This window comes from Bifidobacterium sp. LH_230 (assembly GCF_056357555.1).
In genome coordinates this window covers 1-57,671 of the sequence record NZ_JBKEWJ010000014.1, presented here as the reverse complement: position 1 = coordinate 57,671, position 57,671 = coordinate 1, and the positions used below count along the sequence as shown (strand labels likewise).

Below are 57,671 nucleotides of genomic sequence, written 5' to 3'. Positions count from 1 at the left end.
AGCGATATCATGCTCGTGTATTCGTGCAGCGTCTTCAGGCCGCCCGCCTCGTAGTTCGTGGTGAGCATGCCGAATTCGCCGGCGCGGTACGACTTGCCGCGGTGCAGCTTGCCGTCGATGAAGATCGCGCCGCCCATGCCGGTATCGGTGATCGTCATGACCACGAAATCATCGTATTTGCGGGCGTTGCCGTGGTTCTTCTCCGCGAGCGCCGCGCAGTTCGCGTCGTTTTCGATCCATGTCGGGATCGACGTGCCGAGCAGCGCGTTGAGATCGTCGCCGATATGCCGGTTGGACAACGTTGCCAATTGACCGGATGTGGTGACGCACTGCTGTTCGATGTCGACGAAGCCGGGAACGCTGAACGTGATGCCGTCGATCGGCTCGCGCTGCTGCCGCACGACCTTGGCGATGGCCTGCAGGAAGTCGTCGTAGTCGTTCGCCGGGGTCGCGATCGACGACGGCACTTCGATGACACCGTTCGTAAATCGCACGTACCGGATGAAGTTGAATCCGATTTCAAACGACAGTATGCGTGTGACGCCGCTCATGGACCATCCTCCTGTTCCCGTCACAAACAGCACCGTTGTGGAAAACGTTTCCCCCTAGCCTACCGCATCGGCGCGGTACGGAAGCGAACGTTTGCGTATATCGCACACCATCGTGCGTGACATACGCTACGGTGACCTTTTCTGATATGCCGGCCGCCACGGTTCGCTTGGGATGCCGCGGCGGCCGGCCGTGTTGCGATCGCTACCGCGCCGTGATGACGATGCGGTACGGTGCCATGTCCAGTTTCTCGCCGGACCGGTCCGGCAGCGTGGTCCCGGTCAGCAGATCAGTCTGACCGATCACCTCCGCCGGAACGTTGACTTGCTGCGGCTTGTCGGTCATGTTCATGACGAACGTGAACGTGCGGCCATCATCAGCGATGCGCTGTGCGAATTCGACGCCGTTGGGCAGTTCGCGCGCGGCCAGTCCGGCCGCAGCGATGATCGGTTCGGCGAACGCGTCCATGCCGGCCTCGTCGAGCGGGGTGCCGACGTAGTAGGTCACGCCGTCACCGCAATCGTTCGCAGTAACCGCCGGGGTTCCGGCGTAGAATCCGTCGCCGCCGTAGACCGCGAGCGCACGCGCGCCCTCGAGATGCATGATGGAAGCCACGATCTCGCCGTTCGCCTCGGCGGACGCGGTGCGACCCGCGCAGTGGGCGCACGCGTCGGCGCGTCCGGCGCAATCGGCACCGCCGCAGAATTCGACCGGAATCGTCTTGCCGGGTTCGATCGCGTCGATCTCCTCGGCCCACACGCCGGCGAGCTTGCGGAACGGCCCCGGATAGCCGCCGGGGATCACGAGATCATGCTCGTCGTGGATGCCGCTCATGTAGCCGGTGATGAACCGTCCGCCGCCGCGCACGTACGCATCAACCGCTTCAGCGACGCCCGGCTTGACCATGATGAGCGCGGGCGCGACGACGATCGCGTACTGCGCGAGCTTGTCGGCCGGCGTCGTGCTTTCGATGATGTCGACGGCGATGCCGCGCTTGTTGAACGCGCGGTAGAAGCGGTGCACCTCCTCCGGGTATGCGAATCCGGCGGTCGGGCCGACGCAGCCTTCGAGCGACCAGTAGCTCTCCCAGTCGAACATGACGGCCACGCGGGCGCGCACGTCCGCACCCATGATCTGCGGCGCGACCTTGGCCAAGTCGGCGCCGAGCGCCTTGACCGAGCGGAACACGCGCGACTCCTCGGTGCCGTCGTGCGCGATCACGGCGCCGTGGAACCGTTCGCATCCGCCGAGCGACTGGCGCATCTGGAAGAACTGTACGGTGTCGGCGCCGTGCGCCACGGCCTGCCAGCTGAGCGCGGCGACCTCGCCCGGCTTCTTGACCTTGCAGAACGGGAACCAGTTCTGCTGGTTCGGCGTCTGCTCCATGAGCATGAACGGCTTGCCGCCGCCCACGGCGCGCATCAGGTCGTGGTTCATGGCCACGCGGCTGGCCGGCATGCCCATTCCCGGGTAGTTGTCCCAGCTCACCACGTCCATCTCGCGACCCCACGCGAAGTAGTCGAGGTCTTTGAACGGTCCCATGAGATTCGTGGTGATCGGCGTGGTCTGGTCGTACTTGCGCACCGCGTCGCGTTCGTTCACGTAGCAGCCGAGCTGTGACTCGTTCTGGAAGCGGCGGTAGTCCATCATGAGTCCGGATATCACGCACTTCTTGAGATCCCAGTCGGAGCCGATGCCGTCGCCCAATTCGACCGGCGGCACGATGTCGTCCCAGTCGAGGATCGTATGGCTCCAGAAATTCGCGCACCACGCGTGGTTGAGCGCGTCAATCGTGCCGTACTTGGCCTTGAGCCATTCGCGGAACGCCGCCGCGCACGCCTCGCAGTAGCACAGGCCGCCGCCACCGCCGTACTCGTTGCAGATGTGCCAGGCGACCAGGCCCGGCGTGCCGGCGTAGCGTTCGGCGAGCTTGCCGGCGAGCGCGGCCGACAGTTCGCGGTAGACGGCCGAGTTCGGGCAGAAGTTATGGCGGCCGCCGAACACGCGGCGCTGGCTGTTGAACGTGGTGCGGATCGTCTCGGGATGCTTGCGCACGAGCCATGCGGGCAGGGCCGCGGTGGCGGTGGCGAACACGATGCGAAAATCGTGCTTGACGAGCAGGCCGACGATTTTGTCGAGCTTGCCGAAATCGTACGTTTCCTCGTCGGACTGGAGCAGCGCCCACGAGAACACGTTGATCGTGGCCTCGTTGATGTGCGCGTGCTCGAGCATCTCGATGTCGTGCTCCCACGTGTCTTCCGGCCACTGTTCGGGGTTCCAGTCGCCGCCGAACAGGAAGCTGTCGAATAAGGGCTTCGTCATGATCGTTCCTTTCTCACACCGTCAACATTGATCGTCATCTCAGTCGTTTGCGGCCATCCATTGACTTTTCGACCGAGCGCAACCATCCATTGTCATTCCGACCGCACGCAATCCTCATTGTCATTCCGACCGAGCGCAGCGAGCGGAGAAATCTTTCTGAACACCGCCGCATCAAAGATTTCTCCACCCCGGCTTCGCCTCCGGTCGAAATGACAGTTGAGAATCACACCGTGTAACGCACGTCGCTGAACGTGATCTCGCCGCGGCCGTGCGCATAGACGCCGAGCAGGATGCCGGTGAAGCCGCCCGCGTTCACGAAGCTGAGCACCTTGCCGGGGATGCGGCCGAGCGGCTGCTCCTCGCCGGTGAACGTGTTCTTCACGGCGAACTCGTAGCCGCGGTCGTCGCCGCGCACGATCAGACGCAGCGTCGCGTCGGCGGATTCGTTGACCGAGCCGACGACCGACACCAGTCCCGCATTGTGCGCAACCGCTTCGACGCGCAGCAGATCCTCGTCGTCGGCCGCGTGCACGGCGATCGTCAGATAGTGGTTCGCGTTCGCGTACACGGCCACGCCGGTCTCGCCGTCGGTCAGCTCGCGTGCATCGTCCAACGTCGCGCCGAACTCGAACCGGAAATCGGTCTGCCGCGTGCCGACCATCGTCGGGCCGTCGTCCAGCGAGAAGTCCTGCTCGGCCGCGTGGATGTCGACCGTCACGCCGTTCGAATCGCACAGCGAACCGTCCTCGCGCGGCACCGGGCCTGCGACCATGCGCTTGTCGCCGCCGCCGACCGTGAACCGTCCGGTCTTGTCGATCGCCGGCGTGATCCACTCGACATCCTGCTCGAGCGACTCGCCGCAGCCGTTGAGCTCGCAGTCGTACGACTGGTCCGCGAGCTTCGGCCAATCGTTCTTCCACTCGAACCACACGGCGTACGGTTCGCGGCCGATCCAGCCCTGCGCCGGGTATTCGTCGTTGTTGCGTGTGCCGTGGAACACCATGAGCGTGCGGTCGTCGCCGAAATGCGCGCAGTCGCAGTGGCCGATGGCCTGCAGCGTCAGGTGCGTGGAACGGTTGGTGATCAGCGGGTTGCCCGGGTACATCTCGTACGGACCGGTCGGACTGGTCGAACGCGCGATGTTCTCCATGTGGCCGGATTCGGTGCCGCCCTCGGCCCACATGAGGTAGTAGAAGCCGCCGCGCTTGTACATGTGCGGGCCTTCCGGATTCGAGCCGGTGATGCCGCCGCAGATGCGCTGGCGCTTGGTGAGCACGGTGCCGGTGGCGACGTCGATCTTCGACAGGTAGATGCCGGCCGGCTCGTCCTCGCCGCCGCCCTCGTTGCCGCAGATGTACGCGGTGCCGTCGTCGTCGAAGAACAGGCTCGGGTCGATGCCCGGCCAGCCTTCGACCCAGATCGGCTCGGACCAGCCGGCGTGCGGGTCGGCCGAGGTGAGGATCATGTTGCCCTTGTTCACGTTGGTGACGATGAGGTAGTACTCGCCGTCGTGGTAGCGCAGGGTGGGCGCGTAGATGCCCTGGCTGTTGCCCATCGTCTCGTACGGGAACTGGCCGGGGCGGTTCATCGCGTCGCCGATCTTGCGCCAGTGCATGCCGTCCTCGGATTCGAACACGGGCAGGCCGGGGAAGAATTCGAACGAGCTGTTGACCATCAGGTACGTGCCCTGCGGGGTCTCGCAGATGGTCGGGTCGGGGTGGAAGCCGGAGGCGATGCGCCGCGCCGGCTTGCAGTTGAACAGGGTCATGAGGAAACGTCCTTGTTTGTCAAAGAATCGATATGGATCGCGTCACGTCCAGCGAACGATAGGTCGGAGACGCTGGATGCACGGTCAGGAATAGACGGTTTGTCGATCGAGAGGCTGATCCATCATCGTGTCGGGATCGGTTCGTCGATCGAGAGGCTATATATCCCATATGACACCACCGTTAACAGCTGTTGTAGCGCGAAAAATTGGGTAATGACAACTATCGGCTGCCTCTCGATCGGCAAACCGACCTCGGCAACGGCCTCAAATAGCCTCTTGATCGTGAAACAGCTTCAAGCAGCCTACTGACAAGCCGCTTGAAGCTGATCTCACATCATCCGCGTCTCACACCTCACACGTGCAGCGGGTCGGAGCCCGGGCGCACGAGCACCGGCAGGGTGTGGTAGTCGTACTGCTCGGTGTACCACTTGCCCGGCTCGTAGGTCTTGCCGGTCAGCAGGTTAGCCCACGCCTCGCCCGCGTGGTCGCCGCCGGCGTCCGGCACGTAGAAGCGCGCGGTGCCGTCCTCGGAGAACACCGGAGCGACCAGCAGGTCGTCGCCCAGCATGTACTGGGTGTCGATGTCCTCGCAGGCCGGGTCGGTCGGGAACTCGAGCACCATCGCGCGCATCATCGGCACGCCGGTCTCGTGAGTCTCCTTGGCCATCGCCTCGAGGTACGGCTTGAGCTGCAGCTTGAGCTCGGTGAACTCGCGCGACACCTCGACCGCCTCATCGCCGTACAGCCACGGCACCTTGTACTCGGTGGAGCCGTGGTAGCGGGAGTGGGAGGACAGCAGGCCGAACTGGGTCCAGCGCTTGAACAGATCCGGGGTCGGCTTGTCCTCGAAGCCGGCGATGTCGTGGCTCCAGTAGCCGAAGCCGGACATGCCGAAGCTCAGGCCCGCGCGCAGCGACTCGGCCATCGACGGGTAGTTGGACGAGCAGTCGCCGCCCCAGTGCACCGGGAACTGCTGGCCGCCGACGGTCGCGGAACGGGCGAACAGGATCGCCTGGTCGGCGCCCTTGGTCTCGACGAGCACGTCGTAGACGGCCTTGTTGTACAGGTAGGTGTAGTAGTTGTGCATCAGCTCCGGATCGGAACCGTCGTAGTACTGGACGCCCTCGGTCGGGATGCGCTCGCCGAAGTCGGTCTTGAAGCAGTCGACGCCCTGCGCGACGAGGTGCTTGAGCTTGTCCTGGTACCACTTGGTGGCCTCCGGGTTGGTGAAGTCGACGATCGCCATGCCGGCCTGCCACTTGTCCCACTGCCAGACCTCGCCGTCGGTGGTCTTGATGAAGTAGCCCTTCTTGGCGCCCTCCTCGAACAGCGGGGACTTCTGGCCGATGTAGCTGTTGATCCACACGCACACCTTCAGGCCGCGGTCGTGCAGCTTCTTGAGCAGGCCTTCCGGATCGGGGAACTTGGTCTCGTCCCACTCGAAGTTGCACCACTCGAGTTCCTTCATCCAACGGCAGTCGAAGTGGAACACGGACAGCGGGATGTTGCGCTCGGCCATGCCGTCGACGAACTCCATCACGGTCTTCTCGTCATAGTCGGTGGTGAACGAGGTGGACAGCCACAGGCCGTAGCTCCAGTCCGGAACCAGCGGCGGCTTGCCGGTCAGGTCGGTGTAGGTGTTGAGGATGCCCTTCAAGTCCTTGCCGCCGATGACCGAGTAGCTCATCTCCTCGCCCGGCACGGAGAACTGCACGCGGGAGACCTTCTCGGAGCCGACCTCGAAGCTGACCTTACCCGGGTTGTCGACGTACAGGCCGTAGCCCTTGTTGGACAGGTAGAACGGGATGTTCTTGTACGCCTGCTCGGTGCCGGTGCCGCCGTCCTCGTTCCAGATGTCGACAGTCTGGCCGTTCTTGACGAAGTTGGTGAAGCGCTCGCCGAGGCCGTAGATCTTCTCGCTCACGCCGAGGTCGAGCTGCTCGGAGACGTGCAGACGGCCTTCCGGATCGGTGACGAGGCCCTTGGCGCGCCAGCCGGAGTGGGCGATGGTCTTGCCATCGTAGACGTACTTGAAGTCGATGGTCTCGCCCTTGGAGATCTCCAGCGTGAGCTTGCCGGAGGTGAAGGACCACTTCTCGTCCGTCTCGGCGATGGTGACGGCCGGGTCGGACTCGTTGAGCGCGAACTTCGGGCAGTGGCTGCGGTCCTTCTTGAAGTTGATCAGGCGCGTGGTGATGATGTCCTCGCGCGGGGAGGTGACCTCGATGGTCAGGATGCCGCCGTCGAGCGTCTGGCCCGGGTGGTGGATCGGCACGCCGAACGGGCAGAACAGGGTGAGCTTCTTCGGCTCGACGTTCGCGGTGTACACGTTGGCCGCGTACTTGACGTCGAAGCCGTCTTTGACGAGCCAGCCGCCGTTGAGGAACTTCATTGTTGCTTCTCCTTCGTTGCGAGATTGCCGACAACCCTTCCATGGGAAGCCGACCTTACTTGTTTTTATCTTATTTATAAGTTTATAAATAACAAGATTCGACACGCCGAAATCGCGGATTCCATTGCGGAATCCTCGCGGAACGGGGCGGGGCGAACCGGCGGCTGTTTCCCGGGTTCGCCCCGCTAGAGATACCCGTTCCGGGGCAACACGACGATGATTTCCCGGTTCCGCCCGCTAGTGACACCCTTTGCGGGGCAAAACCCAGAAAACATCTCGGTTCCGCCCCGCAAAGGCAGTCATTAGCGGGGCGAAACCGGGAAAACGGCATGGATCGGCCCCGTGGAGATATCTGCACGCGAGCGGGAAGAAGCAGCGATGATTTCCGGAACTACCCCACTCCCTATACCCGCGTGGGGCAATTCCTAGGAGACATCACGGTTCCGCCCCGCGAACAGGGATCTCCGCGGGGCAAATCCGGGAGATGTCATGGTCCCACCCCGCTAAAGATGCCCGTTCCGGGGCAAAACCCAGAAAGTACCACGGCACGCCCCGCAAAGGCAGTCATTAGCGGGGCGAAACCGGGAAACATGCCGAACTAGCCCCACAGAAGGGCCTGATTGCGGGGCAGAATCGGGAAGGCGACATGAACCGGCCCCGCGAAGAGGCCGGCTGGCGGAGCAAAACGGCGACGCTGCCGGCGGATCGCCCCGCAAAGTAAGACCGACCGGAATCGGCGACCGAGAAGGAAGCCGCCCGAGCCGGACGAAGCTCGTCCAGCCGGGCGGCACACCGCTCTGGGCCCGTTCTTAGTCGAGGTGGCCAGTCAGGCGGATGTCCTCGACGGATTCGCCGACGTAGACCGCGGCGGCCGGGGCCACGGCGAACGCGCCGGGGCCGTACGCGCCCTTGCCCTCGGCCTCGACGGCCCAGTAGCGCAGCGCCTCGGCAGCCGGCAGCGCGATCTCGACCTGACGGCTCTCGCCCGCGGCCAACGCCACCTTCTCGAATCCGCGCAGCTCCTTGACCGGACGGTCCTCGCCGGTGCCCTCAAGGCCGAAGTACACCTGCGGCACGGCCTTGCCCGCGCGCTCCCCCGTGTTCGTCACGGTGAATGCGATGCGCACCTCGTCGTCCACACGGCGCACGTCGAGATCCGAGTACGCGAACGTCGTGTAGCTCAGGCCGTGGCCGAAGCAGAAGCGCACCGGCACGTGACGCGTCTCGAAGTAGCGGTAGCCGACGTAGATGTCCTCGTCGTAGCGCACGTGCAGGCCGGGGCCGAACGTGCCGACCGAGTGCGCCGGCGAATCGGCCAGCGCGATCGGGAACGTCTCCGGCAGGTGGCCGCTCGGGTTGACGCGGCCGAGCAGCGTCTCGGCGAGCGCGGTGCCGGATTCGCAGCCGTTGTACCAGTTCCACACGATCGCGCGGGCGCGGTCGGCCCACGGCATCGCGACCGGCGAGCCGGCGACGAACACGAGCACGGTGTCCGGTGCGGCGTCGAGCAGCGCGGAGATCAGTTCGTCCTGACCGTACGGCAGTTCGATGTCCTCGCGGTCGCGACCCTCGAGGTCGTGCTCGTGGTCGAGCCCGCCGACGAAGATCACCGGATCGCCGGCCGCCGCGTATTCGCGGGCCTTCGCCACGGCCTCGTCGCGCAGCGCGGCCGCACGTTCGGCGTCGGATTCGGCCGAACCGACCGAGTTCTCGAGGCTCTCCTCCTGCCACGAATCGTCCTGCACAACCTGCTTGGCGTCGTAGCCGAGCACGTATTCGATCTCGACATTGCCGCCGAGCTGGCCGTTGAGGCCGAGCAGCGGCGTGACCTCGTGCAGCGCTTTGATGACCGCGCTGCCGCCGCCGTTCGAGTGGATGCGGTCCGCGTTCGCGCCCACGACCAGCACGCGGCGCAGCGAGCCTTCGTCCAGCGGCAGCACCGGGCGACCGGACTCGCCGTTCTCGTTCTTAAGCAGCACAATCGACTCGCGCGCCACGTCGAGCGCCTTGGCGGCGTGCGCGAGCGTCGCGTAGGAGCCGGCCTTGCGGGCGGGCTTCGTGCCGTCGGCGGCGGGCAGCATGTGCAGCGCGTCCATCACGGCGAGCACGCGCAGCACCTTCTTGTCCACGTCCGCCTCGCTCACCTTGCCGTCGGCGATCGCGCGGCGCAGCGGGTTCGCGAAGTAGTACTCGTCGAAGTTCGGCGTGACCGACATCTCGACATCCAGGCCGACCTTCGCGCTTTCGACCGTGCGCTTGACCGCGCTCCAGTCGGACACGACGAACCCGTCGAAGCCCCACTCGTCGCGCAGGATCTGGTCGAGCAGCTCGGCCGATTCGCAGCACTGCGTGCCGTTGACGAGGTTGTACGCGCCCATGATCGACAGCACGCCGGCCTTCTTCACGGCCTTCTCGAACGCGGGCAGGTAGATCTCGCGCAGCGCGCGTTCGCTGATCGTCTCGTCCACCTCGAGACGGTCGGTCTCCTGGCTGTTGGCCGCGTAGTGCTTGGCGCAGGCGGCCACGTCGGACTCCTGCACGCCGCGGATGTACTGTTCGCCCTGTTCGCCGGCGAGGTACGGGTCCTCGCTCATGTATTCGAAGTTGCGGCCGCACAGCGGGCTGCGCTTGATGTTGAGCGACGGCCCCAGGATCACGTCCTTGCCGCGGCCACGGGCCTCCTCGCCGAGCACTTCGCCGACGGTGCGGGCGAGCGCGCGGTTCCAGGTGGAGGCTACGGCGGAGCCGGACGGCAGGTAGGTCACGCGGTCGCGCGTGTTCCACAGCGGCGCCCAGTTGTCGTTGTGCAGCTCTTCGCGCGGGCCCATCGGGCCGTCGTCCATGTGGAAGTACGGGATGCCGAGGCGCGGTGCGGCGCCGCTTTTGAACAGTCCGGCGGCGTGGATGATGTCGACCTTCTCGTCGAGCGTGAGCTGTGCGAGCAGTTCGCGGGCCTTGGCCTTGTTGGTTTCGGTGATGGTGGTCATGATGGTTTCCTTCTTCTGTGATGCTTCTGCCGGTCTGAAAGCGCGGCTTACTTGACGGTGATCTTGAAGCCGACCGGCAGGTTCGCGGCGATGCCCGGCCGCGATACCGGCGTGATGACAAGGCCGTCGTTGGTGCGTTCGTACGGTGCTGAGCCCACGCCGAGCTGCTCGACCGTGTCAATCACGCCGTTGAATGGCGGACGGATCTCGTCATGGTAGTCGGCGAACGTCGTGCAGGTCACGGTCGCCGCGCCGGCCGGGTTGAGGCAGAACGCGTAGATCGCGCCGTTCTTGGTCGTGAACCGCCAGTCCGCGGCCGTGTATTCGACCGCCTGCTGATCGGCGAACATGCCGGAGCCGGCCGTGGTCGGCCCTTCCTGCGTGATGCGCCACGGCTTCGTGCCGTAGATGCCCTCGCCGTTGGCGGCCATCCACGCGCCGATCGTCTCGAGCAGCTCGCGGTCGTGGTCCGCGATCGAACCGTCCGCGCGCGGCCCGACGTTGAGCAGCAGGTTGCCGTTCTTGCTGACCGCGTCGAGCAGCGCGATCACGAGTTCGTCCGCGCCCTTGTAGTCGAGCGAGTTCGTGTAGCACCACGAGTTGCGGGCGATCGCGGTGTCGGTCTGCCAGACGAACGGCGTCGCGTCCGCATAGCCGCCGCGTTCCACGTCGACGATGCCCGCACCCCACGCCATGCCGTCGTACTTGTAGCAGATCGACGTCGGGCGCCCCCACTCGGCGCCGCGGTTGTAGTAGTACGCGGCCAGCTTGCGCAGGTACGGCTTAAACGCTTCATGCTGCACCCACCAGTCGAAGTACAGCAGTTCCGGCTGGTAGCTGTCGATGATCTCGCACACGCGCAGCAGCCAGTCCTCGAGGTATTCGTCGGTCGGGCGCGGCACGGAGTGGATGTCGGCCTCGTGCCGCTCGGGCATGGCCGGCCAGTAGAAGCCGCCCTTGGAGTCCGCCTCGGGCCCGCGCACGTCGGAGTCGAAGTCGCGGCCGTGGCTCATGAACCACCAGTGTTCGGCGCGGTGGTTGCTCGTGGCGAAGTGCAGTCCGTGGCGCAGCGTCGCGTCGCGCAGCTCGCCGATGATGTCGCGGTGCGGGCCCATGTCGACCGTGTTCCAGTGCGACAGCTCGCTTTTGTACATCTGGAATCCATCGTGGTGCTCGGACACCGGGAAGTAGTATTTCGCGCCGGATTTGGCGAACAGATCGAGCCATTCGTCGGCGTCGAACTTCTCGGCGGTGAACAGCGGGATGAAGTCCTTGTAGCCGAATTCGCTTTGCGGGCCGTACGTTGCGCGGTGGTGGTCGAATTCGGGGTAGCCTTCGATGTACATGTTGCGCGAATACCATTCGTTGCGGTATTCGGGCACGGTGTACAGGCCCCAGTGGGTGAAGATGCCGAATTTCGCGTCCGGGAACCAGCTCGGCACGGGTGCCTGCGACAGCGATTCCCAAGTGTCGGCGTACGGTCCGGCGGCGATCACGGCGTCGATGGTGGTCAGGTCGGTCATCGATGATGCTCCTGCTGATTCGTGCGGTTTGGTGAAGCGGTTTGGTGAAGCGGTTGGATTGATACAGCTGGATATTGCTGTGTTGGGTTGCACGTGGCGGGTGTGACTACCCCTCAGTCACTGCGTGACAGCTCCCCTAGCAAGGGGAGCCAAGAACCATGCAACAGCCAGGGTGTTACGTATGACAAAGGGCGTCGGAACTGCGTTTTCGCGTTCACGACGCCCTCTGTGGTTCAGTTATTCGACTCGGTTATCGGACAGCCGATCGGTTCGGTGCGCACGTTGCGTGCGGCCGGATCACTTCTTCTCGTACTGGGCGATGACTTCCTCGCGGGCCTTGTTCTGGGCCTTGGCGTTGTCGGAGTCGATCTTGAGCACTTCGTCGTAGCCGAGGCCGTTGACGGTGGTGCGCATGTCCTTGAGGATCTGATCGAACTTCGAGTCGCTGTCGGCGAAGACGGCCTGCCAGGAGGCGTTGACGATCTCGGTCTGGATCTGGGAACGAACCGTGGAGATCTGCGAGCTCTCTTCCGGAGCGGTGTAGGAGGCGCCGGCCGCGACGAGCAGCTTGTTGGTCTTCTGCAGGTACTCGATGGAGTTCTTGGCGCCGTCCATGTGGCTGGACCAGTCGTCGCGCAGCTTGTTGGACTTGGCGAGCTCGGACTTCCACAGGGCGGAGTTGTAGGTCTCGTTGGTGTTCGGGTCGATGTCGTTCTGGGCGACGTTCTTCATGTTCAGGGTGGAGGTGCCGTTGTTGTACTCGCCACCGCCGTACTCGGCCGGGACCTCGAGGCCGTCGGCCTCGTTCATGGCCTTCTCGCCGAAGTCGTTGACCACGTTGCCGTCATCGGTCTTGTCCCAGCACATCTTCTCCGGGCAGATCGCGCCACCGGCGTTGGAAGCCTGGGCGTAGACGCCCTCCGGGGAGTACAGCCAGTCGATGAAGTTCACGAGGCGCTGCTTGTTCTTGGCCTTGGAGCCGAGAGCGATGATCGGGTCGATGCCGTTCGGGGTGAAGCCGTCGGAGTAGACCTGCATGCTCTGCAGCGGGGCGAGCATGAAGCCGACGCCCTTCTCCTTGTTGGCCGCGGTGTTCTGACGCGGCTGGCCCAGCCAGCTCCACAGGGAGACGAGGACCTTGCCCTGCGTCACCTTGGTGGACAGGTTGTCCCAGGTCTGGGTGGTGGATTCCGGATCGACGAGGCCGGCGCGCTCGGCCTTGTTCAGGAAGCGCAGGACCTCTTCGTAGACGCCGCCTTCCTTGATGACGGACTCATCGTTGGAGCCGTCGGCCTTGGTGAGCACGGAGTTCATGGTGCCGTAGCCGAGCCAGCCGGCGATGGCCTGGGCGTTCTGCATCATCGCGCCATCCCAGTCCTTGAACAGGGAGAGGGCGTAGATGTCGTCCTGGCCGGTGTCGGCGCGGGCCTTGTCCTGCATCTGCTTCATCACATCGACGAAGCTGTCGAGATCCTTGATCTCCGGGTAGCCGATCTCGCGGTAGTAATCCCAGCGGATGTACGGCGCGGCACCCGGCTCGTCGCCTTCGGACGGATCGGTCGGAGACTGGGTGGACACGGCGGACGGGGCGCCCCAGACGCCGTCCTTGCCGGCGATCTTGGTGACGCGGTCGAGCGCGCCCTGGAACTTCTTGAGGTTCTTGGCGTCCTTCATGTACGGGGTCATGTCGGAGATCAGGCCGGCCTTGACCAGCTTCTGCAGACGGCCGTTGCCGGTGCCGACGATGACGATGTCACCGAGGTTGCCGTTGGCGGAACGGGTGTTGAACAGGGTGTCGCCACCGCCCGCGACGTTCGGGGAGATCAGGTTCAGTTTGATGTTGAACTTGTCCTTGATGATCTTGGCGAACCAGCCCTTCTGCTCGCCCTGCGCGTTTGCAGTCGAGGAGAAGACATCGACGGTCATCAGCGAGCCGTCGTCCTTGTCGGACGCGGTATCGTCGCCACCGCAGGCGGCCAGCGACACCATCATCGCGGCGGCGAGGCCGGTGGCCAGGACCGCTTGTAGCTTCTTCTTGATTTCCATGACGGAAACCTCCTTGTTCCTTTTCCTTTGATTTCCTAGGGGAAAACTTGTGTTTGTGTTGTTGGTTGGTGGTTGGCTTCCAGCGTTGGAATCCAACCGGGGATTACGTTGTGGGGTTAAGTTTTGGGGTATTGCATGCGTCGCCTGCGGCGCTGCAATTACGGACTCGCCTACGGCGAGACTCAATGCTGCCTTCGCTCGCCTATCGGCTCGCTCAGGCTGAGCCTACGGACAGTCCACTGGACTGTCCGTTACGGCTCAGCCCTTAACGGCACCCAGCATCATGCCCTTGACGAAGAAGCGCTGGAAGAACGGGTAAACGAACAGGATCGGGAGCACGACGATCACGGCGACGGTCATACGGATCGAGGTCGGGGTCTGGGCCGTGGCCATCGCGGCCGCGTTGGTGATCGCGCCGCCGCTCTGCTTGACCGAGTTGGCCAGCGCGGACGCCTGGTTGATGTAGGTGTACAGCAGGTACTGCAGGGACTGCAGCTTCATGTTGGTCATGTAGATCAGCGTGTCCTGGAAGGAGTTCCACTGGCCGACCGCGGAGAAGATGGCGACGGTGGCGAGGATCGGCGTGCACATCGGAAGGACGATCTTGCCGAACACGGTGAAGGTGCCCGCGCCGTCCATCTCGGCGGCTTCCTGCAGGGAGGCCGGGATGGACTCGATGTAGGTCTTGACCAGGATGATGTTGAACGGCTGGACGACGGCCGGCAGGACGTACACCCAGAAGTTGTTGGTCAGGCCGAGGTTCTTCATGGTGAGGAACATCGGGATCAGGCCGGCGTTGAAGTACATGGTGATGACCACGAAGCGGTACCAGAAGGAGCGGTGCCACATCTTCTTCTGCGTGAACATGAAGCCGAGGTAGGCGCTGGCGAACACGGTGCAGGCGGTGCCGATCACGGTACGGGCCACGGAGATGAACGCCGCGAGGCTCAGGCCGTCAAGGCTGAACACGGCCTTGTAGTTCGCGAGGTGGAAGCCCTGCGGCAGCCAGTTCACGTCGCCGGCGGCGGAGGCCGCGTTGTTGGAGATGGAGTTGATGATCAGGTAGTAGAACGGGTACACGCAGATGAACGCGAAGATCACGAAGAACGCGATGTTGAACACGTTGTAGATCTTCTCGCCACGCGTACGGCGGTCGATTTTCGGGTTCGTCGCGACAGCGGCGGTTGCGGTGCTGCTCATAATGATGATTCCTTACCTTTCCGTTTCTCTGTCGTCAGATGATCGACTCGCCACGGGTCTTCTTGGAGAGCGCGTTGACGCCGATGAGCAGCGCCACGGAGACGAGCGACTTCAGCATCGAGATCGCAGTACCCAGCGAGAGGCTGGAACCGGTCATACCGACGTTGTACACGTACAGATCAAGGACCTGGATGTGAGCGGTGTTGAAGGCGTTCTGGAAGACGTAGTACTGATCCATGCCGTTGTTGAGGAAGTTGGAGACGCTCAGCATCAGCAGGACGAAGAAGGTCGGCATCAGCTGCGGGATCGTCACGTGGATGATCTGCTGGAGACGGTTCGCACCGTCGACCTGAGCGGCTTCGTACAGCTCCTGATCGATACCGGCGATGCCGGCCAAGTACAGGATGGAGCCCCAGCCGAGGCCCTTCCAGATGCCCCACAGCAGCATCTTGAGCCAGGTGTGGGAATCGGAGTCGAGGAACTTGATCGGCTCGGTGGTGATGTGCAGGTTCTGCAGCAGCTCGTTGACCATGCCGGTGGAGGAGAACATAGCGAAGGCCACGGCGTAGACCAGGACCCAGGAGATGAAGTTCGGCAGGGTGGTGAGCGTCTGGATGAGGTTCTTGAACCACTTCGCGCGGATCTCGTTCAGGGCGATGGCGAAGAACAGCGGCAGGAACGAGGTCAGGATGTTCAGGCCGGACATCGCGAAGGTGTTGATGAGCACCTGGGTGATGGCCTTGAGCTGCGTCGGGTTCTGCCACAGCATCTTGAACCACTGGAAGCCCACGAACTCGCTTTCGGACAGCGGGATCGGCGGCTGGTAGTCGAAGAATGCGTAGGCCCATCCGAACAGCGGCAGGTAGCTGAACAGGACGGAAAAGATCAGGAACGGCACAATCATGAGGAACAGCTTGAAGCCGTGCTGGGCATTGCTGTTCTTCTTCGCTTTGCGGGCCGACTTCTTGTCGGCGCCCGCCTTGGGCAGCTTCCGCGCCGCCTCGCTCGTTGCTTCCATCGGTTCTCCTTTGTTTCCTTCCAACTTGTCAGGTGACGTCATCTTCGGCGAGTCCATCACCCTCGTAAGCTCTATCGCTTATTTATAAGTTGATAAATAACAGTATATACAGTCATCGAACAATGTCAAATCAGCACACGACGTTTGTGTTGTTTCGTGTCGGCCGGCGTTTCTTGATCGTCGGCTATCCGTCATAAACGGTGTCATTCCAACGATTGACAGCAGTCAATCAGCCGTGCCGGCATCCTCGGTCGTCACCTTTCCGCCGCCATCGGTCTTCGGTACCGGTCGCGCCCATCGCCTGCCCGGCGGCCAGCCGCGAACCATCTATCGGCAATCCGCGAGTCGCCGGACGGTCCCATCTCGAACTGTCGGCGCCAGCCCTGCGGCGTGTTGCCGCCGTCCCGGCCCATCGTCAATCGTCCGGCCGCGACATGCACCTTATCTTCTTCCGTTCCGGTCCTATTCCTATTCATCTCTCATCCGGCACGACGACCAGACGCCCGACATCTTGCGTCCGTGTATTGATCGACCTATCAACGAGCCAGTCAGCTGCTGCGTACAGCGGACCTTCACGAGCGCGCGATATAGTGGCATGAGCACACGGCCAGCCGGCCGGTCCCGGTATCCGATCCACGGGAGGAATCGTGAAATTCAATCTCAACGCCCCGTTCTGGCAGTTCATGACGCTGGCCACGCGCTACTTCATCCTCAATATACTGTTCGTCATCACGATCATCCCGGTCGTCACGATCGGACCGGCCCGCGCCGCGCTGTACAGCACGGTGTTCGCGTACACCGACCACGAGGACATCAACTTGGGGCGCGAATATCTGAAGCGGTTCAAGCGCGAGTTCGTGCGCGGCATCGGATCGTCGTTGATCTTCGTGGCCATTCTTGCGGCGGCCCTGTATTCGATCGTGTTCTGGAACAGCCTCGACACGGGACTGGCGAACGTGGTGCTGCCCGTGCTCATCATCGTGTCGGTGGTGGTGCTGCTCACGTTCGAGTACTACTACCCGCTGCAGGCGCGGTACAAGAACACGTTCATGGGCACGCTGTCGAATGCGTTCAAGATGCCGTGGGCGGCGTTCAAGTACACGCTCGGACTCGTGTGCATCGACACGGCGGCCGCGGCGCTGCTCGCGTTCACCAGCTGGATGCGCGTGGCGGTGATTCTGCTGGGGTTCTCGTGGCTGGCGTATGCGAAGTCGATGATCTTCCTGCGGGCGTTCAACCACGTCAGCGGCGACCCGGACAAGCCGCGTGAGGCGCCCGACTACTCGCTGCCCACCGGCTCGCTGCAGTAGAGGCGAGTACATCCGTAAGTGGGTGTTTGCCTACCACGAGGAAGCCACAAACCGGGTTCCCGTGGTAGGCAAACACCCACCTACAGTAGGCCCATCTGGGATCGCCCACTTTCTGCGGATAAGTGTGCAGTCCCGGACACAAAAATCCGTAAGTGGGCGTTTGCCTACCATGAAAACCCTGATTCGGGCTTTTTCGTGGTAGGTGAACACCCACTTTCTGTTTCGTGGTATGCATTCGCCCACTTATGGAGCCTCTTTATGGTAGGCGAACACCCACTTGCCGTGAGTCTGTCCGGGATTGCCCACTTACTGGCTTGGCTCATGGTAGGTATTCGCCCACTTACGAATCAGACGTCCGCAGACACCCACTTACCGTCGGGACATCTGGTAGGTGAACGCCCACTTTTTCTCTTATCATCCATACATTCGACCCGTCATGTTCCTTCACTCGACCAATAGGCCGGAGACGATGGAGCCGACGGGGACGATGAGGGTCAAGGCGCTGGCGTCGGTAGGCAATGCGAATGAGCCGTCGGCGTCCGGGACGATGACGGACCCGTTGACTTGGACCCGAACTCGGGTAAGCCCCGTGCCGGCCAGACGCAGTCTGGTGTTGGGCGCGAACGGCTCGAAGCCGGCGAATCGCGCCCATGCGGCGGGCCGTTCCGAATCCACCTCGGCCAGTGCGGTCGCGAACGACAACGCACCGACGGTATCGGCACGATCTGCGCCAACGGCCGCAACGGGAACGACGGGATTCACGTCGCTCTCCCGATCAGCCGCCGACAACGGCTGTCTGCCCACATTCGCTGCGGTCTTCGCGAGGATATCCGCCAGTTCATCGGGCGTGATCTCGCCTCGGGCACGCTTGGCTTGGGGAGCATCGTGCGCTACCATCGCGCAGGCTTCGCTCGTGCGCTGGCCGGGCAGCGGCTCGGCGGCGATCAGGTCCGCGTTGCTGGATTCATCCCAATGGTCGATGGGAATCCACCGGTTACGCGGACGGGAGACCGGTTGTTCTCCACAGACACGCACGGGCGCGGTCACGCGGATGTCCGCACTCGACGCACCGACCTCGAGCGCGTATTCACCATCTGGCACACGGAAATCGCCCTTGCGCACATCGAAGATGCGCAGCTCCTCACGCGGAATATCGAACTCGATCATGCGGCACTCCCCCGGCTGTACGCCGTGTTCGCGCCGGAACGCCACCAGTCTGCGATTCGGCATCGGCACCGCCTCCGTGGATTGGGCATCGGCCGAAGATGCGGCAGTCGTTCCACGTAACGCCGCCGCCTTCTCGGCTCCCTCGGTTAGGACATTGCCGTTAAGCAAACAGCGGCGCTGTTTGTAGGCAATGTGCGAGCCGACAGGCGCGCCAGTAAACAGCCAGCCGCGAGGCTGTCCGTAATTGCAGGACGCTGGCACGCGAAGCGTGACTGAGGGAGAGTCCACACCCGATACGCCCTCACGGCTCAACGTACCCTCATTCGGATGCCGCACATACAGCTGTACGACCTCGTCGGACGGCGTATTGCCAACGTTGGTGATGCATACGCTGGCATGCACGGCAGCAGTCTCTCCGTCCTCATCCGCCTCGCCCGGAACCGCCGTCACCCGCAGATCACCGTACTCGAACGGCGCAAAGGTCAGGCCATGACCGAACGGATAGAGCACGTCGCCGTCATGCCACTGATACGTGCGCTTGGTGACGATGATGTCGTAGTCGTTCTTGTCCGGCAGCGCAACCCGCTCGCCGTACCACGTCTGCGGCAGACGGCCGGCCGGCGAGACCACGCCGAACAGCACGTGGGCGATCGCCTCGCCCATCGACTGACCGCCCGCGGCGGACAGCACAATGGCCGGCACATGTTCCTGTTCCCAATCGATGTCGTACGGATAGTTGCTGATCAGCACCATCGCCGTGCGCGGATTGGCTTGCACCAGCGTGTGCATCAGCGCACGCTGAGCCGGCGGGAACGCAGTGGACGGCCGGTCGGCGTCCTCCTTGCCGTTGATGACCGAGCAGCAGCCGACCGCGGCGATCACCACGCCGCTCTTGCCGGCGAGCGCCGAGGCACGTTCGAGACCACGCTCCACGATATCCATCGCGAACGGCTTGATGCCGTCATTGCACGCGGAATCAGCCTTCATACCATTGCCGTTCTGCGCAGCACCAGCATCCGCCCCGTTGTCATTCCGAGCGGAGCGCAGCACAGCCGAGGAATCTTCCGTCTCCTGCCCGCCGATGGCAACCGTTTGCGGCACACCGATGCGCTGTGCGCTCAGATCGGTCTCTTGCACCGCATGAATACGGCCGTTGTCATCGATCTGCAATGACACGTCGCTCCACGTGGTCAGACGACCGTCATCGGCCAGATGGAACACTTCCTTGACGAACCAGCCGAACGGAATACGTTTGCCGGCGCGGATCGTGCCATCGTCCTCGGCGGTCAGATACAGTCCATTGGATTCGGCCCGGAACGTCAACGAACCGTCACCCCAATCCTGGAAGCGGAACCGTTCCGCAGCCTCGCGGTCATCCCTCGCGCACAGCACGCCGTCCGCACCGAGCGCCGCATATCGGCCATCGAACCGCAGCAGCACCACGTCAAGCGCGTCATCGGCCACTACCGAAGTCTTTTCAGCCAACGTATGCTTCACACCGTCAAGCACGGTCGAATGGAACGGCGGTTCGCCACCGTACCAGTCTTGGAACCACTGGTCGCCCAGCGGCCCGATCACCGCGACATCACACGCGTCATCGCCGCGCCCGGCATCCGGCGTCTCATCATCACTCCGACCAAGCACACACTCACTGTCATTGCGACCGACTGCAGTTCCACTGCCTGTTCGACCGAGCGAGCCCTTCACCGCGTCATTTCGACCGAGCGAAGCGAGCGGAGAAATCTTTCCCCCATCCCAATCAGCATCCGACTCACCCCCTGTCATAAACGGCAGCAACCCGTCGTTCTTGAGCAGCACCACGGACTCTTCCGCCACGCGCAACGCGATATCACGATGTTCGGGCGAATCGATATCCGCATCGCTCACCGCGTCGAACGGATTGCCCGGCACGACATTGCCATCGCAACGGCCGACACCACTGCTCACGTTGGCACCACCATCATCAGTATCCGTACCAACGTCGCCGCAACCGCAACCCGCAACAGGCCGGTCGAACAGGCCGAGCCGCACCTTGGTCGTGAACGAGCGGCGCAGCGCGCGATCAACGTCCGCCTCGTCGATCAGCCCGCGTTCCCACGCATTGCATACGGCCGTATGCACCATATTCATATCGTCGGTCATGCAGTCCACGCCGGCCTTGAGCGAGCATGCAATCGTCTCGGCGTGCGAATCGGTGTCGTGCCTGGCGTCGTGCACGAGCGAGACCGCACCGCCGTCACTGACAACGTGCCCATTAAGGCCGTATTCGCCGTGCAGCAACTCCTCGACGCGCGGGTCGTGCATCTGCACGGTGCCGTTCACCGCGTTGTATGCGGTCATCACCGAGGTCACGCCGGACTGCTCGATGCAGCGGCGGAACGGCTCATAGTAGTACTCGCGCCGGTTACGGGCGTCGATGGTGGAGTTCGTGACGCAGCGGCCGTCCTCCACGTTGTTGGCGAAGAAGTGCTTGAGCGCGGCGGAAATGCGCAGATGATCGCGCGTCTCCTCGGGACCGCCGCCCTGCATGCCGCGAACGTATGCACCGGCCATGTCGCCGGTGAGCACCGGGTCCTCGCCGTAGCCTTCCTCGTTGCGGCCCCAACGCGGATCGCGTTCGAGATCGACAGTCGGCGCCCAGCGGAACAGGCCGATCTCCGGTCGGCGATGATACAGCGCACGCGCTTCCGTGCCGACCGCCTCGCCGGCCTGTTCGAGCAGATCGGCGTCCCATGTGGCGGCCATGCCGATTGGCTGCGGCAGTGACGTCGTGATGTCGGGCGCGGTGGGATGGTCGCCCTGATCGTGCCGCGCTTCGATGCCGTGCGCGGCCTCGCTGCCGATGCTGAACCGCTTAATGCCCAGTCGCGGCAGATCCGGCGTAGTGGTGGCGAGGAAACCGAGCTTCTCCTCGATGGTCATGGCGTGCAACAGCCAGTCCACGCGGGTCTTGACGGGCAGTGACGCGTCCCATAGCGGGGTATCGTACGGGGTTCGCGTCGTCGGTGCGGATTGAGCAGACTGTGCTGACGATACGGACTGCGCCGGCGTCTCTTCCGGCTGCGTCTCTGGTTCGACGGCGGACTGAAGCGGTTCATGATCGGACATGGCGACTTCCTTGTTGCGGTCTTGCGAATACTTCCTTGCGTCGAAGACACGTGCCGGTCCGGCCGTCATCAGCCTCGACCGTCACATGCGATCGCACATCACGATCAGCATAACCGCGCTCAACGACTTATCTATAAGTCTATAAATAAGGTTTTGTGAGCGATCACATCGCATGGCGGCACCATCGCACGGATATCATGGAACCATCGACTTCACCGACGAAGGAGACAATCATGCGCCGCACACCGCTCTCCCATCACATCGCACGGCTCCATGCCCTTGCAGCACGAACCTCGGCGATGCTCTGCACCATAACGCTGGCACTGTCCGCCGGACTTTCCGGTTGCGGGTCCCCCTCGGCCACCCAGACCGGCAACGGCACGCAGTCCAGCTCCCTCGCGGCCATGACCGCGCCACGCACGCGAAACACCTGTCTGCGCCGCAGATCGTCGGTCGGCACGAACGGAACATTCGATCGCGCGCAATCATACGACTCGCTCGACGCGTTGATCGACAACAGCGACACCATCATCGTCGGCACCGTCCGCGGGTCGAGCACCGACCGGCCCGACGACAAGCTGCTCGGCGCCACCAGTCACGACGTGCGGGTGCTGGATGTCGTCAAAGGCGACGTTTCCGCCGGCGATACGATCATCGTCCGGCAGAACGGCAGCACGCAGACCGATAACGCCGTCGACGGATACCCCATCCCCGATACGATCCTGTGCCGCGCGGACACGCGACTGCTGTTCCTGCATACGTTCGAGTTGAGCGACGAGGATCTGGCCGATTATCCGTCGCAGGTGTATCTCACGGAGCCGGTCACCGAGTTGCCGGAATCGTATTATGTAGCCGGCATGATCGCGGGTATCTACGCGCCGATCGACGAGATCGGGGACGCCGGCATGGCGGCTGGCACGACGGTGACGTTTACGCGGTCGTTCCCGTTATCGTACGATGATCTGCCCGATCGAGTACGACTGACCAAGGAGCCGGCGGATAGCAGCAGCGACACCGCAGGCAGCGCATCCACGGACGATAGCGATGATCACAAAACTTTCACATATCGATTTGCATCTGAGTGAAAACCCTATTATAGTGTTGCGAGTTGTCCTGCGGAGCAAGACAACATCCACGGGGCTGTAGCTCAGTTGGTAGAGCGCTTCGTTCGCATCGAAGAGGTCGTGGTTTCGATTACCATCAGCTCCACGAAGGCCGATTCCATTCCACCGGGATCGGCCTTTTTTCTTTTTTCGTCGACGGCGGCATCCCTTGCAGTCTTATCGCGCCGAGAATAGTCACGCTGACGCAGTCTCAGCGCGACTATTCTCGGAAATCAGCGGCTTCGTCCGGAAATAGTCGCGCTGGCGATGTCTCAGTGCAACTATTCTCGGAGAGGTGGGGCGTTTTCCGAAAATAGTTGCGCTGACGGCGTCGCGCTGCAGATATCCCCCATATGCGCTGTCGCGAGGGGGCGCAAGGTTGTCGCCTACGGCTATGGGGTAATAGACGAAACGTGGGTCTGAAATCCGGTGCGGGGCTTAATGCGGGTTCGCGCGCCCGAACGCGATTAACGGTTGGGTATTCATCCCCATCCCGGTACACAAGATGGAGAAATACATCACTTCGGATTCAGAACCCACGTTTTGTCTATTAACCCGCCACCGAAGCCCCCCAAAAAAAAAACCACCAAAAAACGGTGCGTGGCGGCGACCGCACCTTCATGCGATCAACCGCCACGCACCGTTTCACCATCCGCACGCCGGAGCCGTTCCCCGCGCAGTCGAACAGACCTGCGCGAGTCGCGGCCGCCCGGCGTCACGTCATTGCACCGGGTGGGTGATGTCGTCAACGATGCCGCAGACGACATCACCCGCCGAGCCGAGCGTCACTCCGAACCGAGCATCACCCCGAGCCAGCCACCGCCAACTCGTCAGCAACACAGCCCGTCAGCAACGCGCCCAGCCGTCAGGCTCACAGCGTCACGACACCGCCCTCGGCGGCGACGATCTCGCCGGTCGAGCCGAGACGGGCGCGGAACGCACGGCCGTCCGAGCTCTTCACCTCGATGCCGCCATCCACGCGACGCGCGGTGAACGTCACCGACGTGCCGTCGATCTCGGAGACGACCACTTCGGCCGCGTCGCCCGCGAACTTGTCGCTCAGGAACACCGACACCAGCGCATCGGTGCCGTACACGCGGTCCGGCTTCGTCTCGCCCGGGTTCGTGACCACGATGCTGCCGTCGCGCACCCACAGCGGGATCGAATCGTAGCCGTGGTTTTCGTCGCGCCACACGCCGCCATCCGCGACCTCGCCGGTGAACCAGTTCGTCCACACGCCGTCCGGCAGGTAGTACGACACGTCGCCCGAGTAGGTGAACACCGGGGCCACCAGGAACGACGGGCCGAACATGTACTGGCGGTCCAGCGTACGGCAGGTGTGGTCGGCCGGGAACTCGACGAACATGGAGCGCATGAGCGGCGTGCCGTTGAGGTGCGGCTGCAGACCGAGCTGATACACGTACGGCATGAGTTCGAGCTTGAGCTTGGTGAACTGGCGCACCACGTCGACCGCGGTCTGACCGGGCACGAGCGCCACGCCGTTCTTCTCGTCCTCCTCGTCGAACAGCCACGGCACGCGGTACACGGTCGAGCCGTGCAGACGCGAGTGCGAGCCGAGCATGCCGAACGCCACCCAGCGCTTGTACACGGCCGGGTCCGGGAACGCGCCCTCGAAGCCGCCGATGTCGTGGCTCCAGAAGCCGAAGCCGGACGAGGTGAGCGACAGGCCGGCGCGCAGCGTCTGCGCCATGCCGTTGAACGTGGACTCGCAGTCGCCGCCCCAGTGCACGGGCTGCTGCTGGCCGCCGACCGTGGCGGAACGCGCGTACAGGCACGCCTTGCCCTTGCCGTACGTCTCCTCGATCGCCTCGAACACGGTCTGGTTGTACAGCTGCGTGTACCAGTTGTGCATGGACAGCGTCAGCGAGCCGTCGTGCCAGATCACGTCGCGCGGGATGCGCTCGCCGAAGTCGGTCTTGATCGCGTCGATGCCCTGCGCGAGCAGCGCCTTGACCTTGCCCTTGAACCAGTCGCGCGCCTCGGGGTTGGTGAAGTCCACCAGGCCCATGCCGGCCTGCCAGAAGTCGGTCTGCCAGACCTCGCCGTTCGGCTTGCGCACGAGATAGCCCTTGTCGCGGCCTTCCTTGAACATCTCGCCGCGCTGGCCGATGTACGGGTTGATCCACGCGCAGATGTGCAGTCCCTTGTCCTCATGCAGTCGCTTGAGGGTGGATTCGATGTCGCCGAAGAAGCGCTTGTCCCATTCGAAGTCGCACCAGTGGAACTCGCGCATCCAGTAGCAGTCGTAGTGGAACGCGGCCAGCGGGATGTCGCGTTCGGCCATGCCGTCGATGAACGAGTTGATGGTGGCCTCGTCGTACTTGGTGGTGAACGAGGTGGTCAGCCACAGTCCGTAGCTCCACGCGGGCACGTTGGCCGGGCGGCCGACGAGCTTGGTGTAGCGGTTCAGTATCTCCTTCGGCGTCGGTCCGTAGATCACGCAGAAATCGATCGCCTCGCCCGGCACCGAGAACTGAACCGCTTCCGTGTTCTCGGACCCGATCTCGAACGACACGTGGCCGCGGTTGTTGACGAGCACGCCGTATCCGTTCGAGGTCATGTAGAACGGGATGTCCTTGTATCCCTGCTCGGATGCGGTGCCGCCATCCTCGTTCCAGATGTCGACGCTCTGGCCGTTCTTCACATACGCGCCGAACCGCTCACCCAGGCCGTACACGGTCTCGCCGACCGCCAGGTGCAGCTGGATGCCGGTGAACACCTCGGACTCGTCGTATGCGGAACCGTCCATCGTCACGCCGAACTCGCCGACCGGCTGCGCGGTCACGTTCGACAGCGGGCTCAGCTTGAACCGCGCCAGCGACTTGCCGGCCGACTCGGTGAGCACCTTGCCGTCCGCGCCGAGGAACGTCAGGTTCCACGGAGCGCCCTTGACGACCTTCGCGGTCAGGCCGCCGGTGGTGAGCGTCACGTCCGCGCCGTGCTCGCCGACCTCGCCGTCGCCGTTGCCGTTCGCCGCGACATGCACATATCCGCGACCGCCGACCTCATCGGCGTTGAGCGGGAATCCCGGATACTCGTCCGCGCCCTGCCAGTGCTCGGCACGCACGCGGATCACGCCCTCGGCCGGGGTGGTGATGTCCACGTTGAACGTGGGCAGGTTGAGCGTGCTGTATCGGCCGTTGACCACGGAGGTCGGCGCGAGCACGTTGAGGCTCTCGCTCGCCGGGTCGGCGGTCAGCTCGTAGGCCTCGCGCGCGTAGAGGGCTTCCATGCCGTCGCGCGGCAGCCAGTAACCGTTGGTGAACTTCATTGTTGACTCCTGTTTGGTTGGGGTACAGCTGGGGTGATTGATCCGCAGAGTCGATGATCAGATCGACTGCGGATGGCCGACGGTCACAGCGCGGCCGGACGAGCGATGCGCACCGCGCGTCCGGCCGGTGACTGTTCGGTTCGATCGTGATCGAATCACGATCCGGTTGACCGTTCGGCTTGATCGTGACCGAATCACGATTCGGTTTGACTATTCGTTCGGTCGTAACCGATCACGATCGATCACGATCGGTTCGGTTATGTTTGATCGACGATGATCGACTGATCCGATCCGCTTACTTCACGGCGCCGGTGGTGATGCCGTTCGACAGCGTGCGCTGGAAGATCAGGAAGAAGATCAGGGTCGGCAGGATGGAGATGAGCGACGCGGAGGCGGTGGTCGTCACGTCCATCAGACGGTCGCCGGACAGCGATGCGATCGCGATCGGGACGGTCTGCGAGGAGTTGTCGATCAGGAACGCCATCGGGATCATGTAGTCGTTCCACGTCCAGATGAAGAAGAACACGAGCATGACGGCCAGCGTCGGCTTCGAGATCGGGAACACGATGTCCTTGAGGATCATCCAGCGGCTCGCGCCGTCGATCGTCGCGGCTTCCAGGATCGCCTTCGGGAACGTGCCGTACACGCTGGACAGCAGGTAGGTGCCGAACGCGCTCTGGATCACGGTGAAGATGATGACGATGGACCACGGGTTGTTGTACAGGCCGATCTCCTTGAACATGATGTACAGCGGGTACAGCAGCGCTTCCTGCGGCAGCATGTTCGCGAGCATGATCATGAGGATGATCCAGCGGCGGCCCTTGACGCGGCCGATGCCCAGCGCGAAGGAGTTGAACACGGACAGCGCGACCGCGCACACGGCCACCACGCCGGAGGTCCACACGGAGTTCCAGACCTTTTCGGGGAAGTTGACGCGGGTCCAGAACTTGACGAAGCCGTCGAGCGTGAACGTGGTCGGCCAGCTCAGCGGGCCGTTGGAGTTGTAGTCGGACGCCGTCTTGAACGCGTTCAGGCACAGGACGATGAACGGGAACAGCATCACCACGCCGCCGACGATCAGCAGGACGATGATCAGCCAGTCTCCGGGGGTGCGGTTCTTCTTGACTTTGGCGATTTTCTTGAGTTCAGCTGCGCTCATGGTAGTCATTTTCGACTCACTCTCCATCCTCGGCTTCGACCTTCTGCTGAAGGTTGGTGAACACGATGGCCACGATGATGATGACGACCGTCAGGGCCGTCGAGATCGCGGCGCCGTAACCGACCTGCTGCACCTGGAAGAACTGGGTGTAGGAGTAGTACGACGGCACGATGGTGCTGGTGCCCGGGCCGCCCTTGGTCAGCATGTAGACCGGGGCGAACACCTTCAGCGCGGCGATGGTGCAGGTGAGCGCGACGACGAAGATCTCCGGCTTGATGGACGGCAGCGTGATCGCGAGGAAGCGCTGCCACCAGTTCGCGCCGTCGAGGCCGGCCGCCTCGTAGAGTTCCGGATCGACGCGCTGCAGGCCGGACATGAAGATGACCAGCGGGTAGCCGACCTGAATCCAGACCATGATGAGCATGAGGAAGATCAGCGCCGTGTCGGGTTTGCCGAGCCAGTCGTGCTGCAGGCCGCCCAGTCCGATGGCCTTGAGCACCGAGTTGAGCGCGCCGTTCTCCGCACGGAAGATCCAGCCCATGACGAGGGATGCGATGGCGATCGGCAGCAGCTGCGGGAAGTAGTAGATCGCGCGCATCGTGGCGGCGGACTTCGCGCCGAACTTCTTCTGGACGACGTCGAAGATCAGGGAGGAGAGGATCAGACCGAGCAGGATCGGGATCACCACCATGGCGATGATCATCCAGATCGAATTGCGGAATGAGATCCAGAACGTGGTGTCCTTCATCAGGCGGGCCCAGTTCTTGAGGCCGGCCCACACCGGCGGCTTGATGCCGCGGTAGTTGGTGAAGCTCAGATAGATGTTCCAGATGCCCGGGACGATGATGATCCAGGTCAGCATCACGAAACCGGGGATCAGGTACAGCCAGAAACGATTCGCCGGGCTGCCGGGGATGCGCGACACTTCCTTGGCGCGCTTGGCTCCTTTGCTCTTTGCTTTCATAACGCACGCTTTCATCATTGAAAGAAACGGATGGTGATATTCAGTTATGCACGTATTCAGTTATTCGGTTATGACCGTTGCGGCATACCGCAGGGAAGGAAGAAGGCGTGCGGGCCTCGGCACGAGGCTTGGGACCCGCACGCCTTCGGTTAGGGGAAGGGGAAGGGACGTATATGGTGGTTGGCGATGCGGCCCGGCTGCGGTTCAGCTGACCGTGATGCCGGAGGCCTCAAGGCCCTTGTTGTAGTTGTCTTCCATCTGGCCGAGCACGGTCTTGACGTCCGCGGTGCCGTTGATGAGCTCCTGCAGCGAGGCGTTGATCTCGTCGTAGAAGGTGGAGGTCGGCCAATCCGGGTAGAAGCCGAGCTGGTCTTCCTTGACGGCCTCGTCGAACTGCGCGACGAACTGCTTGGTGTCCTCGTCCTTGATGGAGTCGGTGTCGGAATTGATGGCCAGACCGCCCTGCTCGGCCATATAATTCTGGACTTCCTTGCTCAGCGTGATGTTGATGAACTTGGCGGCCAGATCCTTCTTGGCGGAGTTCTCGGGGATGACCCAGACGTTGCCGGAGGAGCCGACGATCTTCTTGGTGTCCGGGAACTTGGCGTAGGTGGAGTGCAGGTCCTTGGCCTCTTCCTTGAAGCGGGCGTGCCACCAGGTGCCGGAGAAGAAGATCGGGTTGACGCCGGTCATGAAGTTCTGGCCCGCGTCCTCGGCCTTGAGGTTGGTGGAGTCCTTGGAGATGTAGCCCTTGTCGACCCATTCCTTGATCTTCTCGGTGGCGTAGGTCAGCGGCTCGGAGTTCCAGTCGACCTTGCCGTCGTACATCTCGTAGGCCTTGATGAACGATTCATCGGCCTTGGAGAGGACGAGCTGCCACCACAGGTGCTGGGTCGGGTATTCGGCGGAGCCGACGGACAGCGCGGTGACGCCGTTCTCCTTGAACTTGGCCATCGCGTCCTCGAGCTCGTCGAACGTGGTCGGGATCTCGATGCCGTACTTGTCGAACATGTCGGTGTTGAAGTACAGGAGGCAGTCCTCGCCGTAGTTGGTGATGCCGTACCAGTCGCCGGAGCCCATGATGCCCTGCTCGTCGTACTTGCCGGTGTCGGCGAGGGAGCCGGTGATGATCTTGTCCCAGCCGTATTCGGAGACGTAGTCGTTGAGGTTGGTGAGCAGGCCCTGGCTGGCGAGCAGGCCGGCGGTGGCGTTGCCCTTGTTGTATTCCATGACGTCCGGGGCGTCGTCGGAGTTGAGGATCTGGGAGGCGTTCTGGCGGATCTGCTCGAAGGCCTTCTTCTCGAATTCGACCTTGACGCCGGTTTCCTTTTCGAAGATTTCGATGGCCTTGTCCCACGCCTTGCCCTGGGCGGTGGTGGCTTCCTCGTAGTGCCAGATCTTGATGGAGGTCGGATTCTCCTCCTGCTTGGTTTCGGAGCTGCCGCAGCCGGCCACGCCGATCATCGTCGCAACGGCGAGCGCTGCCGCAGTAATCCTACGTGCGTATTTCATCTTGTTCTCCTTGTCAGCTCCATTACTGAACCAAAGAATTTCGAATCGTTTCGAAAAAACTTTGTACTTACAAGATAAAGGAGAAGTAGTCTCGTCGCAAATCATTTCGATTGATTTCGACAATCGATTTCGACAAATTTGACGCGTGAACGCTCACGGAAAATGTTCGTTTTCGATGATGTTCGGTTGTGCATCACTGATGTGCGATTGCCAACGATCGCACGAACGAAACCGCACGCGACAGTCAGCTACGGTGACGCGCCATCGTGCCGCGCGCAAGATACTGCGGCGCGAGCAGTTCCACGCGACCGACATCGTCGCGCTTGCCGTCGAGCACCTCCATCATCACATCGACCGCGCGCGTGCACACATCGGTCGGCGACATCGGCATCTCGTCGACCTGCCGCGGAATACCGCCCAGGCCGAACGTGCACGTCGCCATCACCGACACGTCAGCCGGTATGTTCAGCCCACGGTTGGCAAGGCTGGCGATCACGTTGGTGATATGCGTGGCGTTCGTCTGGCACAGGATCATGCTGATCTGCGGGTCCTCCACGAACGCCTCGTCGAGCATCAGATCGACGTCCGCGCGCGAGTTGCCGGTGGACGGACGGAACATGATCGAAACGCCCAGATCATCGGCCTTCTTCATCGCGGCGTCGCGGCAACGCACCAGATAATTCGAACCGTCCTCGTACGCGCCCGCGTTATTGCCGGCGATCAGCACATGCCGGTGGCCCAGCCCGTACGCCTTCTCGACGGCCTCGCGGCCCATGCGCTCGAAGTCGATGTCGACCGAATACACGCTGTCGGAATTGGTCGGGTACCCGATGGCCACCACCGGCACGTCGAGCATGCCGGCCACGTCGGCGCGGGAGTCGACCATGAGCACGTCGAGCAGCAGGATGCCGTCGACCATGCCGCTCGACGCGATGCGCGTGAGCTCCTGATCGCCGTACTCGTGCATGAGCAGGAGGATGTCGTAGCCGTAGCGCTTGGCCCGCGTGGCAATGGCGAAGAAGAACGTGGCGTAGTTCGAATAGTCCGTGTAATCGTGGACCGGCGAGCTTAATGCCAGCACCTTGGTCGGCTCGCCGCGCAGCATCCGGGCCTGCGCGTTCGGCAGATACTTGAGTTCGCGGGCGGCCTTGAGCACCTTCTGCTTGGTCGCCTCGCCGATGGACCGCTTGCCGCTCATCACATACGACACCGTGCTGATCGACACCCCCGCACGCGCCGCGACATCCTTGATACCAGCCATCGCCACACCCCCTTATCTGTTGCCGGGCGAGACGCCGTGCCGCGCACTTCTACAACACCGCCATCAACAAAACCGCCACTTCGCGGCCTCGGCACAACGTGTCGAAATCGGCAATCGAAACGTTTCTCCTAATTGTAGGCGAAAACGCTCGCGGGGCAACTCGGGAGCAGTGATCTCCCTCACATCGGGAGGTGGGATACTCGCGGGAAACGGACGCGCGCCCAAGCCTCCCTACCGCGGACGGGAGGCGGCGACGCGGCGGGCCTGTTCGGCGGTGGCGTTGAGATGGGCGAGGGCCTCGCGCTGTTCGTTGGTCTGGTGCCGTTCCGGCTCGAACACGCCGTAGCGGCGTTCGACGGCCGTGTGGATCAGGAAATCCGCGATCTTCGGGTTCTTCGGCAGCAGCGAGCCGTGCATGTACGTGCCGATCACGTTGTTCACGCGCGCGCCTTCGGTGTGGTCCTCGCCGTTGTTGCCGCGGCCGTCCACATCCACGCGGCCAAGCGGACGTACGCCGTCGCGCAGGAACGTCTGGCCGGAGTGGTTCTCGTAGCCGATCACATCACCGAAATCGTCGGCATGCTCGACCAGATTACCGATCATGCGCACGTCCTGACCGACCGTGTACGCGCCGATCACGCCGATGCCGTCGAGCCGCGTGCCGTCGATCGTCTCGAAATACTCGCCGAACAGCTGATACAGGCCGCAGATCATCAGCATCGGCACACCGTCGGCGGCGAGCGTGCGCAACGTGTCCGCGCGACGGAACAGATCGTCGATGATCTTCTTCTGGCCGGTGTCCTGACCGCCGCCGCCGAGGATCATGTCGACGTGGTCCGGCCAGTCGTCGCCCTGATTGTACGCGGTGACGCGCGGTTCGTAGCCGTAGAGCGCAAGACGGCGCGTGACGGTGAGCACGTTGCCGGAGTCGCCGTAGATGTTCATGTCTTTCGGATAGAGGGACATGATGTCGATGGTGGTCATGATGGCTTCCTTTGGTGTTGCATAAGGGCGACGGTTGATTTACCAGGTCACTTCGAGCGAGTGCGACTGCGTCTTACCGTGTCATTTCGAGCGAAGCGCAGCCGATTCCTACTGCGTCATTTCGAGCGAAGCGCAGCGAAGTCGAGAAATCTTGCATGCCGGGCATCCTAAGATGTCTCCGCTCGGCTTCGCCTCGGTCGACATGACAGGACCGTCACTGGCCGACGCCGGCGTCGGCGACGTCGGCGATGCGGGCGAGGGCGGCGCGCACCTTGAGCATGGCGGTGTACGTGCAGTAGATGTGCTGGGTCGCGTGCGGGCGACTCGGGTCGGGCTTGACGAACGCGGCGAGCGCGGCGTCGATGTCGGTGTCGACCGCGCCGACCGGCACCTGATCGTATTCGAGGCGCAGGGCCATGTCCCACGCACGCACGCCGGAGACCTGTTTCACGCCCGTTTCACGCAGACTGGTGAAGTCGACGTCCCACAGCCAGCTCATGTCGCGGCCGTCGGCGTATTCGTCGTTGATGACGATCATCGTGTCGGTGCCGGCACTCGGCGGGAAGCTGGCGAGCGAGAGGCGGAAGCCCATCGGGTTCTTGACGAGCAGCAGTTCGGTCGGCTGGCCGTTGACGTCGATGACCTCACCGCGGCCGAACGCCGGGGTGACGCGGGAGACGGCGGCAAGCAGAGCGTCGGAATCACTGCCGGTTTGCGCGAACGTGTGCAGACGGTCGGCGAAGCCGGCTGCGGTCTTGCCGCCGGACGGGCGGGCGAGATGGGCGGCGTCGGCCACGACCGCGCGCACGACGGCGAGCGCGGCGGCGGCATTGTACAGGTTGTACACGCCTTCGAGCTTCACGGTGGTGGTGCGTGGGCTGGTTTCGCCGGCGATGAGGAAATCGGCCTCGTGATCGCCCACGCGGGTGAGCGTCACGTCGGCGGGAAGCCGGGTGCCGGATGATGAGGTGGGTATTGACCCCCTCAGTCCGCTGCGCGGACAGCTCCCCCTATCAGGGGGAGCAGAAAGAAAGGATGAAGCATCCGCAATAGCCGATTCGTCTCTTTCAAGAGGAACAGCCTTTGCTCCCCCCGGGAGGGGGAGCTGGCCGCGCAGCGGACTGAGGGGGTCCTTGCCACCCATCACATCGGCCGCAACGGGAGACGCGCCCGCAGGGTCTTGCTTCCCCCGGGAGGAGGAACTGCCCGGCACGACCGGGCTGAGGGGGTCCTTGTCACCCGCTCCATCATCCACACCGGCTGAGTCGTCGCCGGCCGAGTCAGCCGCGCCCTCCACGGCGACGGTCGTCGCCATGTCGTCGTCGGACGGGAAGAACGATCGCAGATCGTCGCTCAATCCGAAATAACGCACATTCGCACCCGGTTCACGCACGAGCTCTGCCAGTCGTGCGATGCGCGGGTCCTCGCGGTTGAGCACCACCGTGCCGGTCGTCGCCTCGGCCACATGACCAAGCAATCGTGCGGTGTTGTCGATCTCGCCGAACCGGTCCAACTGATCACGCATCACGTTGAGCAGCAACGCATACCGCGGCTTGACCTGCCGCACGAAATGCACCGCGTACGCCTCATCCAACTCGAGCACGGCGATGTCGGCATCCAGCCGGCCGCCGAGCGTCACGCGTTCCAGCAACGCGGAGACGACACCGCGCGTGAAATTCGAGCCGGTCGGGTTCGTGAACACGCGCAATCCCAGATCGGACAGCATCGAGGCGACCATGCGCGTGGTCGTCGTCTTGCCGTTCGTGCCGGAGACGAGCACCACGCCGAGCGGCACTTGCGCCAACGTTCGCGCAAGGAATCCTGGGTCGATCTGCTCGGCGATCTTGCCGGGGAACGCGGAACCGCCGTGTTTGGTCACGCGGGCGGCGGCGCGTACGAGCTTGCCGATCGCCGGCGTTGCGAAGGACGTCCAAGTCATCTCACACCCCCTGATTGACGCTGTAATCCTGCGGCATGTCGCAGAAGCGCGACCGGTCGCCCTGGAACAGCAGATGGAACGTTTCGGTCGGACCGTTACGGTGCTTGGCCATGATGATATCCGCCTCGCCGGGACGATCCTCCTTGTCGTACGCGTCCGGTCGGTGCACGAGCATCACCACGTCGGCGTCCTGCTCGATCGAGCCGGACTCACGCAGGTCCGACAGCTGCGGCTTCTTGTCGTTGCGCATTTCCGGGCCACGGTTGAGCTGCGACAGGGCCACGACCGGCACTTCCAACTCCTTGGCGAGCAGCTTCAACGCACGCGAAAACTCGGAGACCTCCTGCTGGCGGCTTTCCACCTGCTTGCCGGAGGTCATGAGCTGCAGGTAGTCGATCACGACGAGCTTCAAATCGTTGGTCTGCTTGAGCCGGCGGCATTTCGCGCGGATCTCCATGAGGCTCATGTTCGGGCTGTCGTCGATGAACAGGGGCGCGTTCTGCATGCGCGACAAGAAGTTGTTGAGCCGCTGCCAGCGGTCGGGCGTCAGGTTGTCGTTGTCGGCGCGGCGCATGACCACGAGCGGGATGCCGGTTTCGGCTGACATGATGCGCTGGGCGAGTTCCACCTTGCTCATCTCGAGGCTGAACACGATCGTCGTCATGCCGTGCTTGAGCGCGGCGGCACGCGCGAAATCGATGCCGAGCGTGGACTTGCCCATGGCCGGGCGGCCGGCGACGACGACCATCTGACCGGGCTGCAGGCCCTGCGTCACGTCGTCGATGTCGCGGAATCCAGTCGGCACGCCCTTTTCCATCTGGCCGTTCTGCAGCTTGTCGAGCTGTTCGAGCGTGTCGTGCACCACCGCGCCGATCGGGGCGTAATCCTGCCGCACCTTGCCCAGGCTCATCTCGTACACCTCGGCCTGCGCGAGGTTCACCACGTCCTCGGCCTGCGAGCCTTCCGCGGAATAGCCCAGCTGCGCGATCTTGGTACCGGCCGCGATCACGTTGCGCAGGACGGCGCGCTGGTGCACGATATCGGCGTAATACGTGGCGTTCGCGGCGGTCGGGACGGAGGCGACGAGGCTGTGCAGGTAGTCCGCGCCGCCGACTTTTTCGAGGTCGCCGTCGGCGAGCAGCTTGTTCGCGACGAGCACCACGTCGACCGGCTGGGACGCGGAGAACAGGTTGATGATCGCGTCGTAGATCGTCTGGTGCTTCGGCTGGTAGAAGTCGGTGACGTCGATCATCTGCGAGACCTCGCCGATGGCGTCCTTGCTCATGAGCATGCCGCCGAGCACGGCCATCTCCGCATCGTCGTCGTGCGGGGGCACGCGGTCGAACAGCGCGTCGCGTATCGCGGTGCCGGCGTTACGGCTGCCGTTGCGGTCGCCGCCACGATCGCCGCGGCCGTATTGCGATCCCGCCGAGCCGTTATCGCCCTGCGGGTTCGCGTCATCCCAAGTCGTTCCTTCTACCATAGTCACCGAGTATAGATTGCCCTCCGCATACCGGCCATATTTCGCGGATATGGCCCTGTCTCAGCCAGCACCGACGCGCTCCTCCACCATGCGAGCCGCCACCATGCGAGCCGTGATCCCCGTCACGCGGTGCATCCCGTCATACGCATCTCTTGCGTGATATTCGGGATAGTAATCGCCCGATGCCAGCAAAAATGTCACGCAGATGAGGATGATCGCGTGATGTTGCTGCTAGTAGTCGGGGTCTAATGGCAACAACATCACGCGGACAGCCCCATTTGCGTGGCATCCGGGCTAGGACCGACCCGACACTAGCCAAAACATCACGCGCCTAAGGCCGTTTGCGTGGCATCCGGGCTAGGACCGGACGGTCCTAGCAAAAAAGTCACGCAAGGTGAGGGACAGTCCCAAGATGATGTGCGATGGACTGCGCTACGTAGACGTAATGTGCCGTTCATGTGGGATTTGGCATCGCGACACGCTCGGATTGGTGCGGTGTGGATAAATAAAACCGAGTTATCCACATTTCGGGGATAACTCGGTGCATAATCCACATAGTTATCCACATATTGGGGATAACTATGTGGACAAGCTGGGGATAACTCGTGGATAAGTGTGGATTCGACCTCTCTTCGCGAGACGCCGATTTGTTACCAACGGTCATCTTATGCTATAAGCGATTGCCTCATCATGTGCATCACATACGCACACTGAACATGTGCGGTTTTGCGCGGTGTGCTTGGGGTATTCGGAATCGCGCTTCGCTCGATACTGTGCTGCTTGGCGGCACCTATGCGCCGAGACGCTCCCTCAGTCAGCCTTCGGCCGACAGCTCCCTCGGCCGAGGGAGCCAAGACGCGACAATGTGCCTGTGGGCTTGTCGCACAGCGAGAACTCTCACGGGCCGGCAGTCATCTGAGTACGGTTAGGGACATGCCTCAGGAAACGAACCAGATCGCAGTCGGCCGCCGTATTCTTGCGCTGGCGATACCCACATTCGGGCAGCTCATCGCGGAACCGGCGTTCGTGCTGATCGACACGGCCATCGTCGGGCATATCGGCGATGCGGCGCTGGCGGGACTGTCGGTCGGGTCGACCATCATTCTCACCACGGTCGGACTGTGCGTGTTTCTGGCGTATGGCACCACGTCGCAGGTGGCGCGGCTGATCGGTGCGGGGCGGCGGCGCGAGGGGCTCGAGGCCGGCATCGACGGATTGTGGCTGGCGCTGGGCATCGGCGTGGTGGTGTCGGCGGTGCTGTTCGCGGCCGCGGAACCGTTGTGCGCGGCGATGGGTGCGCGAGGGGATGTGCTGGCGAACGCCGTGGCCTATGTGCGGGCGGTGGTGTTTGGTTTGCCGGGCATGCTGCTGGTGTATGCGGCGAACGGGATTTTCCGTGGATTGCAGAAGGTGCGGGTCACGCTGATCGCGGCGGTGGGCGGCGCGGCGGTGAATACCGTGCTTGACGTGTTGTTCGTGTTCGGGTTCGGTTGGGGCATCGCGGGGTCAGGTGCGGCGACGCTGATCGCGCAATGGTTCATGGGCGTGTTCTTGGTGGTGCCGGCATTGTTGTGGGCGCGGGCGGACGGCGCGAGCTGGCGGCCGAGGTTGGGTGGCATCATGCATACGGCGAGCGACGGCGTGCCGCTGTTCGTGCGGACGTTGGCGCTGCGCGTCTCGATGGTGGGCACGGTGGTGTTGGCCACGCATATGGGCGTGACCGTGCTGGCCGGATACCAAGCCGTCAATTCGAGCTGGAATTTCGTGATCAACATGCTGGACGCGATCGGCATCGCAGGGCAGGCGCTCGTAGCGACGGAGCTGGGTGCGGGTCGGCGCGGCAACGCCCAAGCCATGACCCGTGTGGCGGGGCGCGCCGGAGTGTATGCCGGAGCGGCGCTCGGCGTCGGACTCGCCGTCGCCGGGTCGGTCGCGGTGCCCCTGTTCTCCCCCTCTCCCGAGGTACAGCACCTCATCACGGTGGGCTGCATCGTGCTGGCCGTGTTCCTACCACTCGGCGGTTGGATGTGGGCGCTCGACGGCATCCTCATCGGCGCGGACGACTACCGGTATCTGGCGGTCGGCTGCACGGCGACCACCGCGATCTATCTGCCGGCGCTGATCGCCGTCAATGCGCTGGACGGCTGGCTCATCACGAGCGACACCGCGCGAATGGCTGTGTTGTGGATCATTATCAACGTGCTGTTCGTGGGGGTACGGGCCATATTCAACGGCCTGCGCATCCGTACCGACCGCTGGATGCGCTGATGACACACATGAAATGACTCGGTTTGACGATCGAGAGGCCGAATCCGCCCCTTGCCGAGGTCGGTTTGACGATCGAGAGGCTACCCCCAGTGCACAAATGACATTTCGGGGGTAAAAGTAAGGCATTCGAGCCGGAAACAGCCGACGGCACAGCCTCTCGATCGTCAAACCGACCCGAACAGCGGCTCAATTCAGCCTCTCGATCGTCAAGCCGCACCTCGTTTCGCAAACCTTGAGGCAGATTCCCCGTTCCGCAAGGGTCATTCCGCAAACCCTGAGGCAGCGCATGGCGCATATCACGCCGTTCGGGAGCAAAGAACGGCTTCATACGGTCCGTTCGTCCGGAACGACTGCCTCAAAGTTCGCAGAACGACCCCAACCACCGAGAGAAACTGCCTCAAGGTTCACGAATTGCCCACCGCCGCACCTCACATGTGGTAGCGCGTGGCGTTGTACATGGCCCGAACCAGCGATTCACGCCATTTCGACCACCCGTACTGCTTGGTGATCTGCTCGCCCGCGGTCGCGCCAAGCGACGACCCATCCGCACGGGTCAGATCGAAGAGCATGTCCAGCAGCACCGGGTCGTGGTCAAGCCGCCCGGCCAACTCATCCCCCACCGCAGGGTCGGAGGGGTTGCGACCGGTCGCGAATTCCGACAGCGTCAGATGTTCGCGCACCAACACGGTGGCCCAGCGCACGATGTCAGGCGAATACCCCATGCGCTTCAGAATCACCGGCACATGCTTCGCGCCCTCGGCCGCATGGTCGGTCACGAACGGCCGCTTGCCGATGTCGTGCAGCAGACCGGCCAGCAGCAGCGCCGTGTAATGCGCGTCGTCATACCGTTCGCCGCCAGAAGCCGCGGCCGAGCCGCCCGCACCGGCCGCCGACACCCGCCCGAGCCGCGTCACCACCTCGACGCTATGCCTATCAATGGTGTACCGGTGCGCCGCCGACGCGCTCGGCCGGTTGCGAATGCCCAGCCATTCGGGAATCCAACGCCCCGGAATATCTACGAAATCAAGCTCGTCCCACACGTCAAGCAACGCCGGCCCGGACGCCAGCAACCGCACGAACAGATCGCGCGCCTCCCCGCTCCACACCGAATCGCGAATCGGGCAACGCCGCAGATTCGTGAGCGTGGCCGGGTTGATCGGCAACTCGAATTCGGCGGCCGCCACCGCGGCCCGCAGCGCCAGCGTCGCATCGCGCGACGGGTCCACGCCGGGCGCCAGCACCACTTCGCGCTCGTGCGAGACCACCCCCGGCGCCAGCACCTCGAATTTCGGTGCCTCGCGCTTGCCGCCCGCCCGCGGGTTCATCATCTGGAAGAACGAGAACCGCGGTTTCTCGTGCGTGAGCGAATGTTCGGCGCGCGAAGCCGTCGAGTCGAGCGAGAACGCGATCGTGCGCCCGATGCGCGCCAGCCGCGTCTGCAGGTCCTCGATGGATTTCGCCTCGCGCTCGCCTTCGGGCAGGGTCGGGTCGGCGAAGCCGAGCATGGCCGCGACCTTGGCCTGATACGGCGGCAGCAGCAGGTTCGTGTCCTTGTTCGCGACCAGATGGATGCAGTCGCGCACGTCGAGCAACGCCTCGACGGCCGCGTCGTACGCGCCGTGCGGCCGGTCCGCGAGCCACGACGCGGCGAGCGCGGAGACGAGCACCGAGTCGCGCAGACCGCCGCGCGTCTCCTTGATGTCCGGCTGGTTCAGATACGGCAGTCGTCCGAACTCGTTCAATCGTTTTTCAGCCGATTCGAGCAGTTCCGGCAACCGTTTGCGCGCGGCCTTGCGCCATCGTTCGAGAATCGACGCGGCCGTGGCGGCGATCAGCCCGGTGTCGCCGGCGAGCGGCAGCACGTCGAGCCAGCCCATCGCGGCCGGCAGGTCCTTGTCGGTGACGGCCTCGCACTGTTGCCGCGTGCGCACGGAATGGTCGAGGTCGAGTCCGGAATCCCACATCGGATACCAGATCTTGTTAGCGAGTTCGTTGAGTTGTTGATCGTTGACCGCGTGCGGTTCGTAGATGATGACGAGATCGATGTCGGACGACGGGCCGATCTGCCCGCGCGCGAGCGAGCCGACCGCGGCCAGGCCGATGCCGGTTGACGGTACGTCGAACGAGACTCCGGCGGTCGCCTCGGACCACAGTTGCCGCAGCGCGCCGACCGCGAGGTCGGTGCGGGCCTTGCGTTTGGCCGCACCGTTGCGATAGATGCCGTCGTCGTCGGGCTGGCTGAGATCCATGAACCGTGCTTTGAGTTTGTCGACCGCCGAAGTCATGCCGATCCTTTCCGGGGCGCGTGCTTGCCGAGCGCGCATGATGTGCCATTTCGAGCGAGGTGTCAGCCGAGTCGAGAAATCTTTCGATGCGTTGCGCAACAAGAGATTTCTCCACTCGCTGCGCTCGGTCGAAATGACAGAACATAGGAGCCAAATCGCTCAGTCAAATGACAGGAAGTAAGAAAAGCCAAGAAGTACGAAACGAGAAATCCCCGCACGGCGTAACGCTGCGTGCGGGGATCTGTCTTACTGATGCCCGAACCGGCCGCCCGGCACAAGGCCGAATCAGCGGCTCGGGAGTCTGTTAGATCGCGGCGGAACCGGTCTCGCCGGTACGCACGCGGGTCACGGAGTCAAGCGGAGCGACCCAGACCTTGCCGTCGCCGATGGTGCCGGAGCCGGCGGACTTGACGATCACGTCGACCAGGGTTTCGGCATCAGCGTCGTCCGAGAGGACTTCGATGCGGATCTTCGGGATCAGGTCCACGGTGTATTCGGCGCCGCGGTAGACCTCGGTGTGGCCGCGCTGGCGGCCGTAGCCGTTGGCTTCGGAGACGGTCAGGCCGTGCACGCCGGCTGCGGCGAGCGCTTCCTTGACATCGTCGAGCTTATGGGGCTGGATGATAGCGGTGATGAGCTTCATCTCACCTCACCTCCTTGAGAACAGAGCTGGCAGTTCCAGCAAAATCGTACGCGCGTTCGCCCTGATCGGCGAGGTCGATTCCACCGACTTCCTGGGCTTCGGTGACGCGCCAGCCGATGGTCTTCTCGAGCGCGAACGCGATGATCGCGGTGATCACGCCGGAGTAGAGGATCGCGACGAGCGCGATGATGATCTGCACGACGAGCTGCTTCCAGTCGCCGCCGGCCAGCAGACCGGTGCCTTCGCCGAAGAAGCCGATGAGGACGGTGCCGGTCAGACCACCGACGCCGTGCACGCCGACCACGTCAAGCGAATCGTCGTAGCCGAGCTTGAACTTGAGGCCGCAGGCGAGGCAGGTCAGGATGCCGACGATCGCGCCAAGCACGATGGCCCACAGCGGGGAGACGACATCGGCGGCCGGGGTGATGCCGACGAGGCCGGCGACCATACCGGAGGCCGCGCCCATCGCGGTGTAGTGGCCGGTGCGGATCTTCTCGGTGAAGCCCCAGGAGAGCATGGCGGCCGCGGCGGCAGCGGTGGTGGAGACCCAAGCGTAGCCGGCAGTGCCGTTCGCGCCGAACGCGGAGCCGGCGTTGAAGCCGAACCAGCCGAACCACAGCAGGAACGCGCCGAGCATGACGAACGGGACGTTGTGTGGACGGATCGGGGTGACGCCGAAGCCCTTGCGCTTGCCGATGATGAGAACGATGATCAGCGCGGCGACTGCGGCGTTGATGTGGACGACGGTGCCGCCTGCGAAGTCGTGCGCGGCGGCGCCGATGGCCTGCGAGATCGCGCCGTCACCGGAGAGCAGACCGTGGTTCCAGACCATGTGCGCCATCGGCGCGTAGTCGAACGTGATCCACAGGGCGACGAAGATCATCCAAGTGCTGTACTTGACGCGCTCGGCGATCGCGCCGCAGATCAGGCCCACGGTGATCATCGCGAACGTGGTCTGGAAGGCGACGTCGATGCTGCCCGGGTAGTTGCCGTCGGTGTTGGCGGCGGTGAAGACGCCGTCCTGCGCGACCATCGAATCCTTGAGCAGGAAACCGGTGGCCGGGTCACCGAAGATGCCGCCGATCGAGGTGCCGGCGTACGCGATCGACCAGCCCCACAGGGTCCAGATGATCGCGGTGACCGACAGCGCGGCGGCCTCCAGCATCAGCATGTTCAGCACGGCCTTGGCACGAACCATGCCGCCATAGAAGAACGCCACACCAGGCGTCATGAGGAAAACCAGGGACGCGGATGTCAACATCCATGCAGCATTTCCAGTGTCCATGTCAACCTCCCTCTCTTTCATCTTGTCCGCCAGCCCGTTGCACGAACCGAGCGGTCGGGGTAACTCTTTGCCGTCCCTTTGTGGGGGACTTACATGACGGTATGGAACGCCGTGCGTGTTGTGGAAACGTTACGGAACGTTACGCGCATGTAAAACGAGGGAGGGGAGGATTGGACGGATCGACGATGATCGTGTGGGGCGCGGCGGTGCGCTCGTGGAGCGATGACGGCGGATTCGTGCGGTTTTGATTACGTTGGCAACCGGCGGACGGGCATGTTACGAAAAAACGTCCGCACCCGATTTCGCGGGTGCGGACGTTTCACTGTACGGACGTTTACCGTTCTCGGCTCCCTCGGTTGAGGGAGCTGGCAGCCGAAGGCTGACTGAGGGAGCGTACACACTTCGACCTTCGTAGCTGCGGAACGCGAAAGGTGTGACGCTCCCTCAGTCTCGCTACGCTCGACAGCTCCCTCAACCGAGGAAGCCAAGGACGGTCTTACGCCAGGATGCCGTCGACGAAGCCTTCGGGGTCGAACGGCGCGAGGTCGTCGGGACCTTCGCCCAGTCCCACGAGCTTGACCGGCACGCCGAGCTCCTTCTGCACGGAGATCACGATGCCGCCCTTGGCCGAGCCGTCGAGCTTGGAGAGCACCACGCCGGTGATGCCGATCGCCTCGGCGAACACCTTGGCCTGCGTCATGCCGTTCTGGCCTGTGGTCGCGTCGAGCACGAGCAGCACTTCGTCCACGGGCAGGTTCTTTTCGGTCACGCGACGGATCTTGCCCAGCTCGTCCATCAGGTTGGCCTTGTTCTGCAAGCGCCCGGCGGTGTCGATGATGAGCACGTCGGCGCCCATCTCCTTGGCCTTGGCGCTCGCCTCGAACGCGACGGACGCCGGATCGGCGCCGTCCTTGTCGGAGCGCACGACCGGCACGTCCACCTTCGCGCCCCACGTTTCGAGCTGGTCCGCGGCCGCCGCGCGGAACGTGTCCGCCGCGCCCATCACGACCTGCTTGCCTTCGGAGACGAACAGCCGCGCGAGCTTGCCGGCGGTCGTGGTCTTGCCGGTGCCGTTGACGCCGACCATGATGATGACGGACGGCTTGCTCGCGCCGTCCTTGTTCGCGTTGAGTCGACGGTCCGTATCGCGACCGACGAGATCGAGGAGCTTGTCGCGTAGGCTGGCGCGGACTTCCGCCGCGTCGGCCTTGCCGGTGATGCGGGCGTCCTTGCGCAGTTCGTCGACCAGCTGTTCGCTGGCCTCCGCGCCGACGTCGGCGAGCAGCAGCGTGTCCTCGACGTCCTCCCAGTCGGATTCGGACAGGTTGTCTTTGGTGAGGATCGCGAACAGCGCCTTGCCGAACGGATTCGCGCTGTTGGCGAGCTTGGCCTTGAGCCGCTGGATGCGCGAGCCGGCCGTCTCCGGCGACTCCACGGCCTTCGGCGCTGCAGCGGCAGCCAAAACCTGAGCCGAAGCCGCAGCACCAGCTGGTGACGCAGCAGCCTTCGGAGCCTTCCCCTTTTCCTCCCCCTTCAGGGGGAGGTGGCGCGCAGCGTCGGAGGGGGTCACACCCGAAGTATCCTCAGACGCCTCCTCCTCACCCCTGCCGGCGGAAACCGCCTGCGTGGGTTGGGAGCCGTCCGCAACCTCAGCCGCCTGAGCGCTCTCCGCCGCAGCGGCCTGCGCTTTGCGCTCCTCGGCCTCCTCGGCCGCGATCCGCACATCCGCACGGGCCTTGGCCTCGTCTTCGGCACGCTTGAGCGCGGCCTTGCGCGAGCGGTCGTTCCACACGCCCCACGCGATCAACAACACGGCGATGGCCACCACGGCCACAATGCCGATAATCACATTCGTATCCATACCCCCAGCCTAAAAACCGCAACGGACAGCCAAAAACCTCCCTTCTTCCACCCAATCAGCCCGCAAACATCACACATCTACTCACAATTTTTGGTGCGTACCGGAAATCACATTACAGAATTTATCAATATTTCAGTACACTAGAAATAAGGAGGTGTAAACCATACGATGTTCATCACACGAGAAAAACTGCTCACATCACTGAACGAGCACCGAGACACCCCTGAAATCAAAGTGCTCACCGGCGTCCGCCGCTGCGGCAAAAGCACGCTGCTGTCCCATTACGCCCAATCCCTGGAACACAACGGCGTGCCGCAATCCAACATCTTCTCCCGAAGATTCGACGCCTTCGATATTCCGATCGGCTACGACGCACAGGCGCTTCACGCCGACCTCACCGCCGCAATGAGCGCCGCCGTCCCCGGCCCGTTCTACGTGTTCCTTGACGAAATCCAAGACGTACCCGGCTGGGAAGAAGTCGTACGCCGTCTGCATACACGCGAACATACCGACGTCTACATCACCGGATCGAACGCACGTCTGCTGTCGGGCGAACTGGCCACCTATCTGGCTGGACGGTACGTGACCATCCCCGTATATCCGCTGTCCTTCGCGGAATATCGAGACTACCGGACCTCAACCGGAACGAACGATCCAGCCGACCGACTGTTCGCGCAGTACATGCAGTTCGGCGGTATGCCGGGACTCTTCGTCACCGGACTGCCCGACGAACGCAAGACGACGGAGATCCTGACCGCCGTCTACGAATCGGTGGTCATGAAGGACGTAGCGAAACGATACGGCATCCGGGACATCGCCACCTTGGAAAAACTGTCGCGATACCTGTTCTCCACGTCCGCAAACCTGTTCTCGGTGAACAACGTGGTCAAAGCACTCAAAGGCGCAGGGGCAAACGCGACGTACACGACCATCGACAACCAGATCGACGCTTTGGAAAAGGCGTTCATCATCTATTCCGCCGAGCAGACGCGCATACGGAGCAAGGAACTGCTGCGGCCGCAACGCAAGTACTATCCGGTGGACAACGGTCTGCGCAATCTGGCCACAGGGTTCACCGGAGCCGACCGGGGCGCCCAGCTTGAAGGCATCGTCTTCATGGAACTTAAACGTCGCGGATATGAGGTTTCCATCGGGTCGGTGCCGGGTGGCGAAATCGATTTCATCGCTCGGAACAACGCCGAACGCCAGTATATTCAGGTCACGCTGAACATGACGGAGGAACAGACCCGACTGCGCGAACTCACACCGCTGCAACAGCTCAACGACGCGTTCCCCCGTCTGGTGCTGACGCTCGACTGGTACAGCGAGGGCGTCACCAAGGAAGGCATCCGCATACGCAACGTCATCGATTGGCTGTGCGAGTGACGGCGCCGCAAGCCGGCGACGTGCCACCTGCTCACGGCATATACGAACCGCCCGGCTAGACTGGGGCACTATGGGAAATACGTCACGCATGACATCACTTCAGCGCCGCGAGCAGCTCATTCAGGTCGGGCGCGCGCTGTTCGCCGCGAAGGGGTTCGAGGCGGTGAGCGTGGAGGAGATCGCCGCGACCGCGAAGGTGAGCAAGCCGATCGTATACGAGCATTTCGGCGGCAAGGAAGGCCTGTACGCGGTGATCGTCGACCGCGAGATGCAAACGTTGACCAGCACGATCACGGCCACGCTCACCGATCCGAACGCGCATCCGCGGCAGATCGTCGAACGCGCGGCGCTCGCGCTGCTCACGTACATCGAACAGAACGCGGACGGATTCCAGGTCCTCGTGCGCGACTCGCCGAGCACCGATCCGGCCGGCTCGTTCAGCTCGCTGCTCGGCGACATCTCGCTGCAGGTCGAGGACCTGCTCACCGCGTCGTTCAAACGGCAGAAACTGTCGACCAAGGGCGTGCCGTACTACGCGCAGATGCTCGTCGGCATGATCGTCTTCACGGGCCAGTACTGGGCCGACCGGCCGAAGGTCAGCAAGGAGCAGCTCGCCGCATACATCGTCGATCTCGCGTGGCACGGCCTGTCGCGGCTCGATTCCAAGCCGTCGCTGCGGTTCGAGGGCAAGCGCGCGCGCAATCATCGTCCGGAGGCCGAGCCGCTGCCGGCCACGGCCCAGACCACGGACGATGCCGAACAGCAATCGGCCACGCACGCCGATCAGTCGCAGGTCTCGTCCGATATCAGCCAAACCGCGGAATAAACCCGACGCATCCCTCTCATCGCCCATCCGATCGGGCCAGGCACCATCCGCCTGGCACCGCGTGGCGGTTTTCGCTCGCTCGGCCCATCCTCAGCGAGACATTTCCGCCACGAGACCCCACCCGTTCATGCCGCGAAAGGTACACGATCAGCCCGAAGCCTAGCGTCAGATAAGACGCTAGTGCTAGCTTGGGGTAAGCAACAACCGGCAGCGAGGGACCATCCCGAGGAGACCATGAACCAGAACGCGACCACACTGACCTTCATCGTGCCCGCATACAACATGGAGGAATATCTCGAGCGCTGCGTCACGTCGCTGCTGCAGGCGAGCGACACGAGCGACATCGAGGTGCTCATCGTCGACGACGGTTCGCATGACTCGACCCCGGCGCTGGCCGACACGTACGCCAAGCGCTGGCCTGCGAACGTTCGCGCGATCCATCAGCCGAACAAGGGCCACGGCGGCGCGGTCAACACCGGCATCGCGAACGCCCGCGGCGCGTACGTCAAGGTCGTGGACGCGGACGACTGGATCGACTCGCAGTCGATCGACACGATGATGGACACGCTGCGCTCGCAATGCGCATCGGACAGCCCGGTCGACATGGTCGTGTCGAACTACGTGTATGACAAGGTTGGCAAGCGTCGACTGCACACGGTCAACTTCCGCCATGCGATGCGCGCGGGCGAGATCCTCACGTGGGACGATCTGGGCCACTTCGGCCTCGCGGAGTACATCCTCATGCACGCGCTCACGTTCCGCACCGAGGTCGTGCGCGAGTCCGGCATGGTGCTGCCCGAGCACACGTTCTACGTCGACTTCATCTACGCATACCAGCCGTTCACCAAGGTGCGCACGATGATGTACCTCGACATGCCGTACTACCACTACTTCATCGGCCGCGAAGGCCAGTCGGTGCAGACCGACGTGATGATCCGCCGCGTCGACCAGCTGATTCTGGTGAACGAGCGCATGGTCGAGGCGACGCCGGAGCCGGGCACCGTGCCGGACGGGCTGTACAAGTACATGATCCACTTCCTCGCGATCGAAAGCTGTGTGGCGTCGGTGTTTCTGATCCTGTCGCGCGACTCGGAGAACTACGAGAAGAAGAAGCGCATGTGGGCGGCGATCGAGGCGCACTCGCCCGCGATCTACCGCGATGTGAAGCGCAAGGCGATGTCGCGCGCGCTCAACCTGCGCGGCCCGGTCGGCCGGTGGGTGATTCGCCATGGCTATGTGATCGCCGAGCGGGTCGTCGGCTTCAACTGACCGAGGTTGCGAGGCAGATTCCGGATGCGTCCGGCGGTTTGCCCCGGTTACGGCTCCTTCCGTGAGGTCAATCACCGGACTCTTCCGGATTCCGCCCCGCCAGAGGCCATCCCAGCGGGGCCGCTCGTCGGTCCCTTCCGGATTCCGCCCCGCCAGAGGCCATCCCAGCGGGGCCGCTCGTCGGTCCCTTCCGGATTCCGCCCCACTAGGCACTCCTCGCGAGGCAATTTGACGACATGTTCCGGAACTTGCCCCGCCAACCACCCTCCTCTCGGGGCAGGCAACCGAAGATTTCGGCGTTTTACCCCGCTAACTCATTCCTTGCGGGGCAAAACGCCGAAGGAATCCGGGATGACCTCGCTAACGCACTCCTCAACGGGGCAAGATGCTGATGGTATCTGAGAATCACCCCGCAGAACTGGAATCAATGGGGCTGACCCTCCCCTGCCGTGATGTTTGAGCGAGCAGACTCCGGATACTAGCCAGAACATCACGCTACGGAGCCCTTTTGCGTGATGAAATCCCTAGCATCTGTACCCTACTCGCAAAAATATCACGCAAGGAGGGGGCGGCGACACAAGGCGGAAGTGGTTCGGCGACGGTGACGCAGGGCGGTGACGGTCCGGAGCAGTTCGGCCGCAGTCCAGAGCAGTCCGGGAGCAGTCCGGATCGGTTCGGATCGGTTCGGGCGCAGTCCGAATCGGTTCTCGGGCGCAGTCCGGATCGGTTCTCGGGCGCGGCCCGGCGGCAGTTCGGTGGCGGTTTGCGCCCGTGGCGGGTATGGTAAGCGGGAGAAAATCGCCACTACTGTTTGCTGCGAGGAGGCATACGGATGCAATTCACCGGCGCGGGCACCACGGTGCTGTTCGATGAGGAGACGCTGCGATTCACGTTCCGCCGCGAGAATGCGGACGGTTCGGTCGCGCAATGGTCGTGGCGGGACGGATTCGCGCCGACGATCACCGGCCGGTTCGTCGATGCCGGCGATGGCACGAGCACCACCGGCAAGGACGCACCGACTGATGCGGCTGGAGTCGCGACCAATACGGGCGACGACCGCAGTGCCGGCAGCACGGCGATCGATGCGACGGACAATACGGCCGATGCCGGCACCGGCAAGACAGCCGAAGAGCATACGTTCGCGTTCACCGATGCGGCCGAGATCACGCACGAATTACGCAAGACCGGCACCGGCGAGGGCGTGTTCAGCACGTACCGCGGTTTCGCGGCCGGCAAGGGGTCCGCGGACGCCACGGATGGCGATGCAGCTTCCGGCAACGCGGTGGCGCCGACGTTCGCGTTCGCGACGTATGTGTGGGTCGAGCGTGTCTCCGGCGATGTGCGGTTCGAGTGGATTCCGCTGGATGAGACCGGTTTCGCGGTCACGAAGCTGACTTGGCCGGGTGAGATGGCATTCGACGCGCTGGACGATCATGACGTCACGCTGATCACGCACCAGCAGGGCGTGCTGATCCCGAACACATGGCCGGTCGCGGTCAGCTCGGCGCACGGTGACATCGTATTCAAGGGCCGGTTCGAGACGGCGGGCGGATACATGCCGTGGTACGCGCAGATCCGCGGCGGCAGCGACGCGAATCGCCCCGGCTACATCGCGATCTGCGAGACCCCGTGGAACGCCGGCTACGAGATCGAACACCCGGCGAACGGCGTCGATGACGGCACCGCTGCGAACGATGGCGATACCACGGTCGCCAATGACGTCACCGTCTCGGCCGGCACAGCCGGCACAGCCAGCAGCACCGCCGTTCCAACCGACGAGACCAGCAACACCGTCATTCCGGCCGAGGCGACAGTCGAACGGGACAATCTTCCCACTACTGTCGGCACGCGCATCGGCATGTGGTTCGAGCCGAGCCTCGGCCGCATGGACTACCGTCGCATCGTGCGCTATCGCTTCCTCGAGCACGCCGATCATACGGCGGCCGCCAAGGCCTACCGCGCGTACGTCAACGAGCGCGGCCGTCTGCGTACGTTGGTCGAAAAGGCCGCGCGCAACCCGTCTGTGCGCGATCTGATCGGCTGCTCGTGGATGCACGTCGGCATCAAAACCGTCGTTCAGCCGGAGTCGCGCTACTACGATCACGAACACCCGGAACTGAACCAGCACGTGACATCGTTCGCAGCCCGCCGCAAGCAGCTCGACACGCTGCACGAACTCGGCGCAGGCAAGATCTACATGCATCTCGACGGCTGGGCCGAGCCGGGCTACGACAACAGCCATCCGGACTATCTGCCCGCGTGCGAGGAGGCCGGCGGCTGGGCCGGCATGAAGGCGCTCGTGGACGACTGCCACGAGCACGGCGACCTGTTCGGCACGCACGACCAGTACCGTGACTACTACTTCTCCGCGCCCACGTTCGACCGCAACAACGCGGTGCAATTGCCCGACGGCACGAATCCCGAGCAGTCGATCTGGGCGGGCGGCCACCAGACCTTCCTATGCGCCGAACTCGCGCCTGACTACGTTCGCAGGAACTTTGCCGAAATCGCCGCGAACGGAGTGAAGCTCGACTGCGCGTACCTCGACGTGTTCACCTGCAACGAGGGCGACGAATGCGCGAATCCCGAGCACCGCATGACGCGCCGCGACTGCTACGAGCGCCGCGCGGAATGCTTCGAATACCTGCTCTCGCACGGCATCCTCTCCAGCTCCGAGGAGGTGTCGGACTGGGCCGTGCCGAGCCTCGTGTTCTGCCATTACGCGCCGTACGACTTCCAGATGCGCGATCCGTCCACGCCGCGCCAGGGCGTGCCGGTGCCGCTGTACAACCTCGTCTACCATGACTGCGTGATCGAGCCGTGGATGATGGAGCGCGTGGCCGGCGGCGACGACTACATGCTGTACGCGCTCATCAACGGCGGCGCGCCGTACCTGATCCGCGACGCCGCATACGTTGGCGTGGACGGCGACATGAGCCCGGAGCAGAAGGCGCAGGCCGAGAACGACATCGAACGGTGCAACGCGGTCGCCGCGCTGCACGAGCAGGTCGGCATGAGCGAGCTGGTGCGGCACGACTTCGTCGGCGGCGACCCGCTCGTCCAGCGTTCGACGTTCGCGAACGGCACCGTCGTCACCTGCGATTTCCACACGCAAACGTATTCGGTCGCTTGACGCTGCCTCCCCAATAACGCCCTATAGGCAATTCGTATAGCCGCACCGTCCTGCACACGTTCTCTGTGAGCTAAGGTTGGCGGTGGTGTATAGCATCGACTGCATTGCCGTGCCCATATACACCATCGCGACCACGGCAACGCAGTTCGACCAGGAGGATACGGATGATCGAGATCAGGGGCGTGAGCAAGAGCTTCGGCAGCACGACCGTGCTGAACGGGGTCGATCTTGACATCCCGCGCAAGAACGTGGTGACGGTGATCGGCCCGTCCGGTTCCGGCAAGTCCACGATGCTGCGCATCCTCGACTTTCTGGAGCGGGCCGACGCCGGCACCATCGATTTCGGCGACGGCGCGGTCGATCTGACCTCGACCAAGTCCGCCGACATCCGCAAGGTCCGCTCGAAGATCGGCTTCGTGTTCCAGAACTACAATCTGTTCCTCAACAAGTCCGCGTTGCAGAACGTGGCCGAAGGACTGATCTACTCGAAGGGCCTCAAGCCCGACGAGGCCCACAGGATCGCCCGCGAGCAGCTGGACCGCGTCGGCCTGGCCGATTTCGCGGACCGGTATCCGAGCACGCTGTCGGGCGGCCAGCAGCAGCGCGTCGGCATCGCCCGCGCGGTGGCGCTCAACCCGGAACTGCTCGTGCTGGACGAGCCAACCTCGGCGCTGGACCCGGAGATGGTCAACGGCGTGCTCGAGGTCATCAAGCAGCTCGGCAAGGACGGCATGACCATGCTGATGGTCACGCACGAGATGCGCTTCGCCCGCGAGGCATCCGACAAGGTGGTGTTCATCGAAGGCGGATCGATCGTCGAGCAGGGGTCGCCGGAGCAGATCTTCGAGCATCCGACCCAGCCTCGCACCGCGGAGTTCCTGTCGTCAGCGAACAACGTGCTGGTCGTCCCGGCGAACGCGTGAGTCGATCCGATCGAACCATCGGATCACCGATCGCGACAGCCGACATCATCCGAACTGGTCATCGTCACACACACTAACAGCCAACCAATCATCAATCCAACCAAACCAAGACAAGATAAACCAGAAGAGAGGGGTTTCATCATGTCCATCAATCACGGCATCGTCCGCAAGACCGTCGCGCTCGTCTCCGCCGCGGCCGCACTGTTCTCGCTCGCCGCATGCGGCTCCACGACCGGCGGCCCCGGCAACGAGTCCGCCTCCGCGCTCGAACAGGTCAAGTCCGCCGGCAAGATCGTGTTCGCGACCGAAGGCACCTACGCGCCGTTCAGCTACCACGACACCAGCACGAACGAGCTGACCGGCTACGACGTCGAGGTCGCCACGGCCATCGCCAAGGAGATCGGCGTCAAGGCCGAGTTCGCCGAGGGCAGCTTCGACTCGCTGCTCGCCGGCGTCGACGCGAAGAAGTACGACACGGTCGCCGACCAGATCAGCGCGACCGACGAACGCAAGCAGAAGTACGACTTCTCCGACCCGTACACCTACTCGTACGGCGTGGTCGTCACCACCAAGGACAACCCGAAGAACGTCTCCTCGTTCGACGACGTCAAGGGCCTCAAGGCCGCCGAAACCGGCACGAGCAACTGGAACAAGACCGCTCAGGAAAAGGGCGCGACGATCGTGCAGGTCAACGACTTCGGCCAGGCCGTCGAGGCGCTGCAGTCCGGCCGCGCCGACGTGACGCTCAACGACGGTCTCGCGGTGCTCGACTACCTCAAGCAGAAGTCCGACGCGAACATCAAGATCGCCGCGAAGACCGAGAAGACCCCGGCCGCACAGCTGCCGTTCCGCAAGGGCAGCGACGATCTGGTCAAGGCCGTGAACGACGCGATCGCCAAGCTGCAGAAGGACGGCACGCTCACCAAGATTTCGGAGAAGTACTTCGGCGAGGACTTCTCGCAGGAGTGATTCATGGCGTAATCGGCCGGCCAGGTACCGCATGACGGGCTTGGCCGGCCGCTTGCGTACAGTACAACCATCCGATACAGGACCAATCAGCAAAGGACGGCGCGATGGACGCACGAGTTTGGGGAATCGTCACGGATTCCTTCATGAAGCTGCTTATCCCGGGATTGACCGTGACCATCCCGCTCACGCTCGTCTCGTTCGCGATCGGCCTGCTGCTGGCGATCGTCGTCGCGCTCGTGCGCGTGGCGAAGGTGCCGGTGCTCTCGCAGATCGCATGGCTGTACATCTGGGTGTTCCGCGGCACGCCGCTGCTGGTGCAGCTGTTCGTGATCTTCTTCGGCCTGCCGTCGATCGGCGTGACGATTCCGGCGTTGCCGTCCGCGGTGATCGCGTTCTCGCTCAACGTGGGCGCGTATGCGGCGGAGACGCTGCGCGGCGCGATTCTCGCCGTGCCGAAGGGGCAGTTCGAGGCTGGCGAGGCGGTGAACATGCCGTATGTGACGATTATGCGGCGCATCATCCTGCCGCAGGCGTTCCGCTCCGCGTTCCCGGCGCTGTTCAACACGTTCATCGGACTGGTCAAGGACACGTCGCTGGCGGCGAACATCACCGTGGTCGAGATGTTCATGTCCGCGCAGCGCGTGGTCGCGATCTACTATGAGCCGCTGGCACTGTACATCGAGGTCGGCCTGATCTACCTGCTGTTCTGCACCGTGCTCACGTGGCTGCAGGGCTACTGCGAGAAGCGGCTCGCGGCGCACTTCTGACGGGGTGTGGACGGCCTGTCCGGGCCGCAACCGACCAACCAATTACGGCGGCCCGCTAACGCGCTAACAAAAACGGGCGGTTGTCCATAGGAACCTATCATTCCTATGGGCAACCGCCCGCAATCGTATGTGCTCGGCCGTCAGGCCCCGGCCGCCGAATCAGCGACCGGTGCCGCCGTAGACGACGGCTTCGATCTGATCGGAATCCAACCCGTACGCGGTGTGCAGCGCGCGCACCGCGTCGTTGAGCTGCTCGAGCGGCACGAGCGCGGCGATACGGATCTCGGACGTCGAGATCATGAGCACGTTGATGCCCTTCTCGCTGAGCGCGGTGAAGAACTTCGCCGCCAAGCCGGAGTGCGTCTTCATGCCGACGCCCACCACGGCCACCTTGCCCACGTTCGTGTCCACGTCGAACGAACGGTAGCCCAGCTCGTCGTGCTTGTCGAGCAGCACATCCTGCACCTGCTTGACGGTCGATTCCGGCACGGTGAACGAGATGTCCGCGGTGCCGACCGACGCGCCGGCCTGCACGATCATGTCCACGTTCACGCCGGCGGAGGCCAGCTCGGTGAACACCTTCGCGGCCATGCCCGGCTCGTTCGGCACGCCGCGCACCGTGGCGAGCGCCTCGGAACGGTCGTGCGCGATGCCGGAGATGACCGGCGCCTCGGGGCCGAGATCGGGGAACAGGTCGCCCATCGACTTGGATTCGTTGTTGCTGTTGTTGTCGCTCATGATTGTCGCCTTACTCGTTCGGGAAAGTCTGTATCGGTTACGTATGACTGAGGTCGGTCGGTGTCGTCAGTCCAGGTTCGGCAGCGTGCGCGGGTCGACGCCGTCCGGCACGACCAGCGTGCCCGGCCGGTGCGAGAAGGAGCTGCGCACGTGCAGCGGCATGTTGAATCGCTGCGCGTACTCGACGCAACGCAGCGCGAGCACCTTGGAACCGCAGCTGGCCATCTCGAGAATCGCGTCGTAGCCGATCACCGGGATGCGCCGCGCAGTCGGCACGATGCGCGGGTCGGCGGTGAAGATGCCGTCCACGTCGGTGTAGATCTCGCAGATGTCCGCGCCGAGCGCGACGGCCAACGCGACGGCGGACGTGTCGGAGCCGCCGCGGCCGAGCGTGGTCGCGTCGCCCTTCGCGTTGATGCCCTGGAAGCCGGCGACGATCGCGACGTCGCCCAGCGACAGCGCGTTCTTGACACGGTCCGGCTTGACGGCCTTGATATGGGCCGCGCCGTAACGCGCGTCGGTGAAGAAGCCGGCCTGCTGACCGGTGAACGAGTGCGCACGGTCGCCTTCGGCGTGGATGGCCATCGCGAGCAGGCTCATGGAGATGCGTTCGCCGGCGGTCATGAGCATGTCCATCTCGCGCTCGGGCGGGTTGGAGTCGATGCTGAGCGCCTGATCGATCAGATCGTCAGTGGTGTCGCCCATCGCGGAGACGACCACGGCGACCTTGTTGCCCTTCTTCTTCGTCTCGACGACGCGCTTGGCCACGCGCTTGATGGAGTCCGTATCGGCGACCGACGAACCGCCGTACTTCTGCACGATGAGAGCCACTGCTGTCCATTCTCTCTAATTTGGCAAGGTTGAAAACTTGCCGCCCATTCTACGTAAGCGGCACGATTATACGGATCGCGACGATCGCCGCGTGGTCGCCCACCCAGCATGCGGACGCCGTGGGATGGCGTGGCGCGAGACCGCGCGGACGCAGCAGTGGCGCGGGTGGCGACTGCGCCGAACCGCGCCGTGTCACGCGGCTCGTGACGCGGCTCGTGACGCGGCTCGTGACGCGGCGCGTCACACCTTGTGCCGCGCACCACGTCACACCTTGTGCCGCGCACCACGTGGCGCAACGCATCGCGCACCGTGTCACGCGCCGTGTCACATCCTGTGTCATACACCGCATCATCGCGTCACTGTACCGAATCACTGCACCGACGCTTGTTGACATATCGTCAACCATCCGGCATACACTGGGTTGCAAACGATCGCAGCCAGCAACGACACCGGCCGCGACTTAAGCCCAAGGAGCGGCAATCATGGCAGAACAAGCGGCACGGGACATGACGCGCGGCGACGCACGCCGCATGCAGATCATCAAAGCGGCGCGCGCGGCATGCCTCGACACCGGATTCGCCAAACTCACCATCAGCGACATCACCGAACGCGCCAACATGACGCGCTCGCTGTTCTACCACTATTTCGCCGACAAGAACGAAGTGGCCGACGCGGTCATCGAAGACGCGATCAACACGATGCTCGCCAAACTCGACCAGTGGAACACCGAACGAGAGATCGGCAACATCGACAAGGCGCTCGACGACATCGTGCGGCTCACCCGCGCGATCATCGCCGACGAAGGACCGTTCAGCGCACGACTGATGCAGACCGGCAACGCCGAGCTGTACATCAAGTTCATCGACCACGCTGCCGACCGGATCGCGGACTACTTCTGCCGCACGACCGTGCGCGAATTCGAGCAGCTGCACGGCATGCCGATCCGCAACACCCACGAGACGTTCTACACGCTGATCGTCGGCCTGATCTCGCTGATACGACTGCATCCGGACACGCCGGACGCGGTCATCAAGCAGGTCGCCGCGCAGACGCTGCACATCGACGGATACATCGGCTGACCGCGCCGGTCACCGATCCGCGACCGGCGTCAGCAACTACAGTCACGGCTCGCCACGGTCGCATCACCGCGATTTCGGACATGCGGTTGTCACCAGATCATCGTCGTGTCACGCGACGTCGATGACAACCTGTGCCGCATGCGACTCCTCGTCGGCGACGCTCAGCACCACCGCATCGCCGGCACGCGCATCCTCCGGCACCTGCACGACCGCGAGCGCCTCGCCGTAGTACGTGCCGGTCTCGCCGGTCACGAAACTGCCGCGGTTGTACGGCGCGGCGCAACCGAATCCGAGCAGTCGGCCGCCGGCCACATGAGCGTGCAGCAGGCCGCGTTCGAGCGGTTTGGCGATGCCGTGATCGTCGGTATAGTGCACGCGCACGAACGCGAGATGACCGGGCGCGACGGCACTGCGCTCGGCGGTCTGACCGCCGTCGATCCGACCGTCCGCAAAACCGTCATTCGTCGTACGATTTCGACCGTCATCCGGCCCGCCGATCTGCCCGCCAACCAACCCGTCAGTCGAACAGCCATCCGGCCCACCGGCAGTATCGGCAGTCAGCCCGTCAATCAAACGGCCGACCGTCTCCGGCATCCAACCGTCAGCCGGCCACTCGACCGCCGCCCGCAGTTCGGTGCGATCGTTCGCACTGCGCAACGACCGCCGTCCGATCTCACGCCCGGCCTCGTCGTAGGCGACCGCTTCGATCACTCCCGTCCGGTACGCGCACACGAACCGCGCCACGCAGTCGTCGCGCAGCACCCGCCGCCCGACCTCGCGACCGTTGACCAGCAGCAGCACCGACGCGGCCCGCGCGTACACCTCCACGTGCGCAAGCCGCCCGTCGCAGCCGTTCCAGCTCCACGACGGCATCGCGTCGGTCATCTTCCACGCGCTCGGCGAATGTCGGTCGTCGGTGTGGTTGACCGGCCGCACCGCGATGTACGGACCGCGGTCGCCGCCCGCCTCGAGCGCGACGCGCGTGTACAGCGCCTCACCGAGCGACCGCCCGGTCAGGTCGAGCCGGCCGGAACCGGCGGTCAGCCAGCCGAACCCGATCCTGAGCGGCGCGTAGTCCTCGTACTCCCACGAGCCGATGCCGGCCTCGCCCATGTAATCCATGCCGGCCCACACGAAGTCGCCGATCACGCGCGGATGCCGTTTGGCGAGCTCGCGGAAGCGGTACGCGTCCTCGCAGAACGTTTCCGAGCCAAGGATGAGCCGGTGCGGGTAGTGCTTGAGATCATGCAGGTAGCGTTCGATGCCGTAGTTGTAGCCGGCGATGTCGAGTTGGGCGAACGCGCCGCGCGTCACCCAGTCGCACGGCGGCAGCACGGCCGCGCGTTTCATGACCCGCGCGCCGAGCAGGACGGTGAGTTTGTTGAAGAACTCGCTGCCGACCAGACGGCGGCGGCCGGGCAGTCTGCCGCGCCGGCGCAGACGTTCGGCCTTCGCGGCCTCTTTCGCGGCTTTGGCGTCCGAGTAGAAGCCGAGGCCGATCGAGCTGAGGAAGTTGAAGAAGATGTTGATGCCGCAGGTGACGGGGCGCGTGGGGTCGAGCCGGTGCAGGTGCTCGGTCATGGCGCGGGCGAGGCGGATGCCGCGCGGTTGTGCGGTTTCGCTGACCTCGTTGCCGATGGAGTACATGACGACACTGGGGTGGTTGCGGTCCTTGGCGACCATGCTCGCGAGGTCGGCGCGCCAGTGGTCGCGGAACTGGTCCACGTAGTCGTGCTGGGTTTTGTGGATGTACCAGTGGTCGATGTACTCGTCCATGACGAGCATGCCGAGCCGGTCGGCGGCGGCGAGCAGGGCCTTCGAGCAGGGGTTGTGGGCGGAGCGGATCGCGTTGTAGCCGGCGCGTTTGAGCAGGGCGACCTTGCGTTCCTCGGCGTCCGGGTAGGCGCACGCGCCGAGGACGCCGTTGTCGTGGTGGACGCACGCGCCTTGGATGATGACGCGTTGGCCGTTGATTTGGAAGCCGCGGTCGTCCCAAGTGAGGGTGCGAATGCCGAAGGTGACGGCGGCTTCGTCGGAGGTGGGGTTGGTGTCATCCGGGTCGGCGGCTGCCGATTCGTAGCGGATACGGGCGATGTAGAGGTTCGGCTCATCCGGCGACCACAGGCGTGGGTTGGGAATGGCGAGGTCGATGACGGCGGGACTTTCGACGGATGAGACGACAGTGCCGTTGGAGGGTGTGACGCTCCCCCAGGAGGGTGTCTAATTGTTTGTGTATGGGCTGCCATTCTGGAAGGATTGAATGATGGTGACCTTGAAGAACGACGATGTGGTCGAGGGGCGTGGCGATGGCGGCGCTGCCG

The 57,671-nt window shown here is 63.6% G+C and carries 35 protein-coding genes, 1 tRNA gene and 1 pseudogene (1 of these 37 running past the window's edge); 12 read left to right on the top strand and 25 right to left on the bottom strand.

Annotation, left to right across the window (positions count from 1 at the left end):
- The 9 genes from AC1A0G_RS07720 to AC1A0G_RS07680 all read right to left on the bottom strand — a co-directional run.
- A protein-coding gene (locus tag AC1A0G_RS07720) for an ROK family protein (protein WP_476528654.1) crosses the window boundary here: on the bottom strand, positions 1-551 show its 5' portion. The gene continues 364 nt to the left of window position 1, outside the view; 551 of the gene's 915 nt are visible here — the first part of the coding sequence; the start codon lies at positions 549-551; the stop codon falls past the left edge of the window.
- Between the two features lie 202 nt (positions 552-753).
- A complete protein-coding gene (locus AC1A0G_RS07715) occupies positions 754-2,871 on the bottom strand; it encodes a beta-galactosidase (protein ID WP_476528652.1) in 2,118 nt (705 codons plus the stop codon).
- Positions 2,872-3,094: 223 nt separating this feature from the next.
- The gene (locus AC1A0G_RS07710; protein WP_476528650.1) at positions 3,095-4,639 is read right to left on the bottom strand and encodes a glycoside hydrolase family 43 protein; all 1,545 of its coding nucleotides are present in this window, start codon (positions 4,637-4,639) and stop codon (positions 3,095-3,097) included.
- Positions 4,640-4,991: 352 nt separating this feature from the next.
- Positions 4,992-7,031: an alpha-xylosidase gene (gene yicI / locus AC1A0G_RS07705; protein WP_476528648.1), complete on the bottom strand. Its 2,040-nt coding sequence runs from the start codon at positions 7,029-7,031 to the stop codon at positions 4,992-4,994.
- Between the two features lie 809 nt (positions 7,032-7,840).
- Positions 7,841-10,018 (bottom strand): beta-glucosidase, encoded by a 2,178-nt coding sequence (locus AC1A0G_RS07700; RefSeq protein ID WP_476528646.1) that lies wholly within the window; start codon positions 10,016-10,018, stop codon positions 7,841-7,843.
- 47 nt (positions 10,019-10,065) lie between these two features.
- A complete protein-coding gene (locus AC1A0G_RS07695; protein WP_476528644.1) occupies positions 10,066-11,541 on the bottom strand; it encodes an alpha-L-fucosidase in 1,476 nt (491 codons plus the stop codon).
- 297 nt (positions 11,542-11,838) lie between these two features.
- Positions 11,839-13,587: a type 2 periplasmic-binding domain-containing protein gene (locus AC1A0G_RS07690; RefSeq protein WP_476528643.1), complete on the bottom strand. Its 1,749-nt coding sequence runs from the start codon at positions 13,585-13,587 to the stop codon at positions 11,839-11,841.
- A gap of 258 nt (positions 13,588-13,845) precedes the next feature.
- Complete coding sequence (locus tag AC1A0G_RS07685) at positions 13,846-14,787, bottom strand: carbohydrate ABC transporter permease (RefSeq protein ID WP_476528641.1); 942 nt, start codon at positions 14,785-14,787, stop codon at positions 13,846-13,848.
- A gap of 34 nt (positions 14,788-14,821) precedes the next feature.
- Positions 14,822-15,805, bottom strand: a complete 984-nt coding sequence (locus AC1A0G_RS07680; RefSeq protein ID WP_476528639.1) for an ABC transporter permease — start codon at positions 15,803-15,805, stop codon at positions 14,822-14,824.
- Positions 15,806-16,452: 647 nt separating this feature from the next.
- Here AC1A0G_RS07680 and AC1A0G_RS07675 point away from each other — a divergent pair.
- A complete protein-coding gene (locus tag AC1A0G_RS07675) occupies positions 16,453-17,115 on the top strand; it encodes a YesL family protein (protein WP_476528637.1) in 663 nt (220 codons plus the stop codon).
- A 444-nt stretch (positions 17,116-17,559) separates the two neighbouring features.
- Here AC1A0G_RS07675 and AC1A0G_RS07670 read toward each other — a convergent pair whose 3' ends face one another.
- Positions 17,560-21,390 carry a glycoside hydrolase family 3 N-terminal domain-containing protein gene (locus tag AC1A0G_RS07670; RefSeq protein WP_476528635.1) on the bottom strand — a complete coding sequence of 1,277 codons (3,831 nt, stop codon included), beginning with the start codon at positions 21,388-21,390 and terminating at the stop codon, positions 17,560-17,562.
- A 299-nt stretch (positions 21,391-21,689) separates the two neighbouring features.
- On the opposite strand from AC1A0G_RS07670, the gene AC1A0G_RS07665 reads away from it, so the two are divergent.
- Both AC1A0G_RS07665 and AC1A0G_RS07660 read left to right on the top strand, forming a co-directional pair.
- Complete coding sequence (locus AC1A0G_RS07665) at positions 21,690-22,475, top strand: hypothetical protein (protein ID WP_476528633.1); 786 nt, start codon at positions 21,690-21,692, stop codon at positions 22,473-22,475.
- A gap of 51 nt (positions 22,476-22,526) precedes the next feature.
- Positions 22,527-22,599: transfer RNA gene (locus AC1A0G_RS07660), tRNA-Ala, on the top strand.
- Between the two features lie 765 nt (positions 22,600-23,364).
- On the opposite strand, the gene yicI (AC1A0G_RS07655) is transcribed toward AC1A0G_RS07660, so the two are convergent.
- From yicI (AC1A0G_RS07655) to dnaB, 8 genes are all read right to left on the bottom strand, one after another.
- Positions 23,365-25,785, bottom strand: a complete 2,421-nt coding sequence (gene yicI, locus AC1A0G_RS07655) for an alpha-xylosidase (RefSeq protein ID WP_476528631.1) — start codon at positions 25,783-25,785, stop codon at positions 23,365-23,367.
- 295 nt (positions 25,786-26,080) lie between these two features.
- Positions 26,081-26,944 carry a carbohydrate ABC transporter permease gene (locus AC1A0G_RS07650; RefSeq protein ID WP_476528629.1) on the bottom strand — a complete coding sequence of 288 codons (864 nt, stop codon included), beginning with the start codon at positions 26,942-26,944 and terminating at the stop codon, positions 26,081-26,083.
- A 16-nt stretch (positions 26,945-26,960) separates the two neighbouring features.
- A complete protein-coding gene (locus AC1A0G_RS07645) occupies positions 26,961-27,908 on the bottom strand; it encodes a carbohydrate ABC transporter permease (RefSeq protein ID WP_476528628.1) in 948 nt (315 codons plus the stop codon).
- A gap of 204 nt (positions 27,909-28,112) precedes the next feature.
- Positions 28,113-29,420, bottom strand: coding sequence for an ABC transporter substrate-binding protein (locus AC1A0G_RS07640; protein ID WP_476528626.1), 1,308 nt, complete (start codon positions 29,418-29,420; stop codon positions 28,113-28,115).
- Between the two features lie 244 nt (positions 29,421-29,664).
- Positions 29,665-30,681 carry a LacI family DNA-binding transcriptional regulator gene (locus tag AC1A0G_RS07635; protein ID WP_476528624.1) on the bottom strand — a complete coding sequence of 339 codons (1,017 nt, stop codon included), beginning with the start codon at positions 30,679-30,681 and terminating at the stop codon, positions 29,665-29,667.
- 231 nt (positions 30,682-30,912) lie between these two features.
- A complete protein-coding gene (locus AC1A0G_RS07630) occupies positions 30,913-31,668 on the bottom strand; it encodes a type 1 glutamine amidotransferase (RefSeq protein ID WP_476528693.1) in 756 nt (251 codons plus the stop codon).
- Between the two features lie 211 nt (positions 31,669-31,879).
- Entirely contained in the window at positions 31,880-33,604 is a 1,725-nt protein-coding gene (locus AC1A0G_RS07625) for a MurT ligase domain-containing protein (RefSeq protein ID WP_476528622.1), read from the bottom strand.
- Position 33,605: 1 nt separating this feature from the next.
- Positions 33,606-35,087 (bottom strand): replicative DNA helicase, encoded by a 1,482-nt coding sequence (gene dnaB, locus AC1A0G_RS07620; RefSeq protein ID WP_476528620.1) that lies wholly within the window; start codon positions 35,085-35,087, stop codon positions 33,606-33,608.
- 933 nt (positions 35,088-36,020) lie between these two features.
- Between dnaB and AC1A0G_RS07615 the strand changes: the two genes are divergently transcribed.
- The gene (locus AC1A0G_RS07615; RefSeq protein ID WP_476528619.1) at positions 36,021-37,355 is read left to right on the top strand and encodes an MATE family efflux transporter; all 1,335 of its coding nucleotides are present in this window, start codon (positions 36,021-36,023) and stop codon (positions 37,353-37,355) included.
- A 428-nt stretch (positions 37,356-37,783) separates the two neighbouring features.
- On the opposite strand, the gene AC1A0G_RS07610 is transcribed toward AC1A0G_RS07615, so the two are convergent.
- The 4 genes from AC1A0G_RS07610 to ftsY form a co-directional block, all read right to left on the bottom strand.
- A complete protein-coding gene (locus AC1A0G_RS07610) occupies positions 37,784-39,640 on the bottom strand; it encodes a [protein-PII] uridylyltransferase family protein (protein WP_476528617.1) in 1,857 nt (618 codons plus the stop codon).
- Positions 39,641-39,944: 304 nt separating this feature from the next.
- Positions 39,945-40,283: a P-II family nitrogen regulator gene (locus tag AC1A0G_RS07605; RefSeq protein ID WP_152357965.1), complete on the bottom strand. Its 339-nt coding sequence runs from the start codon at positions 40,281-40,283 to the stop codon at positions 39,945-39,947.
- A 1-nt stretch (position 40,284) separates the two neighbouring features.
- Positions 40,285-41,568, bottom strand: coding sequence for an ammonium transporter (locus AC1A0G_RS07600; RefSeq protein ID WP_476528615.1), 1,284 nt, complete (start codon positions 41,566-41,568; stop codon positions 40,285-40,287).
- Positions 41,569-42,064: 496 nt separating this feature from the next.
- Positions 42,065-43,429, bottom strand: a complete 1,365-nt coding sequence (ftsY, locus tag AC1A0G_RS07595) for a signal recognition particle-docking protein FtsY (RefSeq protein ID WP_476528613.1) — start codon at positions 43,427-43,429, stop codon at positions 42,065-42,067.
- A 168-nt stretch (positions 43,430-43,597) separates the two neighbouring features.
- Here ftsY and AC1A0G_RS07590 point away from each other — a divergent pair, with 168 nt between their 5' ends.
- From AC1A0G_RS07590 to AC1A0G_RS07560, 7 genes are all read left to right on the top strand, one after another.
- Complete coding sequence (locus tag AC1A0G_RS07590; protein WP_476528612.1) at positions 43,598-44,815, top strand: ATP-binding protein; 1,218 nt, start codon at positions 43,598-43,600, stop codon at positions 44,813-44,815.
- Positions 44,816-44,903: 88 nt separating this feature from the next.
- Complete coding sequence (locus AC1A0G_RS07585; RefSeq protein ID WP_476528610.1) at positions 44,904-45,641, top strand: TetR/AcrR family transcriptional regulator; 738 nt, start codon at positions 44,904-44,906, stop codon at positions 45,639-45,641.
- A 234-nt stretch (positions 45,642-45,875) separates the two neighbouring features.
- On the top strand, positions 45,876-46,910 hold the full coding sequence (locus AC1A0G_RS07580; protein ID WP_476528608.1) for a glycosyltransferase family 2 protein: 1,035 nt from the start codon (positions 45,876-45,878) through the stop codon (positions 46,908-46,910).
- An 832-nt stretch (positions 46,911-47,742) separates the two neighbouring features.
- Positions 47,743-50,043: a DUF5696 domain-containing protein gene (locus AC1A0G_RS07575; protein WP_476528606.1), complete on the top strand. Its 2,301-nt coding sequence runs from the start codon at positions 47,743-47,745 to the stop codon at positions 50,041-50,043.
- 164 nt (positions 50,044-50,207) lie between these two features.
- Positions 50,208-50,966, top strand: a complete 759-nt coding sequence (locus AC1A0G_RS07570) for an amino acid ABC transporter ATP-binding protein (RefSeq protein WP_476528604.1) — start codon at positions 50,208-50,210, stop codon at positions 50,964-50,966.
- 141 nt (positions 50,967-51,107) lie between these two features.
- Complete coding sequence (locus tag AC1A0G_RS07565; protein WP_476528602.1) at positions 51,108-51,935, top strand: transporter substrate-binding domain-containing protein; 828 nt, start codon at positions 51,108-51,110, stop codon at positions 51,933-51,935.
- A 104-nt stretch (positions 51,936-52,039) separates the two neighbouring features.
- The gene (locus AC1A0G_RS07560) at positions 52,040-52,702 is read left to right on the top strand and encodes an amino acid ABC transporter permease (protein WP_476528600.1); all 663 of its coding nucleotides are present in this window, start codon (positions 52,040-52,042) and stop codon (positions 52,700-52,702) included.
- Between the two features lie 159 nt (positions 52,703-52,861).
- Here the strand turns inward: AC1A0G_RS07560 and AC1A0G_RS07555 are convergent, their stop codons facing one another.
- Both AC1A0G_RS07555 and AC1A0G_RS07550 read right to left on the bottom strand, forming a co-directional pair.
- Entirely contained in the window at positions 52,862-53,440 is a 579-nt protein-coding gene (locus AC1A0G_RS07555) for an ACT domain-containing protein (protein WP_476528598.1), read from the bottom strand.
- 66 nt (positions 53,441-53,506) lie between these two features.
- The gene (locus AC1A0G_RS07550) at positions 53,507-54,271 is read right to left on the bottom strand and encodes an aspartate kinase (RefSeq protein ID WP_163230047.1); all 765 of its coding nucleotides are present in this window, start codon (positions 54,269-54,271) and stop codon (positions 53,507-53,509) included.
- Between the two features lie 482 nt (positions 54,272-54,753).
- Here AC1A0G_RS07550 and AC1A0G_RS07545 point away from each other — a divergent pair, with 482 nt between their 5' ends.
- The gene (locus AC1A0G_RS07545; protein WP_476528596.1) at positions 54,754-55,350 is read left to right on the top strand and encodes a TetR/AcrR family transcriptional regulator; all 597 of its coding nucleotides are present in this window, start codon (positions 54,754-54,756) and stop codon (positions 55,348-55,350) included.
- Positions 55,351-55,458: 108 nt separating this feature from the next.
- On the opposite strand, the pseudogene AC1A0G_RS07540 reads toward AC1A0G_RS07545, so the two are convergent.
- Positions 55,459-57,537, bottom strand: a pseudogene (locus tag AC1A0G_RS07540) (glycoside hydrolase family 2 TIM barrel-domain containing protein); the annotation flags it as partial.
- Positions 57,538-57,671: the final 134 nt, after the last annotated feature.

What these genes read in the sequence shown, in the direction of transcription:
- AC1A0G_RS07710 (WP_476528650.1), bottom strand. Translation starts at nt 4,639, where the DNA reads ATGACCCTGTTCAACTGCAAGCCGGCGCGGCGCATCGCCTCCGGCTTC.
- AC1A0G_RS07645 (WP_476528628.1), bottom strand. Translation starts at nt 27,908, where the DNA reads ATGAAAGCAAAGAGCAAAGGAGCCAAGCGCGCCAAGGAAGTGTCGCGC.
- AC1A0G_RS07635 (WP_476528624.1), bottom strand. Translation starts at nt 30,681, where the DNA reads ATGGCTGGTATCAAGGATGTCGCGGCGCGTGCGGGGGTGTCGATCAGC.
- AC1A0G_RS07590 (WP_476528612.1), top strand. Translation starts at nt 43,598, where the DNA reads ATGTTCATCACACGAGAAAAACTGCTCACATCACTGAACGAGCACCGA.
- AC1A0G_RS07625 (WP_476528622.1), bottom strand. Translation starts at nt 33,604, where the DNA reads ATGACTTGGACGTCCTTCGCAACGCCGGCGATCGGCAAGCTCGTACGC.
- AC1A0G_RS07560 (WP_476528600.1), top strand. Translation starts at nt 52,040, where the DNA reads ATGGACGCACGAGTTTGGGGAATCGTCACGGATTCCTTCATGAAGCTG.
- AC1A0G_RS07715 (WP_476528652.1), bottom strand. Translation starts at nt 2,871, where the DNA reads ATGACGAAGCCCTTATTCGACAGCTTCCTGTTCGGCGGCGACTGGAAC.
- yicI (WP_476528631.1), bottom strand. Translation starts at nt 25,785, where the DNA reads ATGAAGTTCACCAACGGTTACTGGCTGCCGCGCGACGGCATGGAAGCC.
- ftsY (WP_476528613.1), bottom strand. Translation starts at nt 43,429, where the DNA reads ATGGATACGAATGTGATTATCGGCATTGTGGCCGTGGTGGCCATCGCC.
- AC1A0G_RS07555 (WP_476528598.1), bottom strand. Translation starts at nt 53,440, where the DNA reads ATGAGCGACAACAACAGCAACAACGAATCCAAGTCGATGGGCGACCTG.
- AC1A0G_RS07570 (WP_476528604.1), top strand. Translation starts at nt 50,208, where the DNA reads ATGATCGAGATCAGGGGCGTGAGCAAGAGCTTCGGCAGCACGACCGTG.
- AC1A0G_RS07575 (WP_476528606.1), top strand. Translation starts at nt 47,743, where the DNA reads ATGCAATTCACCGGCGCGGGCACCACGGTGCTGTTCGATGAGGAGACG.
- dnaB (WP_476528620.1), bottom strand. Translation starts at nt 35,087, where the DNA reads ATGGTAGAAGGAACGACTTGGGATGACGCGAACCCGCAGGGCGATAAC.
- AC1A0G_RS07545 (WP_476528596.1), top strand. Translation starts at nt 54,754, where the DNA reads ATGGCAGAACAAGCGGCACGGGACATGACGCGCGGCGACGCACGCCGC.
- AC1A0G_RS07605 (WP_152357965.1), bottom strand. Translation starts at nt 40,283, where the DNA reads ATGAAGCTCATCACCGCTATCATCCAGCCCCATAAGCTCGACGATGTC.
- AC1A0G_RS07680 (WP_476528639.1), bottom strand. Translation starts at nt 15,805, where the DNA reads ATGGAAGCAACGAGCGAGGCGGCGCGGAAGCTGCCCAAGGCGGGCGCC.
- AC1A0G_RS07650 (WP_476528629.1), bottom strand. Translation starts at nt 26,944, where the DNA reads ATGAGCGCAGCTGAACTCAAGAAAATCGCCAAAGTCAAGAAGAACCGC.
- AC1A0G_RS07695 (WP_476528644.1), bottom strand. Translation starts at nt 11,541, where the DNA reads ATGACCGACCTGACCACCATCGACGCCGTGATCGCCGCCGGACCGTAC.
- AC1A0G_RS07700 (WP_476528646.1), bottom strand. Translation starts at nt 10,018, where the DNA reads ATGACCACCATCACCGAAACCAACAAGGCCAAGGCCCGCGAACTGCTC.
- AC1A0G_RS07585 (WP_476528610.1), top strand. Translation starts at nt 44,904, where the DNA reads ATGACATCACTTCAGCGCCGCGAGCAGCTCATTCAGGTCGGGCGCGCG.
- AC1A0G_RS07565 (WP_476528602.1), top strand. Translation starts at nt 51,108, where the DNA reads ATGTCCATCAATCACGGCATCGTCCGCAAGACCGTCGCGCTCGTCTCC.
- AC1A0G_RS07600 (WP_476528615.1), bottom strand. Translation starts at nt 41,568, where the DNA reads ATGGACACTGGAAATGCTGCATGGATGTTGACATCCGCGTCCCTGGTT.
- AC1A0G_RS07610 (WP_476528617.1), bottom strand. Translation starts at nt 39,640, where the DNA reads ATGACTTCGGCGGTCGACAAACTCAAAGCACGGTTCATGGATCTCAGC.
- AC1A0G_RS07665 (WP_476528633.1), top strand. Translation starts at nt 21,690, where the DNA reads ATGCTCTGCACCATAACGCTGGCACTGTCCGCCGGACTTTCCGGTTGC.
- yicI (WP_476528648.1), bottom strand. Translation starts at nt 7,031, where the DNA reads ATGAAGTTCCTCAACGGCGGCTGGCTCGTCAAAGACGGCTTCGACGTC.
- AC1A0G_RS07615 (WP_476528619.1), top strand. Translation starts at nt 36,021, where the DNA reads ATGCCTCAGGAAACGAACCAGATCGCAGTCGGCCGCCGTATTCTTGCG.
- AC1A0G_RS07670 (WP_476528635.1), bottom strand. Translation starts at nt 21,390, where the DNA reads ATGTCCGATCATGAACCGCTTCAGTCCGCCGTCGAACCAGAGACGCAG.
- AC1A0G_RS07580 (WP_476528608.1), top strand. Translation starts at nt 45,876, where the DNA reads ATGAACCAGAACGCGACCACACTGACCTTCATCGTGCCCGCATACAAC.
- AC1A0G_RS07690 (WP_476528643.1), bottom strand. Translation starts at nt 13,587, where the DNA reads ATGGAAATCAAGAAGAAGCTACAAGCGGTCCTGGCCACCGGCCTCGCC.
- AC1A0G_RS07640 (WP_476528626.1), bottom strand. Translation starts at nt 29,420, where the DNA reads ATGAAATACGCACGTAGGATTACTGCGGCAGCGCTCGCCGTTGCGACG.
- AC1A0G_RS07685 (WP_476528641.1), bottom strand. Translation starts at nt 14,787, where the DNA reads ATGAGCAGCACCGCAACCGCCGCTGTCGCGACGAACCCGAAAATCGAC.